Genomic DNA, 56,874 nt, shown 5'->3' on the forward strand with positions numbered 1-56,874 from the left:
CGTCCGAGCCGTCGAGACTCGCGACTTCGTCGCATGCGCTTCGACGGCTCGGACGCGAGACGGGCCGCGAACTCCTCGCTCGTAAGACTCGCTCCGTTGGGTTTGGTGATGGCGGGGGCGTTCGGTACCTGGTGCACGGGTGCCGGATGGTCGAGTCTCGCGCCTTCGGTGCATGTGCTTCGACGGCTCGGGCGCGAGATGGGCCGCGAACTCCTCGCTTGTAGGACTCGCTCCGTTGGGTTTGGTGATGGCGGGGGCGTTCGGTACCTGGTGCACGGGTGCCGGATGGTCGAGTCTCGCGCCTTCGGTGCGTGCGCTTCGACGGCTCGGGCGCGAGATGGGCCGCGAACTCCTCGCTTGTAGGACTCGCTCCGTTGGGTTTGGTGATGGCGGGGGCGTTCGGCACCTGGTGCACGGGTGCCGGATGGTCGAGTCTCGCGCCTTCGGTGCATGTGCTTCGACCGCTCGGGCGCGAGATGGGCCGCGAACTCCTCGCTTGTAGGACTCGCTCCGTGGTGGTTGGTGATGGCAGGGACGTTTCGGCACCTGGTGCACGGGTACTGGATGGTCGCGGCTCGCGGCTGTGTCGCATGTGCTTAGACCGCTCGGATGCGAGACGGGTCACGAACTCCGCGCTTGTCAGACTCGCTCCGTCGTAGTCGGTTGTGGTGGGAAGCCGCCGTCTTTAGCCATCGCTGAGCAGGGACTATTGGTTGTTCTGGTCAGCTGCCTGTGCGTGAGCGGACCACCGGTTGTTGGGGTGGGCTGTCTGTGTGTGAGGGGACCACCGGCTGTTCGGCTGGGCTGCCCGTTCGCCAGGGACTACCAGCCGCTCGGCAGTGGGCGTCCTTCCGCGAAACCTGCCGCTGACTGGACGCCGAGGACCGCCTTGTCGTGGAACTCCGAGAGGCTGCGGGCACCCGCGTAGGTGCATGCACTGCGGACGCCGGAGCAGATGTGGTCGATGAGGTCCTCGACGCCGGGGCGTTCCGGATCCAGGCGCATGCGCGAGCTGGAGATGCCCTCCTCGAACAGCGCCTTGCGGGCGCGGTCGAAGCCGCTGTCGGTGGCGGTGCGGGCGGCGACGGCGCGCTTGGAGGCCATGCCGAAACTTTCCTTGTAGGCATTGCCGTCGCGGTCCATGCGCAGGTCGCCGGGGGATTCGTAGGTGCCGGCGAACCAGGAGCCGATCATCACATTGGACGCGCCCGCGGCCAGGGCGAGAGCGACGTCGCGGGGATGTCGGACGCCGCCGTCGGCCCAGATGTGGACGCCGAGTTCCTTTGCGGCAGTAGCGCATTCGGCCACCGCGGAGAACTGCGGACGGCCGACGCCGGTCATCATGCGGGTGGTGCACATGGCGCCGGGGCCGACGCCGACCTTGATGATGTCCGCACCCGCCGCGGCCAGATCGCGGGTGCCATGGGCGGAGACCACATTGCCCGCGACCAGCGGCACACCGAGGTCGAGATCGCGGATGGCGCTGAGGGTTTCGAGCATCTTGGCCTGGTGTCCGTGGGCCGTATCGATGACGAGCAGATCCGCGCCCGCGTCGACGAGCGCCTTGGCCTTGGCCGCCACATCGCCGTTGATGCCGACCGCGGTGGCCACCCGCAAATGGTTATCGGCATCGACATTCGGCTGGTAGATCCCGGCGCGGACGGCACCGGTACGGGTCATCACGCCCGCGAGGCTGCCGTCTTCGGCGATGAGCACGGCGAGCTGCGCGTGCTCGGCCTCGAGCAGATCGAACAGATCGCGCGGCGAGGTGCTGGCCGGTGCCTGCACGAAGTCGGTGACCGCGACATCGCGCAGTCGGGCGAACCGGTCGACATCAGTGCAGGCCATCTCGGTGACCACGCCGACCGGCTTACCGCCGTCGACGACAACCACCGCACCGTGGGCGCGCTTGTGCATCAGAGCGACGGCCTCGGAGACCGAACGCTCCGGATCCAGCGTCACCGGAGTATCGGCGGTGAGCGAGCGGCTCTTGACGAAAGCGATGGTTTCCGATGCCGCGGCGATCGGGAGATCCTGCGGTAGGACGACAATGCCGCCGCGACGAGCGACCGTCTCGGCCATCCGACGTCCGGCGACCGCGGTCATATTCGCGACGACAATGGGAATGGTGGTGCCGGACCCGTCAACGGTCGACAGATCCACATCGAACCGTGACGCGACATCCGTCCGATTCGGGACGAGGAAGAGGTCGTCGTAGGTCAGGTCGTACGGCGGCTGATGACCAGGGAGAAACTGCACTTAACCGATTCTAACCGGTGTGCCGTACTCCCGTGCAATCACCCAGCATTCGGTCCCGGCCCACCTCGGATATGAGGCGCGGCACCGGAATCAAGATCAGGTGGAATGGCGGCGGCGCTTCTCGGCCGATGCCGCCATGGTTTCCACGTGATCCCGAGCCGTGTGTCATGCCTCGGCTTGGATGCGGGACAGTTGGATTGTGGTCGCGCACATAATGATTACGGCGACGGTGATTACGGCGAGTCCGATGTGATTGGTGCGGAGGCGTTCGTCGAGGACGGTGATGCCGATGAAGGCGGCGGCCAGGGGTTCGGCGATGGTTACGGCGGGCAACGATGCGACAAGGGGGCCGGATTGGAAGGCGCGTTGCTGCAGATAGAGGCCGATCAGGCCGGAGGCCAATAGGGCCCAGGTCTGCCAGCTGCCCGTTACGTGGGTCAGGCCGCCATCGAAGAGTTCGGTTACATACTCGGTGAGCGCGGCGGCCAGACCGAACAGGGCCCCGCCCACGACGCCGAACAGGAGTGCGCGGCGGGTCGGGTCGGAGGTACCGAGGGCGGCGACGACGGCTACCGCCAGCACACCGAGCAGGCCGACCAGCGGCGGGATCCAATCACGCAGGGGCGCATTGGTATTGCCCTCGGACGGATCGCCGACAATCAAGAAGCAGGCAAGCGCCGCCGCGAGGGCGATGGCGGTCGCCCACGTGCGCGGGGTGACGCGGCGGTGGTTGATCCGGGCGGAGAGCGGGAGCGCGAAGACCAACATGCTCACCAGAATTGGCTGGACGAGCAGCACCGCACCCAGAGCCAGGGCGGCGACCTGCATCGCGAAGCCGCCCGCGTCACCGACGATTCCGGCCCACCAGCGCGGATTGCGGATCAGCGAACGAATGAGCGACTCGTCCTGCGGAACCGCGGCCGCTGCATGCTGCTGCGTGACGGCGGCCACCGCGAAGAGCAATGCCGAGATCAGTGCACAGACGACCGCACCCACCTGATGATTCGCCACCAGGCTAGTTTGCCCCCCGATTGCGGCCGCCCGGCACCCCCTGCGCTCGTCCGGCGCGTCGACGCGTATGGCCGGGCGTGTCGCCGCTGGTCGCAGCGGTGTGGCCGGACGCGGCACCGCGACCGGAGGTGGCTCCTGTGCCATGGCTGGCCGATGTCCCGCGAGTGGATGAGCCTGTTCCGCGGGCTGCCTTGCCCGAACCCGGCGCGCTAGCACGACCCGACCCGGCAGCGCGACCGGGCGCGGCCGTTGCCAAGCTCGCGGTTCGTCCCGAAGTCGTATTCGCTGAACCCGCGCTGCGGCCGGAGGCGGCCGTTGCCGTCCCCGTGGATCGACCGGCGGCGGGGGCGGCCGTCGACCCACGACCCGACGTGCCGACACCACGCCGACTCGACGTCCCGTTGGCGCTGGCCGACCCACCCGAGGAGTTCTTCGCACCCCCTGCGCGACTGCTCGAACCGGTGCTACGCCGCCCGGCACCAGCTGAGTCCGAGCGTGCGCCGCGACCACGACCGCCGTGACCCGCACCGCTCGCCTGGCGACTTGACCTGCCGACCTGCCGCTCACCCTCGTCACCCGCGGTGACCGCCGAGTTCGTCGCCGCGATCGGCACACCTGATGGCTGCTTCGCGCCGGTGATCTGAATCAGTCGCCGATCGCCCGGACGGACCTGCACGCCATCGACATCGACGCCAGCCTTGCGGGTCATCTTTTCGACCTCGGCGCGCTCCTCCTCGGTGACCAACGTGACGACGACGCCGTCTTCACCGGCGCGGGCGGTACGGCCCGCGCGATGCAGGTACGCCTTGGACTCCGCGGGCGGATCTACATGCACGACAAGGGAAATCCCGTCCACGTGGATGCCGCGCGCGGCTACGTCGGTGGTCACCAGCACGGGGGTCGTACCGTCGGCGAATGCGGCCAGGGTCCGCACGCGGTTGTTCTGTGCCTTACCGCCGTGTAGCGCGCCCGCGGCGATGCCCGCCGCGCGAAACTGCTTGGCGAGTCGGTCCGCACCGTGTTTGGTGCGGACGAACATGATGGTCAGCCCGTCGCGGGCAGCGATCTGCGCGGTGATGTCGCGCTTATCGGCCTTGCGCAGGTAGAGCAGATGATGCGACATCGTTGCGACCGAGGCCGACGGCGGCGCGGTGGAGTGGGTGACCGGGGAGCGCAGGTAGCGCTTGACCAGCTTGTCGACCTCGCCGTCGAGGGTGGCCGAAAACAGCAGGCGCTGACCATCTTTCGGCGTCCGGTCGAGCAGCTTGGTGACCTGTGGCAGGAAGCCCATATCGGCCATGTGGTCGGCCTCGTCCAATGCGGTGATCCGCACGTCGGACAGGTTGGCGGAGCGCTGGTTGATCAGATCCTCGAGCCGCCCTGGCGTGGCGATGAGCAGGTCCACACCGCGCGCGAGCCGATCGGCCTGTCGCTTGATCGGCGCGCCGCCGACCACCGAGGCGACCCGCAGCCCGAGCGAGAGTGCGACATTGTCCAGCGCCTTTTCGATCTGGGCCGCCAGTTCGCGGGTCGGCACCAGCACCAGACCGCGCGGACGGCCCGGCTTGGCCTGGGCGCCCGCGAGCAGCGCGAGCATGGGCAGTCCGAAGGCCAGGGTCTTGCCGGAGCCGGTCGGGCCGCGCCCGAGCACATCCTTACCCGCCAGCGCATCGGTCGCGGTCGCGGCCTGGATCGGGAACGGCGCCTCGATGCCGTCGCGGCGTAGCGCCTGGACGAGCACGGCGGGTAGGCCCAGCTCCGCGAAGGTGGTGGCAGGGGTGGAGGAGGTCAACGGGTTTGTGTGCCTTTCATGTCTCGGCGCGGGGGATCCGGGCGCGCGTGGTGCCGCCGAGATGGTTGGGCCCGGTCATCGGGATGGGGTAGGACCGGGTGTGTCGGGGGGAACCGGAGGAATCAGTTACGCAGCAGTCGATCCAGTTCGACCAGCCAGGGTACCGCGACGGCCATGGTCGGGACCACCAGGATGGCCGCCGACCCCAGATATGCGGCCGAGGCGACCCGAAGATCGCCGATCCGTCCACCCAGGCGCTGGATGCGGATCAAGGTGGTCGGGCCGCCCGCGGCGAGCGCGCCCTGCGGAGCGGTGGATTTGGCGCACGCGACCAGTGCGCGGGCCAGTGGCTTGGGGCCGGTGACCTTCACCGCGGAGTCGTCGGCGAGCAGTTCGATCAGCAGTTTGACCGAGCCGAGCGCGGCCTTGCTGCGCACCACCCGGGGGAACGCCTCGTGCACCGCGGTGAATGCCTCGAGTACCAGGTCGTGCCGGGCGCGCAGGTGCGAACGCTCATGGCTCACGATGGCGGTGACCTCCGCGTCCTGCAGGCTGGTCAGCGTGCCTTCGCTCAGTACGACCCGCTGGCGAATGCCGGGCAGACAGTAGGCGATCGGTTCGGTCGAGGCGAGGACCCGGATATCGGCGGCGCGGCGCTGCGGTCCGCTCTGGTCGAGTAGATCGACGAGCATGCGGTGGCGTGCCCGACGCCTGCGGGTGTGCACACCGACGCGCACGATCGCGTATATCAGCCGGGCGCCGACCAGTAGGGTCAGCGCGAAGACGAAGACATAGGCCAACCACAGCGGCAGTCCGAGCGCATCGATTTCCCGGGCCGGGGAGGTGGTCGGGCGACCGTCTGATCCGGGAACGAGTAGTTGGGCGGCGATGGCCAGGCCCGAGCCGAATGCGCTGAGCACGGCTGCGAGCGCGATGGCCTGCCACAACACGAGCGCGGCGCGCGGTGTTCGATACGGCCAGGTCGCGCGGCTCAGCAGCGCTGGGGCAGGCCCCGCGAGAAGCAAAGCGAGACCGGCGAAGACCGGCGCGGTTGCGTTCATCGACTCAGCTCACTGCGTTGTGGGGCCAGGGCACTCACCTCATTGTGAGGCCAGAATCCCAAGACTACTGCTTCGGCGGCCCAGTATCTTCGGATGCCTCGAGCTTAGCGAGTGCTTCTCGCAACGCATCCGTATCGTCCCTGCCGACCTGTTCGACGAAATGCACCAGCGCCGCCGCGCGGCTGCCCGCCGCATCGGCCTGCTGCAGTGCATCGACCATCAAGCTGGCCACCAGTTCGTCGCGGGTATGCACCGGCGCGTAGCGATGGGCGCGGTCGTCGCGGCGCTGGACCACCAGATTCTTCTTCGCCAGCCGTTGCAGCACCGTCATCACCGTGGTGTACGCGAGCTCACGGCGGGCGGCCAAAGCCTCGTGTACCTGCCGTACGGTTTGCGGCTCGTCGCTGGACCACAGTTGGTCCATGACTGCCCTCTCGAGTTCACCAAGTCCTGCCATTCTTCAAGCTTACGGACTCAACGACACAATTGCGTACTACACGCCGTCGTAACTGCCTGATAGCTGGTGTGTCATTTGTCATACCCGGGCAGAACGTGCCGGGTACCGATGGGCACGACCATCGGTCGGCCGGAGACCGGATCCTCGAGTACCGAGGCGTGGAGGTCGAAGACCTCACGCAGCAGTGTGACATTGACGATGTCGGCGGGCGCACCCTGAGCGACAATGCGTCCGTCGCGCATGACGATGAGTTGATCACTATAGCGAATTGCCAGGTTGAGATCGTGCAGCACCATCACCACGGTGCGGCCGAGGTCGTCGTGCAGGCGATCGATCAGATCCAGGACCTCGACCGAATGCGCGAGGTCGAGGTAGGTGGTCGGCTCGTCGAGCAGCAGGATATCGGTGCCCTGGGCCAGTGCCATCGAGATCCAGGCGCGCTGGCGCTGACCGCCGGACAATTCGTCGAGTGAGCGATCGGCCAGATCGGCGATGCCCGTCGCCGCCAGTGCGGACGTGACCTCGGCCTCGTCGGTGGCCGACCATTGCCGGATCCAGGACTGATGCGGATGACGCCCGCGTGCAACGAGGTCCGCCACAGTGAGCCCCTCGGGCGCCACTGGCGACTGCGGGAGCATGCCGATGATGCGTGCCACGTCCTTGGTCTTCATCGTCGAAATCGCCTTGCCGTCCAAGAGGATTCGGCCCTGACGCGGACGCAGCAGGCGGCCGAGTGAGCGCAGCATGGTCGACTTGCCGCAGCCGTTGGGGCCGATGACGGTGGTGACGAGGCCGGGTGCGATATCGATATCGAGTCGGTCGACGATGACGCGGTCGCCGTAGCCGAGGGTGACTTCCTGTGCGGAAAGCCGCGTATCGCTGGTCATGACAGGGTCGCCTTCCGATTCATACGCACGAGCAGGTAGAGCAGGAACGGTCCGCCGAAGGCGGCGGTCACGACACCCACCGGCAGATCGACCGGAAACAGCGTGCGCGAGCCGACATCCGCGCCGAGTATCAGGGTGGCACCGATGAGCGCCGAGCCGATGAGCGGTTCGCCAGGAGTTCGCAGCAGGCGGCGCGCGATCTGTGGTGCGGCGAGCGCCACAAAAGTGACCGGACCGACGGCCGCGGTCGCGACGGAAGCGACCACCACAGCCGCGCCGATCAATAGCGTCTGCTGGGTCTGGATCCGTACGCCCAGCATCCGGGTGGTATCGGTGCCGAGACGCAGTGCGGCAAGGGTTCTGGCGGAGCCGACCGCGACCACGACGACAACGGCAAGTGTCAGGGCAGCCGGGACGAGTTCGGTCCGGTCAACGTTGTTGAGTGAGCCATTGAGCCAGAGTTGGGCACGGGCGGCGTCCTGCAGGCTGGCGCGGGTGAGCAGGAAGCTGATGCCCGACAACAACACTGCGTTCACACCAATGCCGATCAGCACCAGTCGCATCGGCGTGACGCCGCGGTCGCCGGTCACACTGCGACCCCAGGCGAGCAGGTAGATCACGATAGCGGTGAGCAGACCGCCGGTCAGCGCCGCCAGTGGCGTGCCGACGCTCGCGGCGAGTCCCGTTGTCGCGCCGCCGGTTCCGACCAGTACCGCGACCGCGCCGAGGCTCGAGCCGGTGGTGATGCCGAGCATATCCGGTGCGGCGAGCGGGTTGTGCAGGATCGATTGGGTGATCGCGCCCGCGATGCCCAGTGCCGCACCGACGACCGCGGCGGTGAGCGCGCGTGGCAATCGGGACTCCAACACGATGAAGCGCTGGGACCGCGTGCCGCCGCCGCTGAGCACATCCAGTACCCGGCCGATCGGAATGTGGGTGTCGCCGAAGGCGATATCGAGGCAGAACAGCGTGAGCACGGTCGCGGCGAGCGCCAGAACTATCAGCGCCATGGTGGGTCGCAGCACGATCGACACCGGACCGAAACGCAGCGCGGGCCGGATCCGGCCTGAAGGTGCTGTTGCGGCGTGAGTGGGGTTGGGCTCGGTCGAGGTGTAGTCCGGGGACGTTTCGGCCATGATTCGTTCGCTCATGAACGCTCCCCGGCGTTAGGCGAATTCGCTTCCGACGATCGCCGTGCCGTCGCCCTCACAGGCTCACCAGCTTCTTGCGGCGAACGAGCAGAATGAAGAAGGGTGCACCCAGAGCCGAGATCATCACGCCGACCTGTAATTCGCCCGGTGGCGCCACAATTCGCCCGACCGCATCGGCGACGAGCAACAGCAATGCGCCGAGCAGTCCGGAGTACGGGATCAGCCAGCGATAGTCGGGACCGGTGAAAACCCTTGCGATATGCGGCACTATCAATCCGATGAACGCGATCGGGCCGACCGCCGCCGTCGCGGCACCACACAGCAACACAATCGCGGCCAGGCCGAGCGCGCGACTGCGTCCGATATGTACGCCGAGTCCGCGTGCGACCTCGTCACCGAGGCTCAGCATATTGAGGCCGGGCGAAGCCGTCACCGCCAGCACCACGCCGATCGCCAAGAACGGCAACACCTGCCAGAACACCTCGGCATCGCGGCCGTTCACCGTGCCGACCACCCAGAATCGGTAGGTGTCCAGTGCCGCGTTGTCCATGAGCACAATGGCGTTCGTCATCGCCTGCAGGAATGCGGTCACCGCGGCACCGGCCAGTACCAGGCTGAGCGGACTCGCCTTGCCGCCACCGATCGCGGATACACCGAACACCACCAGCCCCGCGATCAGCGCCCCCGCGAAGGCGAACCAGATGTACTGCTCGGGTGCGGTCAGGGCGAACAGGTAAACGCTCAGTGCCGCAAGGAAGGCCGCGCCCGCATTCAAGCCGAGTAGGCCCGCGTCGGCGAGTGGGTTGCGGGTGTAGCCCTGGATCAGTGCACCCGCGATTCCCAGTGCGAGCCCGGTGGCCAATCCAAGTGCGGTGCGCGGCAACCGAAGTCCGCGCACGATCTCCTCGGCGGTCGACCGCGCGGGGCAGGTGAACGGCCCGCCCGGGCAGGTAAGGGCATTGTGCACGGCATCGTAGACGGTGCCTGGAGACAGCGATCGGGTGCCGATGGCGATGCTGGCCACGGTAGCGACGAGGAGCAGTGCGGTCAGCGCGACGAGTCCGAGCCGACGACGGCGCGCCGTATTCGTTCGTCGCGCCACCGGCGCGATGGTGCTTGATGCCGTCACGGCGACGAACTACTCCTGACTCGATATCTGGTATCCGATTGTTAGGTCTGGTAAGCCTAACCTATCTTTCCGATCCGCCCCATTACGGAGCCGACCCGAGGAGGTTCGATGTCCGAGCCAGTCACGACCTACATGCCTCGCCAGTCCCAGGCGGCATTCGGTAGGGCCTGTGCGCGGTTGCGCTCGCTGCAACCCGAACATCCGCGGGTATATGCGGTGGCCGCCATGTCCGAGCAGGGCAAACGACGTTGGTGGCGGCTGGCCGACGGGTTGCGCGAGGGGCGGATCGAAGTGATGTACCGGCGGCACGCCGCGGAGATGATCAGCGCCGACACTGCCGCCGAGGTGGTGGCCACCGCATTGATCCACGCGGTGATCGGCCGGGTGGTCGCGCTGCTGGTGGCCGAGGGGCGGGTCTGGGATCCGGGTCTAGAGAATCTGTGGCTGCACACCGACAACGACGGCGGCATCGACTGGGCGGGCTTGGCGGATACCACGATTCGCGTGCTCGACGGCGATCGGCTGGCCGGGGCGGCTGGCGTGGTGGCATTGCCGTGTGAGCAGGCCATGTATGTCTGGCTCGCGCATCGGTGTGAGCCGTCGTTGCGGTTGATTCAGCGGACATTGGCGGGATGTGCCGAGCTCGGCGAACGTCGATTCTGGTCACTGGTCGGCGAGTCCATTGTCGGAGCGGCCACTTACGTGCCGGATTTGGCGCGGACGGATTCGCTGGTCGCTGCACGCCGGGGCGAGGGGTTGCTGTCGGTGCTGGAAGAACGTGGTTTGCCCGTGCGCCGCGTCGTGGGTTGCCCAGCTCGATAGGCGGCCGTCGATCGAGTCCGCACTCGTCGAGCGTGGAATGGGTTCCGGCGGAAAGTGTCTGGAGTCCGTATAACCTTGATCGAATACGTCACCGCGAGCGGCGTGCGGTTCGATCAAAAGTTGCCTACTTAGGTAAGCCTGACCTATACTGATTTCGGCGTTGGGATCGGCAGAGTGTTCCGGAGGGCTGCCGTGAACCCCCGATCCACTGCCGCGGCGGGCTCCATCTGCGTGTGGAGCCCGCCGCTCTGTCTCGCCGAGCGAACACCGGGAAGTGGCCGTCGTGCGAGGGTCGGGATGTCCTGTGTCAAGGTGAATGCATGACACAGCAGGAAGTTGCCCAGATCCAGTCGCTGGCCGACGTGACGCCTGAGCTGATGACTGAGCTCAGCAAGAACACCTTCACCGACCTGATCGGCCTCGAATTCACCGAGGTCACGCCGGATCGGGTGCGCGGTCAACTGACCGCGGGACCGCAGTTGCTGCAGCTGGCGGGGATTGTCAACGGTGGTGTGTACTGCACCGTCGTCGAAACGCTTGCCAGTGTGGGCGGCGGCGTCTGGTACAACGCCCAGGACAATAAGGGCACCGTAGTCGGGGTGAACAACAACACCGACTTTCTGCGTTCGGTCCGCGAGGGCAACGTCTTCGGCGAGGCGACGCCGCTGCACCGCGGCCGCCTGCAGCAGCTGTGGCAGGTCGTGCTGACCGATGACGAAGGTCGTACGGTGGCGCGCGGCCAGGTGCGGCTGCAGAATCTGCCCGCCCGGGATTGATCGGCGGTCCCGGAACGGGCGTGCCAGAATTACCATCACCCTGATCCACGAACGCTGAGGAGCCCGGATGCGACTGTCGCCGCACGAGCAGGAACGGCTGCTGCTGAGCTACGCGGCCGAACTGGCCCGGCGCAGGCGGGCGCGCGGGCTCGAGCTGAACCATCCGGAGGCGATCGCACTCATCACCGATCATGTGCTCGAGGGCGCGCGCGACGGACGCACCGTCGCGGAGCTGATGTCGTCGGGGCGAACAGTGCTCACGCGTGCCGATGTGATGGAGGGTGTGCCGGAGATGATCCACGACGTACAGGTCGAGGCCACCTTTCCGGATGGCACCAAGCTGGTTACCGTCCACCAGCCGATCGGCTAGGGCGGCTGATGATTCCGGGTGAATACTTCTGCGTCGAGGGCACTATCGAGTTGAACGCGGGCGCGGACCGCATCGAGCTCGATGTGGTGAATACCGGTGACCGTCCGGTGCAGGTCGGTAGCCATGTGCATTTTCCGCAGGCCAATGCCGCACTGCGGTTCGATCGGGAGGTCGCGCACGGACGTCGGCTCGATATTCCCGCCGGTACCGCGGTGCGCTTCGAACCCGGCCTAGGCCAACGGGTTTCGCTGGTTCCGCTCGGCGGCAGCCGAGAGGTCCACGGCATCAGCCTGAATCCCCCCGGACATTTGGATGGTGCGTCATGAGTGAGCTGAGCCGTGCGCGCTACGCCGAACTGTTCGGTCCGACCACCGGCGACCGAATTCGCCTGGCGGACACCGATCTGCTCATCGAGATCACCGAAGACCGCAGTGGCGGGCCGGGACTCGCGGGTGACGAGGCCGTCTTCGGCGGCGGCAAGGTGTTGCGCGAATCCATGGGCCAGGCCCGCGCCACCAGAGCCGACGGCACTCCCGACACCGTGATCACCGGCGTGGTCATCATCGATCACTGGGGAATCATCAAGGCCGACGTCGGAATACGCGACGGCCGCATCAGTGCGATCGGCAAGGCGGGCAATCCGGACACGATGAACGGGGTACATCCGGACCTCGTCGTCGGCCCGAATACCGAGATCATCGCGGGCAACGGCCGCATCCTCACCGCGGGAGCGATCGACTGTCACGTGCATTTCATCTGTCCGCAGTTGATGGACGAGGCGCTCGGCGGCGGCATCACCACACTGATCGGCGGCGGCACCGGTCCGGCCGAGGGCAGCAAGGCGACAACCGTGACGCCAGGCTCCTGGCATCTGGCCCGGATGTTGGAGGCCACCGACGCGTGGCCGCTGAATATCGTGTTGCTCGGCAAGGGCAATACCGTCAGCGCCGAAGCCATGTGGGAGCAATTGCGTGCTGGCGCAGCGGGTTTCAAGCTGCACGAGGACTGGGGTTCCACACCCGCCGCGATTGATGCGTGCCTGACTGTCGCCGATGCGGCGGGCGTGCAGGTGGCATTGCACTCGGACACCTTGAACGAGGCGGGATTCGTCGAGGACACGCTCGGCGCCATCGCAGGCCGCGGCATCCACGCGTATCACACCGAGGGTGCGGGCGGCGGGCACGCACCCGACATCATCACCGTCGCGGCGCATCTCAATGTGCTGCCCAGCTCGACCAACCCGACCCGTCCGCATACGGTCAACACTTTGGACGAGCACCTGGACATGCTCATGGTGTGCCACCATCTCAGCGCGTCCATCCCGGAGGATCTCGCCTTCGCGGAGAGTCGAATTCGGCCCTCCACCATCGCCGCCGAGGATCTGCTGCATGATCTCGGCGCGATTTCCATGATCGGCAGCGACTCGCAGGCCATGGGCCGCATCGGCGAGGTGGTCATGCGTACCTGGCAGACCGCGCACGTCATGAAGCGCCGCCGCGGCGCGCTGGCCGGTGACGGCGCCGCCGATAACGTCCGCGTACGGCGCTATATCGCGAAGTACACCATCTGTCCTGCCATTGCCCATGGACTCGATCACGAAATCGGTTCCGTGGAGGTCGGCAAGCTCGCCGACCTCGTGCTGTGGGATCCGGCGTTCTTCGGTGTTCGCCCACATGCCGTGCTCAAGGGCGGCGCGATCGCCTGGGCCGCCATGGGCGATGCCAACGCCTCCATCCCGACCCCGCAGCCGGTGCTGCCGCGACCCATGTTCGGTGCCGCGCCGCTGGCGGCCGCCGCGACCTCGCTGCACTTCGTATCCGAGCAGGCCATCGATGACGGTCTCGCCGAACGCTTGGGTCTGCGCCGAAAACTGGCTTCCGTCAAGAACGTTCGTCGCGTGACCAAGGCGGATATGCCGAACAATGACGCCATGCCACGGATCGAAGTCGATCCGGATACCTTCACCGTGCGCATCGACGGCGAGGTCTGGACCGAGCAGCCCGCCACCGAGTTACCCATGGCCCAGCGCTACTTCCTGTTCTGATCGGCGGGGAACAGCTGGTTGCCGAGCACCGGCTCGACGCCGCCCACGTCACAGCGCTCGGAGTATCGGCTCGGATCTGGTCAAGAGCGTCACACTGGCCGAATTCGGCCCGTTCAACTTCCTCGGTGGGCTGCTGATGGGTGGGTGCTCGAACATGTCGAGCCGATGCGGAAACATGCCGTCGATCGCGACCCGAGGCGGCAGTGGTTCCGGCGGTACCGCTGCCTCCGGTGGCAGACTTCATGGCATGACGACGTTCGAGTGGGCCGACGTGGACAGCTACATCGTGGACTCTCTGGTGGGAGGCGAGGATTCGACCGCGACGGCGATAGCCGCCAATGCGGCGGCGGGACTGCCCGCCATCGACGTATCGCCGGCGCAGGGAAAGTTTCTGCATTTGATCGCGCGGTCGATCGGGGCGCGGCGGGTACTCGAGATCGGCACGCTCGGCGGGTACAGCACGATCTGGTTGGCGCGGGCGGTGGGGAAGGACGGCCAGGTCATCACCCTGGAATTCGAGCCGCGGCACGCGCGGGTGGCACGGGAGAATCTGGATCGGGCCGAGGTCGGGGATCGGGTGGAGATCCGAGTGGGTGCGGCGCTGGACAGTCTGCCGGTGCTGGCGGAAGAGGATCCGGAGCCGTTCGATCTGGTGTTCATCGATGCCGACAAGGTCAACAATTCGAACTACGTGCTCTGGGCGCTGCGTCTGACCCGGCCGGGCTCGGTGATCATCGTCGACAATGTCGTGCGCAATGGTGCTGTCGCCGATGAGCATTCGGACGATCCGGCGGTTCAGGCCAGCCGCGATCTAGTCGAATTGCTCGCCGCCGAACCCAGCCTCGACGCCACCGTCGTACAGACCGTGGGTAGCAAGGGGTGGGACGGTTTCGCTTATGCCGTGGTCAACGGTGAGGTCCTCGACTGAACACAGCTGCTATCCGGTGCGCAGTGGCGGCACGATCAGCACCACCTTGCCGACGGTGCCGCGCGTCTCCAGCGCGCGATGCGCCTCGGCCGCCTCGGCAAGCGGGAAACGCTGGACCGCGGGCCGTAGTCGACCGGCTGCGGCCTCGGCCATGGCCTTGTCCTCGAGTGGGCGCAGGTCGCCTTCGACGCGCTGGAGCATGCGCGGTCCGACGACCATCTCGGACGTGATGCCGCGGGTGGCCAATTCCTCCTCCGACAGCGATAGCGGTGCACCGTCGGCCGCGCCGTAGATCAGATGCTGACCGCCCTTACCCAGCAGATCGACCGCGGCGCGGCTTATTTCGCCGCCGACGCCATCGAACAACACGGTGGCCCTGCGGTCGGCGAGCTCGGCGCGTACCTGATCCGGCCAGTCGGGTCGTAAGTAATCGATCGCGATATCCGCGCCATTGCGTCGCACGAGTTCGACTTTCGCGGGCCCACCGGCCAGCCCGACCACCGTCGCCCCGAGATTCTTCGCATATTGAACCAGCAGTGTCCCGATGCCGCCCGCGGCGGCGGTTACCACCACCACGCTGTCCGGACCGAGTTCGGTGAACAATAAGATTCCCATGGTCGTTCGCCCGGTGCCGACGATCGCGACCGCCTCCGCCGGATCGAGATCGGCCGGAATCTCGTGCAGCCGAGCGGTTTCCATCACGGCCAACTCGGCATAGCCGCCCGGTACGGGACCGAGGTGCGCGACGACCCGCTTATCGAGCCAGGCCCCATCGACATCCGGCCCGATTCGATCTACGGTCCCAGCCACCTCGCGACCCGGGATGGTCGGCAGCGTGGGCAGCGGATAGGGGCCGGGCGCACCGCTGCGCAGCGCCGTATCGATGAAATGCACGCCCGCCGCCGCGACCCGGATCAGCACCTGCCCCGGCCCGGGCACCGGATCGGAAACCGTTTCGTAGCGCAGATTTTCGGCTGGTCCGAAGTCATGAAGGCGGATGGCGTGCACAGTGGCTCCTACTCGTCGGCGAACCAACCCACCCTGCAACCTGAAGCGCCGTTCAGGTCAAGCGGTGGTGGACTTCGCGCACCGTGCCTCGAATCCGTCGCAGAGTGCGGACAATCCGATATACAGCAGATCCTCCGAGGTCAGATCGCTGACGCCACTGCCGTTCAGATCTGCCAGCGCGGGCGGAATGGGAAGTTGTGATTTTCCTTCCAACAGTGCCCGCAGGCCGTTCGAGCCCTCCGGATTCATGCCCTTGCGCGCGACCAGCGCACCGCTGATATGCGGCAGCGTGGCACCGGAGATGTAGTTCCACACCGCGAAGGCCATGGTGGACGCCTCGCGCGTAGAGACATTCAGCTCGCGCAGCCCCTCGACCAGCCATGCGAAACAGGCCAGCCCCTGCGGTCCGAAGCTGTAGCGGGGCATCGCGAAGGTGAGCAGCACCCACGGATGCTTCTGGTAGAGCGCCCAGTCGATTTCGGCGGCGATGCGCACGCGGTCGCGCCAAGTCCAGTTCATGCCCTCCGGTGACGGATACGGATTGCGAGCCGATATCTCGTCGGTCATCAGCGCGAGCAATTCGTCCTTGTTCGCGACGTGCCGGTACAGCGACATGGCGCCGACACCCAGTTGCTCGGCGATATGTCGCATGGACAGCCCGTCCAGCCCCGCCTCGTCGGCAAGGGCGATCGCGGTGTCGACAATGGCCGCTCGCGTGAGCTTCGACTCGGTCATCCCATGACTCGCTTCCGGTTTTCGGACCGCATGCGTACACTGTACCCGGACTGATGCGTACGCTGTACGCGACACGGGAGAGGAGACGACATGACACAGGTGGAGGTCGCACAGGCGGCGCCGACCAGTTCACGGCGTGCTCGGCTCGGTCTCGCGGTATTGCTACTGCCGGTGCTGCTGGTCTCGATGGACATCTCGGTGCTGTTCCTGGCCATGCCGACGCTCACCCTCGATCTCGACCCGTCGGCCGCGCAGCAACTGTGGATTCTCGATATCTACGGCTTCCTCATCGCGGGCCTGCTGATCACCATGGGCAACCTCGGCGACCGGATCGGGCGACGCAATATTCTGCTCGCCGGTGCGTCGGTGTTCGGTATCGCCTCGATCATGGCCGCTTTCGCGCCGAGCGCCGCGGTGTTGATCATCGCTCGGGCGCTGATGGGTCTGGGCGGTGCGACCCTGCTGCCGTCGAGTCTGGCGCTGATCTCCAGCCTATTCCCGAACGCCCGCGAACGCGCCGCCGCGATCGGTGTGTGGACCGCATTCTTCGCGGGCGGGTCCGCGGTCGGCCCGATCCTCGGTGGACTGCTGCTGCACCACTTCTGGTGGGGCTCGGTATTCCTCATCAATATTCCGGTGCTGCTGATCCTGCTCGCCTTTGGTCCGTTCGTACTGCCCGAGCATCGCGCCGGTGTGGTGGGTCCGTTGGATATTCCGAGTGTGCTGCTGTCGATCGGCGGCATTCTGCCGGTGGTGTACGCGGTGAAGCAGATCGCTGCCGAAGGGTTCGATATCGAACCGCTTGTGATCGGAATCATCGGTGCGGTGCTGCTCGCGGTGTTCGTGCGGCGGCAGCGGCAGCTGGTCGAACCACTGCTGGATCTGCGCCTGTTCCGGCGGGCGCAGTTCTCGGTCGCCATCGGCTCCAGCTTGGTCGGCATGATGTCGCTGGCCGCAATGAGCTACCTGACCAGCGTCTACCTGCAATCGGTGACCGGCCGTGACCCGCTGGCGGCCGCGCTGCTCGGGATTCCGATGGCGATCGCGGTCTTCGTGTGCTCGATGGGCGGTGCGCGAGTCGGGCATAAGCTCGGGGTGCGCCCCACCTTCGTGCTGGCGCTGCTGGCATCGGCGATCGGCAATGTGATGCTGATCGGTGTCGGCGTGGACGGCGGCATCGCCTGGTACCTCGCGGGATCCACGATTGCGGGCATCGGCTACGGCTTGGCGTTCACGCTGGTGTCGGATGTGGCGGTGTCCTCGGTGCCGCCGGAGCGGGCGGGATCGGCGGTCGGAATCTCCGAGACGAGTTTCGAATTGGGCAATGCCCTTGGTCTCGCGCTGCTGGGTTCGGTTGCGGCACTGGTCTTCCGGTCGGGCGGCGACTTTGCGGCAACGCTCGGCGAGACCATCCAGCATGCGGGCGACAATTCCGCGCTGATCGATGCCGCGCGCGAATCCTTTGTCTCCGGAATGCATGTGGCGACCTCGGTCGGTGCGGCGCTCTTGGTGGTGATGGCGGCCGTCGCCGCATTCGCACCGCGGCGCTGACCGGCGCGCCTCCCGGAGTTCGGATGCGAATCGCGATATAATTAAATGTCATGATTTCGCATGACATCACCTCGATCGAGGGTTTCATCCGCAGCTACGACGAGATCGTCGCGGCATCGGATTTCGCCGCACTGCCAAGCCTTTTCGAACCGATGATCCTGGTGACCACGCCGACATCGAGTCGCTGTGTGAGCCGGGAGGAATTCGTGGCCGCGGCGCAGGCGCGTGCTGACCAGTTCGATGCGGGGTCGACGCCGCGCACCAGACTGGTCGAGCAAACCACCTTCGAACTGGGCGGACACTGCTGGCTGACGTCGGCCCGTTGGGCGCTGTCGCTCGGCGAGCGGTCCCTCGACGTTTACAGCGACTTCCTGGTGCGCCATGCCGAAGACGGATTGCGGATCGCCGCCTATCTGCCCCGACAGGACCTGCCGGCGCTCCTGCGTGCCTCGTTGGATGATCGCGAATAGGGCAGTTCGGCGCAGACAGTCGAGGGGGTGAACGACACCCGGCATCGAGCAATGCCCGCCCGCTCGTCGAGCGGGGGGCCTGGCTCCTGTACCTGACTACCGCCCGCGCGAGAAATCCCCGCGCGGGCAGGCGCAGCGCTTGATGGAACTGATCGTCACGCGTCCGGCGTCCGGCGCGGACGCGGGCCGATCTGATCGAGCAGGACGTTGACCTCGTCCGGGAAACCGTTGGTCACCGCCTTCGGCGTCTTGTTCGGGAACCGGCGCGTGACATGTTCTTCCGCGGCTGATCCCGGCAGGACATAGACGGGTTCGGCCTTGTTCTGCAACGGACGCACGACATCATCGAGGTGCGTCTTGCGATCGTCGAGGTAGGCGCCGATCACATCCTCCCCGGCCGGGCAGACGGCCATGCAGTATCCCGCCTTGTAGTTGGGTTTGAACGACAGGCTCTGCCACATCGAGAACGATTCGCCGGTGGTGACCCGCTCGCGGTATTCGGTGGCGCTATCGCTGTCGGCGACGGTTTCGGCCCAATCGGTGAAGCCGCCCATGAACTCGCGGTAGTTGTGGGTATAGCAGGCCTGGAAATCGAACCCGCCGTCATTGGTGATCGCGCCGACCGGACAGGCCGATACGCACAGCTTGCATTCCAGACACGGATTGAAATCCAGTGCGGCGCTGGGCTCATCGATCACGGCATCGGTGACCACCGTGCCCAGCAGGATGAAATTGCCGAACTTCGGGTGAATCACGTTGCGGTGGATGCCCATAACGCCCAATCCGGCGGCCTCGGCCACTACCTTGTGTGCGATCACCCAAATCCGACCCGGAAACTTGTCGACCTCCATCGGATAGCCGGGCGCGGGGTAGACGGCACGGTACCCGGCATCTTGCAGGGCCCTGGTAATTCGGCGCGACACTTCATTGGTCTCGTCGTCGGCGTGGTTGAATTCGGTATTGGCCAGGCTGCGCATAGTGCTGCGCAGGTTGTCCCGGTTCATCCGGACGCAGAAGGCCACGAATGTGCGGGCCGAGGGCAGGATTTCGCGCGCATGCTCGAGTTCGACCGCCACCCTCGGATCGTCTACCGGTACGAAGCCCACATCGTCGGCTCCGGCCGCGAGGCACAGCTCACGCAGCCGCGCCGCATTCAGCACCGGATCCGGTGTCGTGCGTGCCATTTCGGTCATCCGCTTGACAGTCGGATGCTCCGCCAATCGTCGCTGTCCCGTTGGTTCCTTATCCGTCATCGGCCCTCCTCATAACCACGAGACCGATACGGCCTCAGGTAGATAGACTGCGCAGCCCACCAAAACTCATCGCCCTCCGGGCGTGTCGGACGGTAAGTCGTTGGCGGTATTGCGGTTCGGGCGCAACTTGCTGGTCGTCCACGCGACGGCACCGCCGACGCCCACGCCGAGCAGCCAACCTGCCAGCACATCGGTCGGCCAGTGCGCACCGAGGTACACCATGCACCCGCCGATGAACACCACCGCCACGACGAGCGCGGTGCCCGCCGCGTGGCGCATATGGGGCGAGCGCCACTCCACCGCCAGGAATATGCCCATCGCCAGTGCCGACGTGGCCGCAGCATGAGTAGAAGGCATTGCCCAGCTATGGATTTCGGGCCACAAGGTCAGATCTCCAGCCGGCCGTGCTCGCCTGACCACCTGCTTCAGCCAATGTGCGATGAAATCGCCCAGCAATAGACTCGCCGCCGCGATACCGCCGACCCGCCAGCTCCGCGTCGCGACCACGGCAAATACCCCGGCCAGCGCGCCGATCTCTAGCACCTCGATGCGCATTCCGGCATCGCCGATGCCCTGGATCACCTGCGTCATCGCGTCGGTGCGCCGGACCGAGATGACGCGCATGATGCTCTCATCGAACCCCATCGCGTCCATGTTTCCAGACCCCCAGCGGTGGCAGGAGTCATCCCGACCCCGCCCCGGTCCGAAGATCATGTGTGGCCCGGTCGGGGTGAGGGAGCCCGACCGTGTCACGCATAGGATCGACGGGTGCACGGATCGGATGCGGGGACCGCGGGGTTGGCGACATTGTTCGCTTTGGCGGACTCTCGCTTGCCGATCGGGGGACATGTGCATTCCGGGGGAGTGGAGGAGGCGGTGGCATCCGGTTTGGTGCGGGATGTAGCGACCGTCGAGCTGTATCTGCGGCGGCGGATCCAGACGTCCGGACTGGTGGCGGCATCATTGGCGGCGGCGGTGTGTGCCGGACAGTTGACCGCGCAGCGGGCCGAGGCCGAAGCCGATGCGCGGACACCGGCCCCGGCAGCGCGGGCGGCGTCGCGGGCACAGGGACGTGGCCTGGTGCGGTTGGCGAAACAGGTTTGGCCCGGGGAGGATTGGGCGATTGTCGGTGTGCGGCCGCATCTGTCGACGGCCTTCGGTGTCGCCGGGCAGGTCTGTGGCGCGAGTCCCGAGCAGGCCGCCGCGGTCGTCGTCTACACGACCATGGCCGGCGCGGCGACCGCGGCACAGCGGTTGCTGGCGTTGGATCCTGCCGCAGTCGCCGCCTGCACGATCCGTCTCGGCGAACTCTGCGACCGGACCGCCGCGGCGGCCGCGACCGAACTCGCCGCGCTCTCGGACCCACTACAGGACGTCCTCGCCCACCGACACCTCGTCCGCGATATGCCCCTGTTCGCGTCCTAGGTGCGCGATCGGCAAGGATGGAAGCGGAAAGGAGCACCGATATGCCACCCCACCTGATCGACGGCGAGCCGCACGATCACTCGCACGACCGGCCCAAGCGAGTACGCACGCGCGGCGATGCGCTGCGCATCGGAATCGGCGGACCGGTCGGTTCGGGCAAGACCGCCCTGGTGGCTGCCCTGTGCCGGCAGTTGCGTGACGAACTCTCGCTCGCGGTGCTGACCAACGACATCTACACCACCGAGGACGCCGATTTCCTGCGTCGGCACGCGGTGCTGCCGGATGAGCGGATCACCGCCGTGCAGACCGGTGGCTGCCCGCATACCGCCATTCGCGACGACATCACCGCGAACCTCGATGCCATCGACGATCTGATCGCGGCCAACCCGCCGCTGGACCTGATCCTGGTCGAATCCGGCGGCGACAACCTCACCGCCACCTTCTCCTCCGGCCTCATCGACGTACAGATCTTCGTCATCGATGTCGCGGGCGGCGATAAGGTCCCGCGTAAGGGTGGCCCAGGCGTGACGTTCTCGGATCTGCTGGTGATCAATAAGACCGACCTTGCCCCGCTGGTCGGTGCCGACCTCGACGTTATGGAACGCGATGCCGCGAAGGTACGCGAGGGCCGTCGCACGGCAATGATCTCGCTGACCGAGGATCCGGCCGCCACCGCGGTGCTGGCCTGGGTGCGCGAGCAACTGCAGGCAATCGCCGAACAGGACAAATCCGCCGCCGAATCCGCTGTTGCGCACTGAGGTTCGCATTGTCGCCGCAGCCGGCACGCTGCCCGAGATCCACGCGAGCGGCGGCCTCGCGGCCCGTCGCACCGGCCCGGACACCGTCCATCTGATCGGCACCGCGGCCACCCCGCTCGGTGGCGATGAACTCGATATCCGGATCGTGGTGGGCCCCGGGGCACGGCTGGTGGTGCGCTCGGTCGCGGCAACCATCGCGCTACCGAGCACCCGGACGCCATTCTCGTTGGCGCACTGGCTTTTCGACGTCGCGGGCGAGCTGGATTTCGATCCGGAGCCGACCATCGTGGCGGGCGGCGCGCACCACCACGCCGTCACCGAGGTGCGATTGACAGCTGATGCCCGGCTACGGTTGCGCGAACGCGTGCAGATCGGGCGCACCGGCGAGGACGTCGGCGGTTGGCGCGGCGACCTGTGCGCCGATATCGGTGACCTGCCTCTGCTGCGACATCGACTCGAACTCGGCGCGGGTAGTGCCACCGATGACAATCTCACCGCACCACGGGCATTGGACAGCGAACTCGTCTATCCGGACGACCGACGAGCGGAAACGGACGGACTGGTCGCTGCCCGTCTCCCGCTCGCTTTGGGCGGGACCCTGTCCACACGAACGGGACCTCTGCTGGTCAGCACGCGATAGCTCCCGATTCGCCCCGGAATGTGTCATCCATCACAGCGACCGTTTGCCTGGACCGACACGGTGTAGCGAAGCACCAGGCGGGGGAATGAAAAAGGGTGGGGACCCGACAACGTCGTCAGGTTCCCACCCCGGTTCGGTGCTCGATCAGTCGCCGACGACCCGTGAGGGCGCGTTGAACGCATTGACCGCGCCGACGGCCGCACCGGCCGCCGCCCCGATGGCGGCCGCGGGGACCGTGATCACGGCCGCACCGAAACTCGCCCCGAGCATCGGACCCGCAACCATGCCCACCGGCATGAACGGAAGTCCGAATACCAGACCCAGCGTCCCGCCGACCAGCGCGGAAGTCGCCGCGACCGGGACTGCCGCCCCCGCCCCCGCCGCCGCACCCATCGCGGCGGTGCCGATGGTTTGTCCGGCGATCCGGTCGGAACGACTGCGCTCCATGCCGATGGAATCGAGGAATGTCGCCAGATTCGCCTCGGCGATCGCCGAGCTGTCGTTGATCTGGATCGCCTGTTCCTGGTTGATCCAATCAGGTGCGTCGAGAACGACGTCACCGAAGCGGAACTTGCCGGGTGGCGGGGCGATCGGCGGCACCGGTGCCACGGCGCCGGGCGCGTGCAGCACGCCGACGGGGGCGAGGTACTTCTTATCCGGCGCGGACCGCGACCACTGCAGCGAGCTCTTGGTGTCGTCCGGGATCTGCAGACCCTCGTACGGCATCGCGTTGGGGGCGTCGGCTGCGGGCCACTGCGGCTTCTGCTCCGGCTGGGCCACCGTATTCGACTGTGCGGGCTCGGCATTCGCGGCGCCGGTGCCTACCAGCGCCAGAACGAGCGGTACTGCGCCCGCCGCGACCATCGTCCCCATCTTCTGCCGCTGCGGGTTAGGAGCTCTGTGCTTACCTGTCCCCATACATCGCCTTCCATCCGGAGAAATGTCATCCGACATTCGGATTCGAGGCGCGCTCGGATGGGTGGAGATTACGATGTGGCAACGTCCCGGCATGAATTCGCTAACTATTAGCTGCCTCGAGTCGCTGTCCGTATTCAGCACTGTCCGGATGAACCCGTTCGAGTATCCGGTAGCACTGGCACAGGATTCAGTGCGCGAGCGGGTCGGACAGCGAATCAGCCCACCTTGCGGTCGGCAGCCTTCTCAGTGAGCCCGGCTTTCCCGTTCTCCGCGGGTGGTGCGCCCAGCGCGGCCGCGAGGTCGTCGGCCTCCTGCTGATCGGCCTGCACCGCCTCCACCGCGAGCCGGGCGAAGACCCACTGCTCGGTGGCCGCCATCTGCCCGCGGGTGCGGCCGAGGAAGGTCACGAACCACTGGATGACGGTGATGATCCGGCTGCGGTAGCCGACCAGGTAGTACAGGTGCAGCGCGAGCCAGGCCAGCCAGGCGATGAATCCGCCGAACTCCAGCTTGCCGACCTGGCAGACCGCGCTGAACCGCGACACCGTCGCCATGCTGCCCTTGTTGAAGTACTTGAACGGCTTGCGGTCCTGCGGCGCTTGGCCTTTGAGTCCGGCCTTGATCTGCTTGGCCGCATAGGTCGCACCCTGGATCGCGCCCTGTGCCTGACCGGGCACATTCGGCACCGACATCAGGTCGCCGACCACGAACACATTCGGGTGGCCCTTGATGGTCAGATCCGGTTCGACGATCACGCGTCCGGCGCGGTCGGTCTCGGTGCCGTCGGAGCGTTCGGCGAGCATCTTGCCCAGCGGGCTGGCCTGCACACCGGCCGACCACACCTTGCACGAGGATTCGATCCGGCGCACCGTGCCGTCGGCATCCTTCACCGTGACCCCGTGCGCGTCGACATCGGTGACCATGGCGTTGAGCTGGATCTCGACCCCCATCTTTTCCAGCCGCCGCTTGGCCTTACCGCCCAGCTTCGGACCCATCGGGCCCAGCACCGCACCCGCGCCTTCGACCAGGATCACCCTGGCATCGCGCGGATCGATGTTGTGGAAGGTGCCCTCCAGGGTGCGATCGGCCAGTTCCGCGATCTGACCGGCCAATTCTACACCGGTAGGTCCGGCGCCGATCACCACGAAAGTGAGCAGGCGGTCCCGCACTTCCTGGGTGGTCGCCAGTTCGGCGCCTTCGAATGAGCCAAGGATGCGCGCGCGTAGCTCCAGCGCGTCATCGATGGTCTTCATGCCGGGGGCATAGGTGGCGAACTGGTCGTTCCCGAAGTAGGACTGCTGCGCGCCGGTCGCCACGATCAGACTGTCGAAAGGGGTGACGGTGTTCTGGTTGAGCAGCTGCGAGGTGACCGTCTTGTGCTCGAGATCGATGTTGATGACATCGCCGAGCAGTACCTGGGCGTTCTTCTGCTTGCGCAACACCAGCCGGGTCGCCGGGGCGATCTCGCCGACCGACAGGATGCCGGTGGCGACCTGGTAGAGCAGCGGCTGGAACAGGTGGGTCGAGGTCTTGGAGATCAAGGTGACGTCGACGTCGGCATGCTTGAGGTGCTTGGTACCGAACAAGCCGCCGAATCCGGAGCCGATCACCACCACCCGGTGGCGATGGTTCTCCTCGACAGACTGAGTGCTCATCGTCGGTGCTCCTCAAACCTGGGGTGCGGCCCCTCGAACGTTGTTGACCCGACTTACGGTAGTCGGCGCTGTCCTGGCCGTCACGGCGAGATCCCGGTTGCTGATGTGCCGATTCTTTTCGAGCGAACGAATGTGAAAAGAGAATACGATAGATCCTGTCGTTCAGGGAGGTTTGTCATGGTCGGCGGGGGCCGTGTCCTACACATCCGCAGCGGGAATGGAAAGCCCAGCGTGCGGCCCGAATCCGAGAATGTGTCGCTCATCGACATTCCGGACGACCACCTGATCGATCGACTGCTGCGCCGAGTTCCCGAACGTCCACATGTGCTGGCCTCACCGCCGAACGGCAGCAGCGCGACCGCGGTAACGGGCGATGCCGGACTTCCGTATTTCGGCCGGGGTCTGCACTATCTGCGCTGGGGTCCGGCGGAAATGATGCAGCGGTATCGCCGCTACGGTCCGGTATCGCTGAATTCGTCGCTCGGCTTGGATCGGGTCCTGGTCTGCGGTCCGGAGGCGATCGATGAGGTGCTCGGGAAGCGGCGTCGCGATTTCGGCCAGGGCTGGGACTACTTTATCGGCCCGTTCTTCCGGCGCGGACTGCTGCTATTGGAATTCGACGAGCACATGTTCCATCGCCGGATCATGCAGCAGGCATTCACCAGGGAGCGGCTGGAGGCGCATCTTGCGACATTGACGCCGGTAGCGCGGGCCGCGATCGATCGGTGGGTGCCGCAGAACGGCGGCACTGTCCGGCTCTATCCGACGATCAAGGAACTGACCCTGGAGATCGCGGGCGAGACCTTCATGGCCGTCGATGTCGGGACGCAGCGCCGCAAGCTCATCGATGCGTTCATCGATTGCACCCATGCCGGGCTGTCGGTTATTCGACATCCGGTACCAGGCGGCAATTGGCGTGCCGGCCTGCGCGGACGCAAGGTGCTCGAGCAGTACTTCACCGAGATGCTGCCGCGCAAGCGCCGGATCGAGTCGGCGGATTTCTTCTCCGGACTGTGTCATGCGCGCACGGAGGACGGCGCCGCGTTCAGTGACACGGATGTGGTCAACCACATGATCTTCCTGATCATGGCCGCGCACGACACCACCACGACCACCGCCACCGCCGTGGCCTACTACCTCGGTAAACATCCCGAATGGCAGCGGAGGGTGCGCGCGGAGGTGCGCGCGGTCGATGCCGAAATCGGCGGCGCCGCACCGACAATCGCCGATCTGGACCGGATGGGTGACCTGGATCTGGTGCTGAAGGAGAGTTTGCGCTTGATGCCGCCGGTGCCGGGACTACCGCGGCGGGCGGTACGCGACACCGAAATCCTCGGGCACTACATTCCGGCAGGCACGCCGATCGACTGCGCGTATACCGTCAATCATTTCCTGCCGGAGCTGTGGACCCGACCGGAGTTGTTCGACCCGGAACGCTTCGGTGCAGCCCGGCGCGAGGACAAATCGCATCGACTCGCATGGGTGCCCTTCGGCGCGGGTGCGCACAAGTGCATCGGGATGCACTTCGGAACCTTCGAGGTGAAGACGATCATTGCCGCGCTGGTGCGCGATTACGAGTGGGAACTCCCGGGGGATTACCGAATGCCGTGGGGCTTCACGACGATTCCGTTCCCCCGGGATGGCGCGCCCGTGCTGTTGCGGCGCCGCTAGCGATCGCTTGCGGGTCGTTCGACACCGATCAGCTCAGCGACCGCTGAACAGCAGTTCGGCGACCTTGGTGTCGGTCGCGGCGCCTTCGGTGTAGCCGCCGTCGCTGCCGAGCGAGCTCATGATGGCCAGCGTGTACCGCTCGCCGGGTCCGGCGAAGCCGACCGAGTTCACCACCCAGCCGCCCTGTTCCTCGGACCAGCCGTTCTTGAGCCCGGGCCGCATCGCGGCACCCGCACCCCACACGCCCCAGTGCTGGTTGCTGTCGACCGAGCGCATGCGGTCGAACAGGTAGTTCCGGTCGTCGGGGTGCATATTGTTGAAGATCGAGTCCATCAGCCGATCCAGATCGGCGGGGGTGCACTTCTGGAACGACCAGTCCGGGAACATCGCGGTATTCGTCGGCTGCGGAACCAGGTTCACCATGCCGCTGGCGCGGAAGGCGTTGTTGTAGGCCATCCGATCGATGCCGGCGTATTTGTTCCAGAGGATATCGGCGGCCTGGTCATTGGAGGTGGCCAGCATCGATTCCATCAGGCCGCGGTCCTCGGGACCGAGGCCGATCACGCCCGCCCGCGCGCGGTTGAGCAGATCGGCCGCGATCGCCAGTTTGATGGTGGAGGCGGTCCAGACCGAGTTCTCCGCATTCTCGTTCGCGTACACCCCACCGCTCACGCGATCGCGGACCACGTAACCGGTTACGCCGGGGCGACTCTTCAAATACGCGTCGACAGCTGCGATTCGGCTGCTCATATCGCAATCGAATCCGGCGATGCAGCCCTGTGTATGCGCCGGAGGCGCAGCATAGGCCGACGGAATCAGCGCGGTGGTAGTGGGGACCAGGATCGCCGCAGCGGCGAGGACAGAGACGGAGGCGTGACGCACGAGGCAACACGATCGCACATCGGCGGGCCGGACGCACGTCTTGAGCTCTGCCCGACGCTGTGGTAAACGGCGTTGTGCTTGTACCGCAGCGTCTTTCGCGCTAGCGGAATGCGGCGTGCAATTCCTCGACGGTGCGACCGTTGAGGCGGTAGCAGTGGGCGAAGGCCTCGGCATGCTGATCGCGCGGCCAGGAGTGTAGGACGACGGTGCGACCGTAGGAGCGCGAGTTGACCAGCTCCCATCTGTCACCGACCCGGCGGACCGTGAACCCGCCTCTCGGCATCAGGGGAATCACCATCGCCATCATGAACGCGAACCAGCCTTTCGTGCAGCTATCCCGTTCCTCCCCGGTTGAGCACTGTTGCACATGGACGGCCGCGATCCGACGTGACACGACGAAGGAAATCGTTCGCGTGTGGCTTATTTCACTCCTGCGGGTATGGGGTCGCTAGGTTGCGTGCTGGTCGCTGGGCGTATAAACGTGCGGGAGCGCCGAGCCGTGCGGATAGTCGACTTGACGCGCGGTGCGGACATACCGGACCAACTGATGAGAGGGCGCAGATGCCGCTGCACATACATCGCGCCGAGCGCGCCGATGCGTTGGCGGCGGCGTTGGCCGCACTGCTTGCTGAACCTTTGCCGGACGCCTTCGCGGCCGAGGTGGTCGCGGTGCCCGCGAAGGGGGTGGAGCGCTGGTTGACACAGCGGTTGTCGACCGTACTCGGCGTGGCGGGTGGCTCGGACGGTGTTGCCGCGAATATCCAATTCCCGTCTCCCGGTGCGTTGGTCGCCGAAGTATCAGCGGCGGCGAGTGGGGTGCGGCCCGAGACGGATCCGTGGGCGTCGGAGCAGGTCGTCTGGACCTTGCTGCGGGTGATCGACGCATCGCTTGGCGAACCGTGGAGTGCGGTGCTCGCGCGGCATCTCGGGTCCGGGGAACCCGCCGGACATCGGGTCGGTCGGCGGTATGCGACTGCCGCGCATCTGACGGCGCTTTTCGACAGTTACGCGGCGCAGCGACCTGGGCTCATACAGGAGTGGGCAGCGGGTTCGGATACCGACGGTGCCGGGCGGGCGGTGCCGGATGATTTGCTGTGGCAACCGGAATTGTGGCGGCGGTTGCGGGCCGAAGTCGGGGTGCCGAGTCCGGCCGAGCGGTTGGACGCGGCCTGCGCAAGGTTGCGGGACGAGCCGGATCTGGTGGGCCTGCCTGCGCGTTTGTCATTGTTCGGGGTGACGCGATTGCCGAGCGATCAACTCGCGGTGTTGTCGGCGCTGGCGCAGCGGCGGGATGTGCATCTGTGGCTCGCGCACCCCAGTCCGGTGATGTGGGCGCAGTTGAGTGGACTGCCCGCCGCGGTGGCGCGGGCCGATGATGTCAGTGCGACGGTGGTGCGGCATCCATTGCTCGCGGGCCTCGGCAGGGATGTGCGGGAGCTGCAGCAGCGGCTGGTCGGTGCCGTGGACCAGTACCATGCGGCTATCGCATCGAATCACTCTGGCATCCAGGAGGATTCGGGTAGGACACTGTTGGCGGCCCTGCAGTCCGGGATTCGCGACGATGTGTGGCCGCCCGAACCGGCGAGCTTCGATGACCGGACCGTGCAGGTGCATTCGTGTCACGGGCCGGCACGACAGGTCGAAGTGTTGCGCGAATGTCTGCTCGGCTTGTTCGCGGCCGATCACACACTGGAACCGCGCGATGTGTTGATCATGTGTCCCGAGGTGGAGGCGTATGCGCCGCTGGTGCGGGCGGCGTTCGGGCAGAAAATGGTGGGATCGGTGGAGTCGGTGGGGGATTCGGCGCATCCGGCGCATCTGCTGCGGGTGCGGCTCGCCGATCGGGGGCGCGGGGTGACCAATCCGATGCTCGCGGTGATCGCGGTATTGCTCGAACTCGCCGACGGGCGAGTGACGGTGACCCAGGTGCTGGATCTGGCGGCGTCCGAAACCGTCCGTCGCCGTTGCGGATTCGATGACGACGATATCGAGCGATTGCGCGAATGGGCGGCCGAATCCGGTGCGCGCTGGGGAATCGGCCAGCGCCAGCGACAGGCATTCGGACTTGCCGACTTCGCGCAGAACACGCTGAACAGCGCGGTCGACCGCATCCTGCTCGGTGTCACCGCGGACGAATCTTGCGAGGACTGGCTGGATCTCGCGCTGCCGCTGGACGATGTGGACAGCAACGATGTCGATCTGGCTGGCCGGTTCGCGGAATTCATCGACCGGCTCGCGGTCTGCCTGCGTGACCTGCGCGGACCGCGTCCGGCGCAGGAGTGGGCTGCGGTGCTCGGGCGCTGCCTCGAACTGCTCACCGATGTGCCCGACAGTCAGGCGTGGGTGCGCACCGAGGCCCGCCGTGAGCTGGCGGCCGCCACCGAACACGCGGGTGAGGTGCCATTGCGGCTGGCGGATATCGGTGTGCTGCTGTCGAGCCGGCTGGCGGCGCGACCGACAAGGGCGAATTTCCGGACCGGCGAACTGACGGTGTGCACGATGGTGCCGATGCGTTCGGTACCGCATCGCGTGGTGGTGTTGCTCGGTCTCGACGACGAGATCTTCCCGCGCACCAGCGGCGTGGACGGCGATGACGTGCTGGCCCGAAATCCGCTGCTCGGCGAACGGGACGCGCGCAGCGAGGATCGCCAACTGCTGCTGGACGCGGTGCTCGCGGCCACGGAACAACTGCTGATCTTCCACACCGGTGCCGATCCGGTGACCGGTGCGCATCGTCCGCCCGCCATCCCGGTCGCCGAGCTGCTCGATGCACTGCGCGCACACGTCGGCGCGGTAGGTATGGACGCGGTGGTGACCCGACATCCGTTGCAGGGCTTCGACCGTCGCAATTTCGAGGCCGATCGCCCGTTCAGCTTCGATACCGTTGCCTTCGCGGGAGCGCGGGCCGCGGGACAACCCGCACAGCCGCGGCCCGCATTCCTGCCCGAACCGCTGTCCCCGCTCGAACCCGCGGATGTCGCACTGGCCGACCTGATTTCGTTCGTCGAACACCCGGTGCGCGCATTTCTGTGGCAGCGCCTCGGACTACGCGTTCCCGAACACGAAGACGATATTGCCGACCGGTTGCCGATCGAACTCGACGGCCTCGCCAAATGGGAGCTGGGCGAACGACTGCTGTCCGCGCGGCTCACCGGCGCGGACCCATCGACGCTGCGCGCGGCGGAGTGGCGGCGCGGGACATTGCCGCCGTTCGGCTTCGGTGGTGCGGTGCTCGACGAGGTCGAGTCGACGGTGGACAAGCTCGTGCGCGCGGCGCTGCCGGAGTACCAGGGTGCGCCGCGGGCGGTCGATATCGCGGTGGATCTCGGCAATGGCCGTCGGCTCACCGGCACAGTGCCCGAGGTGCGCGGCGAATCGCTGGTTCGCACCACGTTCTCTCGGCTCGCTCCGAAACACCGCATTGCCGCGTGGGTTTCGTTGCTGGGCTTGGCGGTGACCGAGGACCGCTCGTGGCGCGCGGTCACCACCGGACGTGGACAATTCGGCCGTCCCGCATGGCGTTGCGAGCTCATGGCTCCGGAACCGCCTTCCGCACTGTCGATCCTGCGTGAGCTGGTGCGGCTGCGGGATGCCGGGCTGACCGAACCGCTGCCGGTTGCTCCCAGCGCCACCGCCGTGTACGCCGAACGTCGCTTCCGCGGCTCGAGTGCCGACGAAGCGGTGAGCGCCGCCGAACGCGAATTCAACGGTGGGCCCAACGGTCCCGGTCCGTTCGGTGACCACACCGACCGTCACCTGCGCTACATCTGGGGACCTGCCCCTCGCCTGGAACACCTCATGGCCGCTCCCGCGCCCGCGGGCGAGCCCGGTGAAACCACCCGCTTCGGGTCGCTGGCTCGTCGCATGTGGGCACCGCTATTGGCCGCCGAGAATCAGGGCCAGCCATGAGGTGTACTCGTCGAATGGAACGGCACTTCGCACGGCGCGCCTCCCGGATACGGGCGGGCGTCGGGTGGACGGTGGAGGCGAGTATCGGATTTGCCGGGCACGGAAAGGGGCGGCGGGGATGACCCTCGAGGACACCGCATTCGCCACGCCCTCGCTCGATGCCGACCGCTTCGATCCCAACGGGCCACTGCCGACCGCAACCACCGTGCTCGAGGCGAGCGCCGGTACCGGTAAGACGCATGCGATTGTCGGATTGGCGGTGCGGTATGTCGCCGAGATCGGGATCGACATTTCGCAGCTGTTGCTGGTGACGTTCAGTCGGGCGGCCACACAGGAACTGCGGGAACGAACGCGGGACCGGTTCGTCGCGGTGGCGGCGGCACTGGCCGATCCGGAGACGGCTCGGGCCCATGCCGATGAGCTGATTCGGCTACTGGCGCAGACGGATTCGGCCGAGGTGCTGCTGCGTCGGCGACGATTGCTCACCGCGCTCTCGGATTTCGATGCCGGAACCATCGCGACGACCCACAGTTTCTGTCAGCGAATGCTGGACGAGCTCGGTCTGGCGGGCGAACATGATCCCGGATCGCGGTTGGTCGAGACGATCGATGATCTGGTCGGCACGGTCGCCGATGATCTGTACCTGAATCGGTATGCCCGTGCGGAGCCGCCGTTTTCGCTGAAAGAGGCGCATACGCTGGCGCTGGCGGCGGTGCAGGATCGGCACGCCGTATTGGTGCCGAAGGGGGAGGGCTCGGCGGGGGAGCGAGTGACCTTTGCTGCCGCGGTGCGTAAGGAAACCGAGCGCCGTAAACGCCTTGCCGGACTTCGTGATTTCGACGATCTGCTGGTGCTGCTGCACGATGTGCTCGCCGATCCGGAGCACGGCCAGCGGGCCTGTGGCCGCATCCGCGAGCGGTACCGGGTCGCCCTGGTCGACGAATTCCAGGACACCGACCCGCTGCAGTGGGACATTTTGCGGCTGGCCTTCCACGGACATTCGACCCTGGTACTCGTCGGTGATCCGAAGCAGGCCATCTACGCCTTCCGCGGCGCGGAGGTGCTCAGCTACCTCGATGCCGTCGCGCACGCCGACACCCGCATGGAGCTCACCGACAACTGGCGCAGTGATGCGGGTCTGCTCGCCGCGCTGGATCATCTGCAGGGCGGTGCGGCGTTGGGGCACAAGGAGATCACGGTTTATCCGGTCACCGCGACTCGTGGCTGGTCGCGACTGTCCGGCCCCCCGAACCTGACGACGCCGCTGCGCATGCGGTGTCTGCCGCGCACCGGAGCCGGGCCGTTGAACAAATCGGGGTTCCCAGCGGTCGGGCGCATGCGGTCGAAGGTCGCCGAGGATCTCGCGGCAGATATCGTGCGGTTGCTCGAATCCGGTGTGCTGTTCGAGGCGAAGACCGGACCGCGACCGATCGGGCCGGGTGATATCGCGGTATTGGTGCGGACTCGGTCCCAAATCGACGTGGTGCGAACCGCTTTGGATCGGGTCGGGGTCGCCTCGGTACTCGCCGGTGGCACCAGCGTCTTCGCCACCAGCAGTGCGACGGACTGGCTCTGGTTACTGCGTGCGCTCGAACAGCCGCATCGCTCTGATCGTGTCCGCCTTGCCGCCTGCACACCGCTACTCGGCGTGACGGCGGTCGACATCGATAGCGGCGGTGCGGATCTGGTTGGTCGCATCTCCGCCCAACTGCGGGAAGCTGCCAGGGTGTTCGCCCGCGCGGGTTTCGCGGCGGTTTTCGAAAAGATCTCCGCCGAAGCCGATCTGGCCCAGCGCCTGCTCTCGGTCGAGAACGGTGAACGCGAGCTGACCGATCTGCGGCACATCGCGCAACTGCTGGATCAGGTCGCACTGACCGAAGGTCTCGGCCTCACCGCGCTGACCCGCTGGCTCGCCGACCGTGTGCGCGACCCCGCTTCCGGATCGGTCGCCGACCGCAGCCGTCGCCTCGATCGCGATGCGGCGGCCGTGCAGATCGCGACCGTGCACGCCAGCAAGGGACTCGAATTCCCCATCGTCTACCTGCCATTCGCGTGGGACAACGCGAAGAACCCGTACCCGCAGACCCTGCTGTTCCACACCGATGACGGCGCCCGCGTACTCGATGTCGGCGGCCAGGACGCCCCCGGGTACGGCGAGCGCAAGCTGCGCAGTGAAACCGAGGAGGCGGGTGAGGAACTGCGCCTGCTGTACGTCGCGCTCACCCGCGCGATGTGTCAGATCGTCGCCTGGTGGGCGCCCGCGATCACCACCGCCAACGCGCCGTTGCATCGAATGGTCCTCGGCCGCCCCGACGGCGGGGATCTCGTACCGAGCAAGGCGGCAGTCCCGGCGGATGCTGTTGCGGTGTCGATGCTTTCTGCTTGGGCCGCCGCAGCGCCTGAGGCCATTTCGGTGGAAGGTGTCGAGCACACCGATACGGTCGAGATCCGCCGTGTGCGTACCGAACTCCCGACCGGAGCCATCGCCGCGGCGCGGTTCGCCCGCACAATGGACCTGCAGTGGCGTCGTACTTCCTATTCGGCACTGACCGCCGGTGCACACGATGCTGCTGTCCCGGAGGCCGAGCCGGAGGACGACCGCGGTCCATCCGATGAACCCGGCACGCCGCTTCTCGTCGAAACCGAACCCACGATCGCCGGTGCGGCGCCGTCCCTGATGAACGCGCTGCCCTACGGCGCCGAATTCGGCACGCTGGTGCACGGTGTGCTCGAGCGAATCGATACCGACGCACCGGATCTGGCCACCGAGGTGCACACCCGCTGCCGCGCGGCCACCGAAGAGCTGATGGCCGAAGCGGATCCGGTGGTACTCGGCGCCGCCCTACTCGCCGTACTGCACACGCCCCTCGGATTCGGCTGTCTCGCCGACATTTCCACCCGCGACCGGCTCAACGAACTCGACTTCGAGCTCCCGCTCGCCGGCGGGGATCTCCCCGGTGCGCATACGGTCACGCTGCGCCGGATCGCCGAACTGCTGCGGACCCATCTCCCGGCCGACGACTCCTTGTCCGGCTACGCCGACCAACTCGCGTCCCTGGACGACACCCCACTGCGCGGCTACCTCACCGGCAGTATCGATGCCGTACTGCGCATCACCGAAAGCCCGAGTGCGCAGCCACGCTTCGTGATCGTCGACTACAAGACCAACCGCCTCGGCACCGGCGATCTGACCGTCGACCACTACACCCACGACCGCATGGCCGCCGAGATGCTGCGCTCGCACTACCCGCTACAGGCCCTGCTCTACGCGGTCGCCCTGCACCGCTACCTGCGCTGGCGGCTGCCCGGTTACGACCCGGCGCGCCACCTCGGCGGTGCCCGCTACCTGTTCGTGCGCGGCATGATCGGTCCCGACACTCCGTCGGGCTGTGGTGTTTTCGACTGGAATCCACCGGCCGCGCTGATCGTCGCCCTGTCCGACCTGCTGGCGGGGGAGGCTGCCCGATGACCGACGGTCGCCCGCACACCCACTGTGGTAACCGTAACCGCACCATTTTCGACACCCCTCTCGCGTCGACGGCGCAGGTCCGCCGATGACGTCAATTCAGCTGGCGCAGCGGGGAACCGGGCTGCTGCGCATATTCAACGAGGCGGGGGTGCTCGCCGCCGCCGACGTGCACGTTGCCCTCCGACTGGGGCGGATGGGGCGCGAATCCTCGGAGGAGGTGCTGTTCGCGGCGGCCTTGGCCGTGCGAGCGGTGCGCTCCGGCTCGGTCTGCCTGGAACTGCACCGCATGCGCGAAATCGGTGTCGATGCCGACGAAACCTGGGATGCGCGTTCGGATATCGATCCCGCGACATTGCCGTGGCCGGATATCGATGCCGTGGTCGCCGCGCTGCGAGTCAGTCCATTGGTATGCGGCGGACCGGCTGGCCCCTTGCAGCCGTTGCGCCTGGTCGACGTGCGGGCCACCGGGCCATTGCTCTATCTGGACCGCTACTACCAGCAGGAACAGACGATCCGCCGGGTGCTCACCGAGCGCTCCGGACATCATCCGAAGGTCGATCCGGCCATCGTGCGTCGCGAACTCGACCGACTCTTCGACGCCCCGGTCGGCGCGGCCCCCGACCGTCAGCGGATCGCCGCCACACTCGCGGCGACGCACTGGACCACGGTGGTGGCGGGCGGGCCGGGTACCGGCAAGACCCACACCATCGCCCGCATCCTGGCCCTGCTCGACGCGCATCAGAAGGCGCATCCGAAGCTGCCCGCACTGCGCATCGCCATGGCCGCCCCCACCGGCAAAGCGGCCGCACGATTGCAGGAAGCGGTGCGTGAACAGGCGGAATCGCTCGCGCTGCCGGAGCTCACCGCGGCCACCCTGCATCGCCTGCTCGGCTGGCAGCGCGGCCGGGCTACCCGGTTCCGGTATCACGCATTCAACCGGCTGCCCTATGACGTGATTGTGGTCGACGAGACCTCCATGGTGTCGCTGACCATGATGAGCAGCCTGCTGGCCGCACTGCGGCCCGATACCCGCCTGGTGCTCGTCGGCGATCCCGATCAGCTCGCTTCGGTCGACGCCGGTGCGGTACTCGCTGATCTCGTCGCCGGACCTATTGTCGGCCAACCGAATCCGGTGCTCGAGCAGGTACTCGGTGCCGAACCAGTTGCGGCCGCGGGTAATCCGGAGGCGTTGACCGATCTCGAGCGAATGCGGTTGCGCGGCGGCATCGTCCGGCTGACCCGTGGCCGCCGATTCGGCGGCAAGATCGCCGAACTCGCCGTCGCGGTCCGCGCTGGTGACGCCGACACCGCGCTCGCGTTATTGCGCGCGGGCGGTGATGAAATCTCGCTCTGCACGCCGGAGGACACCGCGCCGGTGCGCGCCGACGTCGTGCGGGCCGCCCGCGAGGTCACCGCGGCCGCACTCGACGGCGATGCCGCGGCCGCACTGACCGCCCTCGAATCCCACCGCCTCCTGTGTGCGCATCGCCAAGGTCCGTTCGGCGTCGAACGCTGGGACCGCATGGCCGGTGAGTGGGCCGCGGCCGCTGGCGCGGGGCCGGATTCGCATCAGGCTCCGTGGTACCCGGGCCAGCCCCTGCTGGTCACCGCCAACGACCACGAGGCGCGCATCTACAACGGCGATACCGGTGTCATCGTGCGCCTGCCCGACGGTTCGCTGCGCGCGGCCCTGCAGCGCGGCAGCGAACCCTACCTGGTGCACCCGACCCAATTTCCGGCTGTGGTCACCGTCTTCGCCATGACCATCCACCGCAGCCAGGGCAGCCAATACGACACCGTCTCGGTCGTGCTGCCCGAGCCGGAATCCACCCTGCTCACCAGGGAACTGCTGTACACGGCCATTACCCGGGCCCGTCGCCACGTGCGCATCATCGGCACCGACGACTCCATCCGCGCCGCGATCGACCGCCGAGTTCTGCGTGCCAGCGGCTTGTCGCGCACTCCGGAATCGCATTGACCTGGGATTCTCACGTTTTCCGAGCTCGGGACGTCTACCTAACGTGAGATTGCCTCCGTTCGAGGATGTGGTGGCCGAGTACGGCCCGATGGTGCTGCGCGTGTGCCGGGCGGTGCTCGGTCCGACAGATGCCGCCGATGCGTGGTCGGAGACCTTTCTGTCCGCCCTGCGCGCCTATCCCGGCCTCGACCCGAAGACGAATATCGAGGCATGGCTGGTCACCATCGCGCATCGGCGCGCGATCGATGTGGGGCGCGCACTGACTCGCGCACCCGTTCCCGCAGAAACCCTGCCCGAACGCACGGCACCGGATGCCGACCCGGCCGATTACGACCCTGATCTATGGAACGCACTCGCCTCGCTGCCGCCCACACAGCGTCGAGCGGTGGCCTACCGCTACCTGGCGGGTCTACCGCACGCCGAAATCGCTCAGCTGCTGGGCAATTCGACCGATGCCGCCCGGCGCGCCGCCGCCGACGGCCTCAAAACATTGCGCAAGCTCTACCCGAAGGATCGAACATGATGGCCACTATCGACCGGGATCCGGACGGCCTCTTCGACGGCCTGGACGCGAACTCCGCCGAGATCCTGTCCCAATTGCGTCGCCGGTTGGCCGCCGACGCTCAAGCCGCGGGCCTGCTCGACGTCGCCTATCGCACGCTGGACACGCCCGTCGGCGCCTTGCTGCTCGCGGCCACCCCCGCGGGTTTGGTGCGGGTCGCCTACCCCAACGAGAATCACGAAACCGTACTCGCCACGCTCGCCGAGCGCATCAGCCCGCGCATCCTGGCTGCCCCGAGCCGCCTCGATGCCGCGGCAGTCCAGATCGAGGAGTACTTCGCCGGTGCGCGAACACAATTCGATCTGCCACTCGATCTCCGGCTGACCGTCGGATTCCGGCGCCAGGTGATCGAGCATCTGAGCGATATCGGCTACGGACATCGCGAGAGCTACGCCGATGTCGCCGCGGCCGTCGGAAGTCCGCGTGCGGTGCGCGCGGTCGGCTCAGCCTGTGCGCACAATCCGCTACCGGTAGTCATCCCGTGCCACCGGGTGGTTCGCAGCGACGGTTCGATCGGCCAGTACGTCGGCGGAGTCACCGCCAAAACCACCCTGCTCACGCTCGAAGCCGCGTAAAAGGAGAGGTGATGAAAACCCTTGCCGCACTGGAAGAACGAGTCGAAGCGCAGCCGTGGAGCGCGCTGACCGAGGAGATCGACGCCTACGGCTGCGCCCAGACCGGGCCGCTGCTGACACCGGACGAATGCGCCGAATTCAGCACCATGTGGGAGGATCTGGGCCGCTTCCGGTCGACGATCGATATGGCACGCTACCGATTCGGTCAGGGCACCTACCGTTACTTCGCCGATCCGGTCCCCGCGCCGATCATGGGGTTGCGCAGGGCTTTCTATCGCAGATTGCTGCCCATCGCCCGTACTTGGGCAGAGCGACTCGGCGACCCGACGCCGTGGCCCGACGAGTTCGACGCTTGGCTCGACGCCTGTCACGCCGCGGGGCAAACGAAACCGACGCCAATCCTGTTGCGCTACACCGCAGGTGACTGGAACGCCCTGCACCGAGACCTCTACGGTGAGCTCGTCTTTCCGCTGCAGGTCGTCATCGGCCTGGACCGCCCTGGCATCGACCATACCGGCGGAGAATTTCTCCTGGTCGAGCAGCGCCCCCGCGCTCAATCCAAGCCGACGGTCACCATCCTGGAACAGGGCCACGCGCTCGTCTTCACCACCCGGGACCGGCCGACTCCATCGTCGCGTGGTTGGTCTCGCGCCCCGATCCGCCACGGTGTCAGTCGAATTCGTAGCGGCCACCGACACACCCTTGGCCTGGTCCTGCACGACGCCGAATGAGATGTACACCCTGACCGACGTCGATGGTCGCCCGTATCCCAGTCCTACTCCGGGCCGATTCGGCGGTCACCGGCGCGGCAAACTCTATGGCCGCCTCGACTGCCCGTCGGCCTTGCGCGCCTTGGCGCGCGGCCACTACCGCGCCCACCGCGTCTTCTTCGCCGACGAACAAACCGCCATCGCCGCCGGTTACCGACCGTGCGCGGTCTGTCTGCCTGCCGCATACATGGCATGGAAAGTTCACCACGGCAGGTGATCTCACGTTCATGCGCCGGGCAGCGTCTACCTGATGAAGGCTCGAAAGAAGGGAGCAACATCATGTCCGATACCGCCATCGCACGACTGGTGCACGGCTCGACGCTGGGCAACCTGCTGATCGAAGCGAACCAGACCGGTGTCACCCTGGTCGCATTCACCGACGCTCCGCCGACCGGATCGTCGGGCGAAGACGTCACGGCGCGTGAGCATCTGGAGATCGCCGCAGATCAGATCGACGAATACCTCACCGGCGAACGCCAGCAGTTCACGGTACCGATGGATCTGACGGATATGCGCGCATTCGATCGAGAGGTCCTGCGGATACTCGAGGCGACCACCGGATACGGCCGGACAACCACCTATGGTGCTCTGACCCGCCAACTCGGCCGCACCGCAGCCGACGCTCGCAAGGTTGGCGGCGCGCTGTCTCGGAACCGACTGCTGATCCTGCTCCCGTGCCATCGCGTGGTCGGGGCCGACGGATCCCTGACCGGCTATGCGGGTGGACTGCCCGCCAAACGAGCCCTGCTCGACCTCGAATCGGCCGACCTACTGCTGCCGCTGGGCGGATAACGGCACGATCGGGAATATCGGCGGCGGCTGTGTGCTTGCATGAGGTCATGACGAGCGCTGAGTTGTTGGTCGATGCCTTCGGACGAGTGCGGGAGAATGTGCACGGCGCGGTCGAGGGGCTCGGACAGGACGAGCTGGCCGCTCGGATCGATCCGGGCGCCAACTCCATCGCCTGGCTGGTCTGGCATCTGACCCGGGTGCAGGACGACCACGTCGCGGAGGTGGCGGAACTGGAACAGGTGTGGACCGCGGCGGGCTGGGCCAAGCGGTTCGACCTGCCGTTCGCCGACGAGGCAACCGGTTACGGGCACCGCGCCGCCGAGGTCGCCGAACTCGGCGGGGTTTCCGCCGAGCTGCTGTTGGGCTACTACGACGCGGTGCACGCCCAGACAATCGACTATGTCTCCGGACTCACCGATGCCGATCTGCCCCGCATCGTCGATACCCGCTGGGATCCGCCGGTCACCCTCGGCGTGCGGTTGATCAGTGTCGTGGACGACGATATCCAGCACGCCGGCCAAGCCGCCTTCATTCGCGGTGTTCTGCTGCGCCGCAGGTAGTTTCAGTTTTCCGGCGCATCACCGAACAGTAGATCCGCGGCACGGACGACTACTTCGAGGCGGTACGCCTGCGGACCTGCTACTTGTGCATGCGGTGATAAGTGCCAGCGCGGCCGCCGACAGCGGTAAGCCGCCGATTGCGCAATGGCAGGCTCAGACGCGGATCGCTCGAAGCTGACGGGCGAACTCGGCATCGGTCTGCTCGTAGGTCTCACGGATGGTCTTGAACAGGTTCTGGACCTCGGTGGCGACCGTTATGTAGTCGCCGATGGTGTCGTACGCATTGTTCGGACCGCCGAAGGCCTTCTCCTGGAACAACTCGACCAGTTCGACGGCCGACGTGAGCCGGGGATTGTTCTCGCCCAGGCCCCAGGACTCTTTCTCGCTGAGCGACCGGGCATCGTCCTGCGCGACCGTGAGCTCGTCGATGAGGCTCTGGCAGGCCGCGTCGATATCCAGAAACGCCTGTGGTTCCATCCGCACCTGCAGCGCCCCGGTCTTCGCATCCTCGATATACCCGCCGAACGTGCTGTCAACAGCCATGCGGTCGCCCCTTCCAGTGGTCCGTCTGATCATAGAGACGCACACGCCGACGAAACGGTTCCATCGGAACACAGATCAGTGACCTCGGGCATTTCGCCGAACCGGACAGATCCGGCCCATGTCATTGAGCCGAACCACATCCGGCGCGGTCGGGCGCTGCCGCCGATTCCGAGGCTCCCGCGGACCCCGGAGCCGTTGCGATATGTAACGCCGCGTGTATCGGGCTTCGGCGCATGGGCCTCGACTGAACCGCAACGGATAGGCTGGAGCTGAAGTCGGTGCGAATCGCGCCGGCCGAATATCGGAGGAAGAGATCGATGAGGGTCGCTGGCGAGCACGTCGATGTGCTCATTGTCGGTGCCGGGCTGTCCGGCATAGGCGCGGCGTATCACCTGCGGCGGGCCTTTCCGAGGAAGAGCTATGCGATTCTGGAGAGCCGCGACAGGATCGGTGGCACCTGGGATCTGTTCCGTTATCCGGGAATTCGCTCCGATTCCGATATGTACACCCTCGGCTACCGTTTCCGTCCGTGGCTGGGCGACAAATCGATCGCCGACGGGGCGGACATCCTCGACTATGTGCGCGCTACCGCCGCCGAGAGCGGAATCGACCGCAATATCCGCTTCAATCATCGAGTCGTCGGTGCCGAATGGTCGTCACAGGAGAACCAGTGGACGGTGCGCGCCGAACGGACCGATTCCGGCGAAACCGTTACGCTCACAGCGGGATTCCTGTTCTGCTGCTCCGGTTACTACCGCTACGATGCGGGCTACACCCCGGATTTCGCGGGTACCGAGCGTTTCGCCGGGCCGATCATCCACCCGCAGCACTGGCCGCGCGAGCTGGATGTCGCTGGTAAGCGCGTCGTGTTGATCGGCAGCGGCGCGACCGCGGTGACGCTGGGACCGGCACTGACCGACCAGGGCGCGCACGTGACGATGCTGCAACGCTCACCGAGCTACATCATCTCCGCACCCGCCCGCGACGACCTCGCGGTCAAGGCGCGCAAATTCCTACCGACCCGCGCCGCCTATACGGTGGCCAGGGCCAAGAATGTGGCGCTGACCACCGCGATTTACCAACTGAGCCAACGGTATCCGCAATCCATGCGCAAGCGGATCAAGGGTTGGCAGCAGCGCTGGCTGCCCGCGGGCTATGACATCGATACGCACTTCACCCCGACCTACAACCCCTGGGATCAGCGACTGTGCTTGGCTCCCAACGGCGATTTCTTCCGCGCCATCCGCAAGGGGCGGCTGGATATCGTCACCGACAAGGTCGAGACGTTCACGGAGACGGGCCTGGCCTTGGCCTCCGGCGCTACCCTCGATGCCGACATCATAATTACCGCAACGGGTTTGAATCTGCTCGCCTTCGGCGGGATGGAACTCGCGGTCGACGGACGGCCGGTGCGACTCTCGGAACATATGGCCTATAAGGCCATGATGCTGTCGGATGTGCCGAATTTCGCGTACGTCATCGGATATACCAACGCTTCATGGACGCTGAAGGCGGATCTGGTATGCGAGTACGTCGTTCGGCTACTGCGCCACATGTACGACAACGGATATGCCCGCTGCACACCGGTGCGCGATCCGTCCGTCGGCGCTGCATCGCTATTCCTGAATTTCAATCCGGGCTATGTCCAGCGCGCCGCGAGCCAATTCCCGATCCAGGGCACCAAGGCGCCGTGGCGCCTACGCATGAATTACCTGCGTGATCTGTTCACGCTGCGCCACGGCAAAATCACCGATAGTGCGATGGTGTTCGAACGGGCGCGGGATCGGGCTCCGGTATCCACGCAGGGGTAGTGGCAGGTCAGTGTGTCTCCTGCGGCTCGGACGACCGCGCGGCCGCGATATGGCGTAACACGCTGGTCGCGTGATCGTCGAACCGTTCGCGCGGAATATCGATCGTTCCGTCCAGCCACGGGCGGTACATATACGCCATCGCGCCGAAGATGGCGTTCGAGTTGAGACTGTTCTCGTACTGATCCGGCGGGGTCTGCGGCCCATCGTCACCCAACCCGATAGTGAACGCGATCGGGGCGGTGAACAATTCGATGAGCTCATTGCCCCGGTCGCCGAGTACCCGGGTGGCCTGCGATTCCACGAACATGATCTGGCCGCGGCGTCGATCCTCGATCAGATAATCCGTGAACGCCGAAATGGCATGACGAAATAGTTTCTCGGGTTCGGGCGGCGCGGTGGCCAGCGCCGCGAGTAGGCGTTCCTGCGCACCGAGAACGACGGTTTCCAATGCCGCGGTGAGCAGTTTATCCAGATTCGGGAAGCTCTCGTAGAAGTAGCGCTCGGTGAGGCCGGCCTGCCGGCAGACCCCGCGCATGGAGATATCGGATGCTCCGATCGTGGCCATCAACTCGATGGCGGCCTCTACGAGCTGTTCGCGGCGCGCGGCGATTCGGTCGGCCGGGGGCGTGCCGCGCCAGCGGCGCATACCCGGTATCGATCCATCGGAAACGGCGTCGTTCATGGCTCGATCCTCCCATAGCCAGGAAGTTGACATCATGTGATGTTGACAGCATTTGCTGTTGACAGCGTCTGATGTTGACAGCGTCTGATGTCGGCAATACCCTGATCTGCCAGGGACCAGACGTGAGGACCATCAGATGGGCACTGCTTACGCCGATCAGGCTCATGCCATCAACGCGCGGGACGTCAGCTTCGATTTCGATTCGGTGCCGATGCACTACATCCCCGGCGAAGTCATGGCCACCCACATCATCAATGTGATGCACCTGGTGCTCCCCGAGGGTGAGCGGGCCATGGCGCAGGCACTGGCCGAGGCGTTACCGCTGATCGATGACGAGCGGTTGCGAGAAGAGGTCCGCGGCTTCATCGGTCAGGAGACGATGCACGCCGGTTCGCACGAAAAGGCCCGCCACCAACTGGAACGCCTCGGACTCGAGGTCGGCCCGATGGTGGATCGCGTCTCCTGGCTGATCGATCGGCTGCTCGGTGACCACGGCCTGTCCGGCCGAGCCAAACACGAATGGCTGTGTGAGCGACTCGCTCTGTTCGCGGGAATGGAGCACTACACCGCGGTCATCGGCGAATGGCTGCTCACCAATGACAAATTGGCGGAAAAAGGGATGCATCCGGCAATGCTGGATCTGGTCCGCTGGCACGGTGCCGAGGAGGTCGAGCACCGCAGCGTCGTCTACGACGCGTACATGCATCTCGACGGCGGCTACGCCCGCAAGGCACGTCAGGCGCTGATCGCCAGTTCGGGATTGCTCGCGTTGTTCGTGATTTCGGGCGCCTACCTGTTCCAGCGGGACCCGTCGCCGAATAAGGGCCGGTGGTGGCCGCTACAGATGGCCAGCGCCTCATTGCGTGGCGTGGTGCCGAACTTCACGACTTTCTTGACCGAGATTCCGCGGTACCTGCGGCCGGGATTCCATCCCTCCCAACTCGGTCCGATGGATAACGCACTGCGCTACCTCGCGCAGTCGCCGGCGGCACGGGCAAACGCATGACTGCCGTGGAGGAGCAGTTCCGGCCGGGGACCGGGCTGCGGATGATCGCGTCGGCGGTGGACACCTACAAGCGGGTATTCACCGAAGGGAAAGCGGCGCAGCTGCTTTCGCGACCACAGCCGGTGCGGCGCACCGGTTTCGATTTCGAGCTGGCGATCATCGGAATCGAGGTCGAGGCCGACGAGGTGGTCAGCCTGACCCTGTGCGATCCAGGCGGCGCGGACCTGCCCGCCTGGACGCCGGGCGCCCATATCGATGTATTCCTGCCCTCGGGTCGTCAGCGGCAGTATTCGCTGAACAGTGATCCGGAGGATCGCAGCTGCTACCGAATCGCGGTGCGCTACATCGCCGATGGCGACGGTGGTTCTCGCGAGATCCACGAGCAGCTGCGTGTCGGCGACCGACTGTGGGTGCGGGGACCACGCAATGCGTTCCCGCTCATCGACGCACCGGAGTATCTCTTCGTGGCTGGCGGAATCGGGATTACGCCGATCCTGCCGATGGTCACCGCCACCGAACGTGCCGGAATACCATGGCGGCTGATGTATTTCGGTCGCTCGCGGGCGCGGATGCCCTTCCTGTACGAGCTCGCCCACTTCACCGGTGGTGATGTGGTGGTGCGACCGGATGACGAGTACGGGGTACCGGATCCGCGGATGATCTTCGAACAGACGCCGACCGGTGCCGCGGTATATGTCTGCGGACCACCGGCATTGGCGGAAGCCGCGCGCAAGGTGCTGCTGCTTCATGATCCGACGGCTTCGCTGCATACCGAGCGCTTCTCGGCGGTACCCGTCAGCAACGGCGCGCCATTCCGTATTCGGTTGCGCCGCAGTGGAACCGAGGTCGATGTCGCGGCCGACGAATCCGCGCTGACCGCGATCCGGCGGGCGGTGCCCGGCGTCGCCTACTCCTGCCAGCAGGGTTTCTGCGGGACGTGCCGGGCGAGTGTGCTCGCCGGGGATGTCGAGCACCGGGACCGGGCCCTACTGCCCGGCGAGCGCAACAATGCGATGCTCACCTGCGTATCGCGTTCTCGCGGCGGCGAACTCGAACTCGATCTGTAGGTTCACCGTGCGGCCGGGAAGATGGCCGGCAGCGTCATCGCGTATTCGAGATCGGCGCGGGTGCCGAGCGTGGTGAGCAGCACGCGGATCATGGTGAGCCGTCCAGCGGCAACGGTTTCCGCGTCCGGCTCTGCGCCGGGCTCGGTACCCGCCGAAATGCGATAGACCACATACTCGCAAACATGCAGGGCGGCATCGAGATCCAGCGGTGAGGGGACCGGGCGGCCCAATTCCGTGAATGTTTCGCGCACCAATGCGCGGATATCGTCCAGTGCCCGTTCGCGATAGGCCGATACCGGCGAGGCCGGATCGTGCAGTTCGGCGAACAGCGGGCGCAGCATCGCACCGTGCCCACGGGCCCAGCCGAGGTAGGCGTCGATGAGACGAATGCCGAGTTCGACCGGCTCGTCCGGACCGGTCAGTGCCGTGCGGATGCCGTCGACCAGGCCGTCGTTGGATGCCTCCAATACGACGTGCAACGGTTCGGTGGCATTGCCGAAATAGCGGTAGAACGTGGGGCGGGCCAGTCCGGCCTGCTCGATGATCTGGGCGACGCTGAGTCCGCGCGAGCCGCCGCGGGTGAATACCGTCGCGGTGGCGAGCACGATGCGAGCGCGGACCTCCTCGGCCTGCTCCTGGGTCTGCGGTGGTCGGCCCCGGCGCACCGCGCCATTCGCCTGGGGAATGTCAGTGGACATGGTGATGCCTCACAACTCGAAGCCTGACCCGTATGTGTCCCACACCGACAGCTTGACACGAGGTGCGGCACCGGCATTAATCTAACACCAGTGTTCAGGAAATAGCTGAACCCGGCTTACCGCCTCGTCCAGCACAGGCGCCCGACCCAGGAGAGGGCCGACAATGACGACCGCCCGCCAACTGACCGAACCGACGGCCCTGCCCGCGGCCCTGGTGCGACCCCTGCTAGATCGTGCGATCGCGGGTGGAGCTCCCGCGGTGGAGATGTTCGCGCCCGCGACCGGGCGCAAGATCGCGGATCTGCCCCAGTCCTCGACCGGCGATATCGAGACCGCCTTCGCGACCGCGCGCACCGCACAGCGCGAATGGGCGCGGCGCTCGGTCCGTGAGCGGGTCGCGGTGCTGCGGAAATTCCACGACATCGTGCTGGCCGAACAGGACACCATCCTCGATATCGTGCAGACCGAGACCGGCAAGTCGCGCGCGCACGCCTTCGACGAGGTCGGCGATGTGGCCGTCAATGCCAGGTACTACGCGTCGGTTGCCAACAAGCTGTTGGCCACCCGCAAGCCGCGCGGTGTGCTGCCGGTACTGACCCAGGTCGATGTGCGGCATCGGCCCAAGGGCGTGGTCGCGGTGATTTCCCCATGGAACTATCCCCTGGCTCTGGCCGTCTCCGACGCCCTGCCCGCATTGGTCGCCGGAAATGCCGTGGTCGCGCGCCCGGATAACCAGACCGCGCTGACCGCGCTGTGGGCCATTGATGCCGCCGAGCGCGCCGGGCTACCGCGCGGGCTCTGGCAGGCGGTGCTCGGCCGTGGTTCGGTGATCGGCGGTGAGGTGATCGCGCGCGCCGACTATGTCGACTACACCGGGTCCAGTGCGACCGGCCGAATCATCGCACAGCAGGCCGGTGAGCGGCTCATCGGCTATTCACTCGAACTCGGCGGTAAGAATCCGCTGCTGGTGCTGGCCGATGCGGATGTGTCCCGAGCGGCCAAGATCGCGATTCGGGCCTGCTTCGCCTCGGCGGGGCAACTGTGCGAGTCGATGGAGCGAATCTATGTGCACGACAAGGTCTACGACCGGTTCGTCGGCGAATTCATCGAACATGTGCGGGCCATCGAATTGGGTGGTGCGCTCGATTACCACAGTGATATGGGGTCTTTGACGTTCCAGCGCCAATTGGACACCGTCAGTGCGCATGTCGACGATGCCGTCGCGAAGGGTGCGCAGGTGCTCGCGGGCGGGAAGGCTCGTCCCGATCTCGGACCGTACTTCTACGAGCCGACCGTGCTGACCGGAGTGCGTCCCGGGATGACGGTGTACCGCGAGGAGACCTTCGGGCCCGTTGTGTCGATATATCGGGTCGGCAGCGACGACGAGGCGGTCGAGCAGGCCAATGACACCGCATACGGGCTCAATGCGAGCGTCTGGACCAAGGATGTCGATCGAGGTCGCAAGGTGGCCGCGCGCATCAATGCGGGTTCGGTGAATGTGAACGAGGGCTTCATCGCCGCATGGGGGAGTGCGGACGCGCCATCCGGTGGACTCGGCATTTCGGGTACCGGGCGTCGGCACGGGCCAGAGGGCTTGTTGAAGTACATCGACACCCAGACGATCGCGGTGCAGCGGATGTTCCCCATCGCGCCGCTGCCCGGCATGTCCGAGGAACTGTGGGCGAAGACGATGACGCTGTTCTTCGGTGTCATGAAGGCGCTGCGTCAAAAATAGTTGCGCCATCACAAGTAACCGCGCCGTCGAAAATAACTGCGCCAGAAGCTGCTCACGAAGAAATCAGGATGAGGACGAATGAAACTGGACACGGTAGCCGATAAGAAGGTCCTGGTCACGGGCGCGGCGATGGGCCTTGGCAAGCGGTTCGCCGAGCGTGCGGTGCGCGAGGGTGCCTCCGCGGTGGTGCTGTGGGATATCAACGAATCCGCGCTGAAGGAGACCGCGGTCGAATTATCCGGTCACGGCGTCGCTATTCATCACTATGTGGTCGACGTATCCGCTCACGACGCTATCAGCGAGGCCGCGGCCGCCGTACGCGCCGACGTGGGCGATATCGATATCCTGATCAACAATGCGGGCATTGTGCGCGGCAACAGTTACTTCTGGGAGACCGCCGATCGCGCCGATATCGATAAGACGATGGCAATCAATTCCCTTGCGCCGATGTACATTACGCTCGAATTCCTGCCAGCGATGGTGCGTGGCACGGGTGCGGCGCGGGTCATGACCATCGCGTCATCGGCGGGTCTGGTTTCCAATCCGCGCATGAGCGTGTACGCGGCCTCGAAGTGGGCGGCGCTGGGCTGGTCGGACTCGGTGCGTATCGAGTTGGAACAGGCGGGTCACGACCACGTGCGGGTCACCACGGTCTGTCCGACCTATATCAACACCGGAATGTTCGATGGCGCAAAGGGTTTCCTGTTCACGCCGATCCTGGAACAAGATGATGTGGTCGATACCTCGTGGCGCGAAATGAAGGCGGGTACTCCACTTGTGATCCTGCCGTGGACCTCCCGGCTCAACAAGGCGATCTCCGGTCTGCTGCCGATCAAGCTGCGCGATCTGTTCCTGAATTCGGTTGGTGTGTACCACTCGATGGACGAGTTCACCGGGCGTAAGAAGTAGCGGCCTCAGCTGGTCGTGACCGGTTCATCGGTGTTGGGTAGTGATCCGCATCACGCATCGGGCTTGGTGCCGATCACGACGGTGGAGTAGAGCTGATCTGATTCGGCGCTGCGGCCGGTGAAGCCGTGCGCGGTGAGGATGCCGATCGAGGGCATGGCCTGAGCTTCGGTGGATTCAACGAGCAGGTGGCCGCCCGGCGCGAGCCAGGTGCGGGCGGCCGCGACGACACGGCGGAAGATATCGAGGCCATCGGGTCCGCCGTCGAGGGCGGTGCGCGGTTCATGATCGCGTGCCTCCGGCGGCATCCTGGAGATCATCTCCGATGGCACGTACGGGGTGTTGGCGAGCAGGATATTGATGCGCCCGCACAATTCACAGGGGAGCGGCTCGAAAAGGTCGCCTTCGTAGACGGGTGCGCCGATCGGGGTGAGATTGCGGCGGGCGCATTCGACCGCCGTAGGTTCGATATCGGTGGCGGCGAGTTCTATCGGACGCCCTTCGGCGGCCAGGGTTTTGGCCAGTGCCAGACCCAATGCGCCTGAGCCGCAACATATATCGACGACGATAGGGTGCGTCGGCATGGCGCGGGCGAGGTCGGCGGCCTCGTCGACGAGGAAGGCGGTGCGTTGGCGCGGGACGAACACACCCGGGACGACCGCGACTCGCATGCCGTGGAATTCGGTCCAGCCCAGCAGGTATTCCAGCGGTGTACCCGACACTCGTTGCGCGACCAACTCCGCGAGATCGGCACCGGTCTCCGTCGCGGCGGCGATGAGCAACCGTGCCTCGTCCTCGGCGAAAACACACCCCGCGGCGCGCAGTCGCGCGACCACATCTCCGGTTGGCATCATCGGAATATCGTGCCGTGTTTGCCGGTGCGCTGGGGGCCGAGCGTGCATTTTTGCGTCGTTTCTGACATTTCGGAGCCGAAAGCGCACGCTCGTACCCGTATCGCTCAGCGCGAGGTGGCGAGCTGGAATGTCCGCGTAGCGTCCAGGTAGATGCCGCGCTGCGCCTGCCTGGTGGGTGGCGGCAACTGCGATACCAGCTGCTCGAGTGAGGTCGTCGCCCCGACCACCCGGGTGCCCGCGACAATGAAATCGGCGACCGCGCGCCGGATGTGGTTCGGCGAGGTGACCACGACCGCGCTGCTCGCGCCGATATCCCGCAGCATATCGGTGCTGAAAAGTGCGTTCTGCACCGTCGATCCGGCCCGGCTCTCGACATTGATCCGGGATGCGGGCAGGCCCATGCCGACCAACCAGGCCCGCATGGCCTCGGCCTCGGTGATCCCGTTCTGTGGATTGCCGCCGGTGACGACGATCGGTGAAAGTGGTGCCGCGACCGCCTGCAACCAGGCCGCGGTCAACCGGTTCACCAGTTCGGGACGCAGCGAACCGTCGGGAAGCAGGCCATAGCCGAGTACCACGATTCCGGTCTGCGGTCCGACGAGCGCCGGCAGCGGATTCGGCAGGGTGCCGAGGGCAGCGCCGATCGCGCCGAGCACGTTGTTGGTGCCCTGGGCCATTGCCGGGTCGACCGCGGCGAGGCGGGCCAGCGCATCGGCCATGGCGGGCAGGTCATTGGCGTAATGCGACCAGATCGCCTGCAGCGAAAGGGCCTCGGCGTCGGCCGGGTCGGCGGCGATGAGCTGTCGGAGTTCGGCGCGCCCTGCGGCGTCGTCGCCGTCGGTGAAGGCGCGCTGGGCGGAGTTGTATAGGGCGTCGGTTTCCGGCACCGCGATGGCGGGTGCGCTGGATAGTCCGGTGATGGTCGCGGCCGCGAACGCGGTCGCGACCCATAGTTTCCAATGCCTCGCGATTTTCACTACAGTCGACACCTTTCCACGCGTGAAACGGGGCTTTCGGTAGGTCAGCTGATAGTTAGCTGAGATGGGGTGTTATCACAATACGGCTGGTAGTGGCGCTAACCCGGTAATTGCTATCCGTTGATTCCGGCATTCGAGCGAACCGAGCGGCGCGCGAGACGACCAGCGGAACCGTCGGCATGGTGCAGCCGATAAGGTGTGACAACGTGGATACCGTTTCGCTGTCCGGCAAGGAACTCGCCGCCGCCATCAACGCCGACACCAAGCAGCGCGCCGCCGCGCTCACCGCGAGCGGAACCGCGCCGCGCCTGGCCCTGATCGTGGCCAATGATGATCCGGCCAGCGCGTGGTACGTGAACTCGCTGCGCAAGGCCGCCGAACGTCTCGGAATCGCTTGCGACACCATCGAACTCGGCGCTGACGCGAGCATCGAGCGGATAAGCGCCGAACTCACTGCCCGCAGCGCGGACAGCACCATCGACGCGATCATGCTGCAGACACCGCTGCCCGCCGGTGTCACCCTCGACGATGTCAGCTCCGCGATCGCCGCCACCAAGGACGTCGACGGCGTCAGCCCGCTCTCGCTCGGCCTGCTCGCCTCCGGCCTCGACGGCTTCGTCCCCGCCACCTCCGAGGCCGTCGTCGAACTACTGAAGCATCACGAAATCCCGCTCGCCGGTCGGCATGTCGCGGTCGTCGGCCGCTCCAATATCGTCGGCAAGCCCCTTGCTCAACTTCTGCTGGCCGAAAACGCCACCGTCACCATCTGCCATTCCCGAACCACCGACCTCCCCGCAGTAACCTCCGCCGCCGATATCGTGGTAGCCGCCGCCGGCCGCATCGGCCTGGTCACCGGCAAACACATCCGCGAGGGCGCCACCGTCATCGACGTGGGCACCAACGAAGCCCCCGACGGCAAAATCGTTGGCGACGTAGACGCGGAGACCGTCCGCGGCAAAGCCTTCGCCCTCAGCCCCGTCCCCGGCGGCATAGGCCCGGTGACCACCGCCCTTCTCATGCGCCACGTGGTAACCGCCGCCGAGAACACGCACCCCGCCTGAACAACCACCGCACCAACGACTTCGGCCCGCGCAACGCGTCGATCCGCTGCAACAGACTCTCCCGCACAGCGCCGATGCGTTGCGCATGCAACCTCCGCAGGCAAACGGGCCAACCACCGCGCCGCAGCTAGCGTCCCTGCGACATCCACGCCATAGCGGGACAAGGTAATGCCTGCCCGTTGTGGGCTACGTCTGAACTTGCCAGAGGCGCACGGTTCCGTCGTATGAGGCGCTCGCTAAACGCCCGTCGGGGAGCGCGGCGAGGCTGCGGACGAAATCGTCGTGGTGGAACACCTCGAGTTCGGTGAGATCGGGTGCGTGCCAGATTCGTACGGCCCCGTCCTCGCCGCCGGTGGCCACCAGTCCGTCGGGCAGCGGCGTCACCGCGCAGATGGCACCTGTGTGCGCCCGTCGCGCGCTCAGCTCGGATATCGCGGAATGCGGTATCCGGTCGGTGGGCGTCGCCGAGTCCGAGGGCAATGTCTGTTCGTGTGCCGCAGTCGGATTCGACGCAAAAGGGCGTGCTTCGTCGGGAAGTGGCCGAGGCAGGTTCCAGACGCGCAACCAGCCTTCGGCGTCACCACTTATCACCGTGCCCGATGGCGTAACGGCCAGCGCGCGTACAGGGGCGGGCGCCCGCACACTCCCAACGAGACTGCCGTCCGCATCCCGGACCGCGATCGTGCCGTCCTCGGAACCGATAACCAATTGTGCGCCAGCATAAGCCACTGCCCATACCCAGCCACCGACGTCGAGCACGCCTTCCGACCCATCCGCACGCCACCATCGAACCCGCCCGTCCGCACCGCCGGTAACCACTTGCCCGTCGGGCAAGGCGTTCGCACACAGCACCGCGCCGCAATGATGCCCGACCGTATGCGGTTCCCACGAACGCCAGCGGCGAACGGCACCGTCGCGCGAGCCGCTCCACAGCTCGCCGTTCGGGTGCGCGAGCAGGGCGGTCACCGAACTATCGTGACCGCGCAGCGTGCGCCGCTGGGCATAGCCAGCCCCGGTCGGCTCCCAGATCCGGATGGTGCGGTCGCGCGAGGCGCTCACAAGCGTGCCGTTCGCGCGGGCCGCGACACTCCACACATACCCATCGTGTCCGCGCAGGATGCCCTCCGATGATGCGATGGTTTGCTCCCGCTCGTAGAGCACATCGGTGCGCATCACCCACTTGGTGCCGCCGGTCACCGGCTCGCCGTCGTGCCAGAGCGCATGATCGAAAACCACGATGGCGCCGGTCTCGGGCCGAACCACCCCGAGTGAGGCGGCACCCGGTTCGCCGCTGGCGTAGAAGCGAGTTTGTCCGCCGTCGAACTCGGTGCTGTCGTTGAGATAGATCATGCACGTCAGCCGGGAGACGACGGTCGCGCTGCTGGCATGCGCGCCATCGCGATGGGTGGCGAAGGATTGGCCGCCGCGGTAGCGGCAGTACCGGAACCGCTCGTTGAGCCCGACCAGCCGCCAGTCGGCGCCATCGATATGCAGCCGCGACGGAAGGTATTCGGCGATCCTGCTGAACAGCGCATCCGCCAGCACCGGGTCGTCGCGGACCAACCGGTCATTGTTGCGATAGGACGCCGGATAGTGCGCGCCGGTCGGCGCGAAGCCCGAATCGGTGGCTGTATCGATGATTTCGGCGCACTCGGCGGCGTCGAACACCCCTCGCAACAGAAAGCAGGTCCGCGCTTCGGCGGCAATGCCGGCCTGCACCTTCACAATCGGACCGGCGGGCATGTCCAGCATGTCCCAATTCAGCTCCGGCGCGGCAGGGAAGTCAACGAGATGTTCGTCCCAGTGGATGGGCCGACCGATGCCTGCGCATCGAGTGCGGCAAGCAAGTCACGAAGCGTTGTGCGCTGCTCGACGCTCAGGCTGGCAAAGACCTCTTCGGCCGCGGCGCGGCGGGCCGCGGCCATCTGCGAGAGCGCGGTTCGGCCGGAGTCGGTCAGCGTCACCAGGGTGGAACGGCGGTTGGTCGGGTCCGGCGCGCGCGAGACCAAGTCCGCGGCTTCGAGCGCATCGACGACGGTGGTGGCCGAGCGCGGCACGATGCCGAGGTGATCGGCGAGCGCGGCCATCCGCAGGGGCTCGTCGTGATGGCCGACAATGCGGAGCGCACGGGCCTGACCTGGGGTAATGCCGAGTGGGGCGAGTCTGGCGACCTGGTTGCGGCGGATGCGTTTGGCCGTGCGTAGGAACAGCTCGGGGAGGTCGAGATCGAGCGCGTTGTCCATTTGTTGAGCATAACTCATTGTTTTCGGAACAATTATGAGTCATGCTCAGTTTTATGCAGTAGTCCTCGGAAGGGAGGCGCCTATGCGGCCCCCACATCAACTTCGCCGGATCGTCCGGCTGTTTCGTCCCTATCGCACGCGCTTGGCATTGGTCGCCGCGCTCGTCGGTTTATCGTCACTGGTCTCGCTGGCGTCGCCGTTCATGTTGCGCGGCATCCTCGATGACGCCCTGCCGCACGGCCGCACCGGTCTGCTGACCGCGCTGGCGGCGGGCATGGTCGCGGTCGCCGCACTCACGAGCATCTTCGGCGTGCTCCAGACCTACATTTCCACCGCGGTCGGTCAACAGGTCATGCACGATCTGCGCGCCGCGGTATATGCGCAGTTGCAGCGAATGCCGTTGTCGTTCTTCACGACTACCCGCACCGGTGAGGTGCAGTCGCGGATCGCCAACGATATCGGCGGGATGCAATCCACCGTCACTTCGACCGCGACCTCACTGGTCTCGAATTTCACCACCGTGACCGCCTCGGTGATCGCCATGATCGCCCTGGACTGGCGGCTCACCGTGGTCTCGCTGATCATGCTGCCGTTCTTCGTCTGGATCAGCCGCCGCGTCGGAGACGAACGCAGGAAGATCACCGCACAGCGGCAACAGAAATTGGCGGGCATGTCGGCGATCGTGGAGGAATCGCTCTCGGTGAGCGGCATTCTGCTCGGGCGCACGATGGGCCGCTCGCCGGCTCTGGTCGACGATTTCGCGCAGGAGTCGCGCGGACTGGTGGACCTGGAGATCCGGTCCGGCATGGCGGGACGGTGGCGGCAGTCGACGATTCAGATCGTCATGGCGGCCATGCCCGCGATCGTCTACTGGGCGGCGGGATTGACCGTGGCGGCGGGACATCCGCTGGTGTCGATCGGCACCCTGGTCGCCTTCACGACCTTGCAGACGAGCCTGCTGCGCCCGATGGTGCAGTTGCTGTACACCGGTGTGGAGGTGCAGAGTTCCATGTCGCTGTTCGGCCGGATCTTCGAATACTTGGACTTGAAGCCGGATATCGAGGAACCGATAACGCCGGTGCCGGTGCCGGATCCGGGCGTGCAAGGTGAGGTTCGCTTCGAGCATGTTGGCTTCACCTACGGATCCGGGACACGGGATGTGTTGCAGGACATCGACATCACTGTGCCCGCCGGGTCCAGCCTGGCCATCGTCGGCGAAACCGGTTCGGGCAAAACCACACTCGGCTATCTGGTGGCGCGACTCTACGATGCGACCTCCGGACGGGTTCAGATCGACGGAATCGACGTGCGGGACTTGACGTTTGCCGATCTGGCCGCAGCCGTCGGTGTGGTCTCCCAGGAAACCTATCTGTTCCACGCCTCGGTCGCGGACAATCTGCGGTTCGCCAAACCCGATGCGACCGATGAGCAGTTATATGCAGCGGCGCGGGCCGCGCAGATCCACGACCACATCGCGAGTCTGCCGGACGGGTACGACACGCTGGTCGGCGAACGCGGCTATCGGTTCTCCGGCGGTGAGAAGCAGCGTTTGGCGGTGGCGCGCGTGATCCTGCGCAATCCGCCGATCCTGGTACTCGACGAGGCCACCAGCGCACTGGACAACCGGACCGAGCAGGAGGTGCAGGCGGCCATCGACGCGCTATCCGAAGGTCGAACGACCATCACCATCGCGCATCGGCTCTCCACCATCCGCGACGCCGACCAGATCGTCGTACTCGACCGCGGTCACATCATCGAACGCGGCACCCACCGCGAGCTCATGGACGCCGACGGCCGCTATGCGGCGCTGGCGTCGGGCGGCGACCTCCTCCGCGCGGCCTGAGGTGTTCAGATGGGTTCGGGTTCGGCGCGGTTGTCGAATTTCTCACGGGCGGAGTGGATTTCGCTGTGGTGCCGCACCGACCAGACTCCCATTGCATGACTGAGCTCCCCGAGGCTGGCACCCAATTCGGTCAGTGAGTACTCCACCCGCGGTGGAACGGTGGGGTAGACCGCACGGCGGACCAGCCCGTCGCGCTCCAGGTTGCGCAGAGTGCGGGTGAGCATCTTCTGGGTGATGCCGTCGAGCCGACGCCGCAGATCGTTGAATCGCACCGGCCCGCCCGCCGTGCGCAGCACGCCGAGCACCAGGAGCACCCATTTGTCGGCGAGCACCGTCAGCACTTCGCGGGCCGGGCAGTTGGTCAGATAGCTCTTGACCAGGTTATCGGAACCGGACCAGTCGACAACGGTATCCATTGGGTACCTCGGGATCATTGAAGTGCCTTCTTTCCCTTGGATACTAGGGGACCGCAGAATCGGTGGCATGCTCGCAATCACGCAACAAAGATTCGGTGGTCCCGAGGTTCTGGAAATCGTCGAGGTCGATCGGCCGAGCGCCGGGCCTGGCGAGGTGCTGGTGCGGGTCGCCGCCACCGGTATGAATGCGGCGGACTGGAAGCTGCGGTCCGGACTGGTGCGCAAACTCGGGGATCCGCCGTTCACCCTCGGCTTCGATGTGTCCGGGATCGTCGATGCGGTCGGCGCCGGTGTCGAGCGATTCCGGGTCGGCGACGAGGTTTACGGCATGGTGCTCAGTCGGTCGGGTGGGTATGCGGAATACGTTGTGGCGCAGGAGGAGTTCCTCGCACCGAAACCGGCGATCCTGGATCACATCCATGCGGCCGCCGTGCCGACCGCGGTGCTGACCGCATGGCAGGGACTTACCGAAGTCGTTGCCGGACAACGCGTGCTGGTGCATGCGGCTGCCGGTGGTGTCGGACATTTCGCCGTGCAGATCGCCAAGGACCGTGGCGCGTATGTGATCGGCACGGCCCGCGCCGCCAATCACGAATTCCTTCGTGGTATCGGAGCGGATGAGTTGATCGATTACACGACAAGCGATTTCGCGGGGATCGTGCGTGATGTCGATGTCGTCTTCGATCTCGTCGGCGGCGACTACGGGTCGCGTTCGCTGCCGGTGCTCGCCGCGGACGGTCGCCTGATCGACGCGCAGGGCAATG

Annotated in this window: 52 protein-coding genes and 1 pseudogene (1 of these 53 running past the window's edge); 29 read left to right on the forward strand and 24 right to left on the reverse strand. The window is 66.2% G+C overall.

Annotation, left to right across the window (positions count from 1 at the left end; all coding sequences use genetic code 11):
• Positions 1-822: 822 nt before the first annotated feature.
• From ACIBG0_RS22035 to ACIBG0_RS22070, 8 genes and pseudogenes are all read right to left on the reverse strand, one after another.
• Positions 823-2,259, reverse strand: coding sequence for a GuaB1 family IMP dehydrogenase-related protein (locus tag ACIBG0_RS22035; protein ID WP_397034822.1), 1,437 nt, complete (start codon positions 2,257-2,259; stop codon positions 823-825).
• A 165-nt stretch (positions 2,260-2,424) separates the two neighbouring features.
• Positions 2,425-3,270: a DMT family transporter gene (locus ACIBG0_RS22040; protein ID WP_397034823.1), complete on the reverse strand. Its 846-nt coding sequence runs from the start codon at positions 3,268-3,270 to the stop codon at positions 2,425-2,427.
• A 427-nt stretch (positions 3,271-3,697) separates the two neighbouring features.
• Positions 3,698-5,062 (reverse strand): annotated as a pseudogene (locus tag ACIBG0_RS22045) (DEAD/DEAH box helicase); the annotation flags it as partial.
• A gap of 122 nt (positions 5,063-5,184) precedes the next feature.
• Positions 5,185-6,123 (reverse strand): M48 family metalloprotease, encoded by a 939-nt coding sequence (locus ACIBG0_RS22050; protein WP_397034824.1) that lies wholly within the window; start codon positions 6,121-6,123, stop codon positions 5,185-5,187.
• A 64-nt stretch (positions 6,124-6,187) separates the two neighbouring features.
• A complete protein-coding gene (locus tag ACIBG0_RS22055; protein WP_397034825.1) occupies positions 6,188-6,580 on the reverse strand; it encodes a BlaI/MecI/CopY family transcriptional regulator in 393 nt (130 codons plus the stop codon).
• Between the two features lie 71 nt (positions 6,581-6,651).
• A complete protein-coding gene (locus ACIBG0_RS22060) occupies positions 6,652-7,467 on the reverse strand; it encodes an ABC transporter ATP-binding protein (protein WP_397034826.1) in 816 nt (271 codons plus the stop codon).
• Complete coding sequence (locus ACIBG0_RS22065; RefSeq protein WP_397034827.1) at positions 7,464-8,618, reverse strand: FecCD family ABC transporter permease; 1,155 nt, start codon at positions 8,616-8,618, stop codon at positions 7,464-7,466. The genes ACIBG0_RS22060 and ACIBG0_RS22065 overlap by 4 nt, the downstream gene beginning before the upstream one ends.
• Before the next feature lie 55 nt (positions 8,619-8,673).
• Positions 8,674-9,747 (reverse strand): FecCD family ABC transporter permease, encoded by a 1,074-nt coding sequence (locus ACIBG0_RS22070; RefSeq protein WP_397034828.1) that lies wholly within the window; start codon positions 9,745-9,747, stop codon positions 8,674-8,676.
• 108 nt (positions 9,748-9,855) lie between these two features.
• Here ACIBG0_RS22070 and ACIBG0_RS22075 point away from each other — a divergent pair, with 108 nt between their 5' ends.
• The 6 genes from ACIBG0_RS22075 to ACIBG0_RS22100 all read left to right on the forward strand — a co-directional run bounded on the left by ACIBG0_RS22075 (position 9,856) and on the right by ACIBG0_RS22100 (position 14,687).
• Entirely contained in the window at positions 9,856-10,569 is a 714-nt protein-coding gene (locus tag ACIBG0_RS22075; protein WP_397034829.1) for a hypothetical protein, read from the forward strand.
• A gap of 377 nt (positions 10,570-10,946) precedes the next feature.
• Positions 10,947-11,345 (forward strand): PaaI family thioesterase, encoded by a 399-nt coding sequence (locus tag ACIBG0_RS22080; protein WP_397034954.1) that lies wholly within the window; start codon positions 10,947-10,949, stop codon positions 11,343-11,345.
• 67 nt (positions 11,346-11,412) lie between these two features.
• Positions 11,413-11,715, forward strand: coding sequence for an urease subunit gamma (locus ACIBG0_RS22085; RefSeq protein ID WP_397034830.1), 303 nt, complete (start codon positions 11,413-11,415; stop codon positions 11,713-11,715).
• 8 nt (positions 11,716-11,723) lie between these two features.
• A complete protein-coding gene (locus ACIBG0_RS22090) occupies positions 11,724-12,041 on the forward strand; it encodes an urease subunit beta (protein ID WP_397034831.1) in 318 nt (105 codons plus the stop codon).
• Positions 12,038-13,759 carry an urease subunit alpha gene (locus tag ACIBG0_RS22095; RefSeq protein WP_397034832.1) on the forward strand — a complete coding sequence of 574 codons (1,722 nt, stop codon included), beginning with the start codon at positions 12,038-12,040 and terminating at the stop codon, positions 13,757-13,759. Before ACIBG0_RS22090 ends, ACIBG0_RS22095 begins: the two co-directional genes overlap by 4 nt.
• Before the next feature lie 247 nt (positions 13,760-14,006).
• A complete protein-coding gene (locus ACIBG0_RS22100) occupies positions 14,007-14,687 on the forward strand; it encodes an O-methyltransferase (protein ID WP_397034833.1) in 681 nt (226 codons plus the stop codon).
• A 9-nt stretch (positions 14,688-14,696) separates the two neighbouring features.
• Here the strand turns inward: ACIBG0_RS22100 and ACIBG0_RS22105 are convergent, their stop codons facing one another.
• Positions 14,697-15,695, reverse strand: coding sequence for a zinc-binding dehydrogenase (locus ACIBG0_RS22105; protein WP_397034834.1), 999 nt, complete (start codon positions 15,693-15,695; stop codon positions 14,697-14,699).
• A gap of 57 nt (positions 15,696-15,752) precedes the next feature.
• Positions 15,753-16,430 carry a TetR/AcrR family transcriptional regulator gene (locus ACIBG0_RS22110; protein ID WP_397034835.1) on the reverse strand — a complete coding sequence of 226 codons (678 nt, stop codon included), beginning with the start codon at positions 16,428-16,430 and terminating at the stop codon, positions 15,753-15,755.
• A gap of 90 nt (positions 16,431-16,520) precedes the next feature.
• On the opposite strand from ACIBG0_RS22110, the gene ACIBG0_RS22115 reads away from it, so the two are divergent.
• Together ACIBG0_RS22115 and ACIBG0_RS22120 are read left to right on the forward strand one after the other, a co-directional pair.
• A complete protein-coding gene (locus tag ACIBG0_RS22115; protein WP_397034836.1) occupies positions 16,521-17,981 on the forward strand; it encodes an MFS transporter in 1,461 nt (486 codons plus the stop codon).
• Positions 17,982-18,031: 50 nt separating this feature from the next.
• The gene (locus ACIBG0_RS22120; RefSeq protein WP_397034837.1) at positions 18,032-18,451 is read left to right on the forward strand and encodes a hypothetical protein; all 420 of its coding nucleotides are present in this window, start codon (positions 18,032-18,034) and stop codon (positions 18,449-18,451) included.
• Positions 18,452-18,606: 155 nt separating this feature from the next.
• Here the strand turns inward: ACIBG0_RS22120 and ACIBG0_RS22125 are convergent, their stop codons facing one another.
• Positions 18,607-19,704: an epoxyqueuosine reductase gene (locus ACIBG0_RS22125; protein WP_397034838.1), complete on the reverse strand. Its 1,098-nt coding sequence runs from the start codon at positions 19,702-19,704 to the stop codon at positions 18,607-18,609.
• Positions 19,705-19,770: 66 nt separating this feature from the next.
• Positions 19,771-20,349 (reverse strand): phosphatase PAP2 family protein, encoded by a 579-nt coding sequence (locus ACIBG0_RS22130; protein WP_397034839.1) that lies wholly within the window; start codon positions 20,347-20,349, stop codon positions 19,771-19,773.
• A gap of 123 nt (positions 20,350-20,472) precedes the next feature.
• On the opposite strand from ACIBG0_RS22130, the gene ACIBG0_RS22135 reads away from it, so the two are divergent.
• The 3 genes from ACIBG0_RS22135 to ACIBG0_RS22145 are packed head-to-tail and all read left to right on the forward strand — an operon-like array spanning position 20,473 to position 22,527.
• On the forward strand, positions 20,473-21,129 hold the full coding sequence (locus ACIBG0_RS22135) for an urease accessory protein UreF (protein WP_397034840.1): 657 nt from the start codon (positions 20,473-20,475) through the stop codon (positions 21,127-21,129).
• 41 nt (positions 21,130-21,170) lie between these two features.
• Positions 21,171-21,887 (forward strand): urease accessory protein UreG, encoded by a 717-nt coding sequence (gene ureG / locus ACIBG0_RS22140; RefSeq protein ID WP_397034841.1) that lies wholly within the window; start codon positions 21,171-21,173, stop codon positions 21,885-21,887.
• Positions 21,877-22,527 (forward strand): urease accessory protein UreD, encoded by a 651-nt coding sequence (locus tag ACIBG0_RS22145; protein ID WP_397034842.1) that lies wholly within the window; start codon positions 21,877-21,879, stop codon positions 22,525-22,527. Before ureG ends, ACIBG0_RS22145 begins: the two co-directional genes overlap by 11 nt.
• Before the next feature lie 144 nt (positions 22,528-22,671).
• On the opposite strand, the gene ACIBG0_RS22150 is transcribed toward ACIBG0_RS22145, so the two are convergent.
• Positions 22,672-23,445, reverse strand: a complete 774-nt coding sequence (locus ACIBG0_RS22150) for a hypothetical protein (protein WP_397034843.1) — start codon at positions 23,443-23,445, stop codon at positions 22,672-22,674.
• A 215-nt stretch (positions 23,446-23,660) separates the two neighbouring features.
• Complete coding sequence (locus tag ACIBG0_RS22155) at positions 23,661-25,100, reverse strand: NAD(P)/FAD-dependent oxidoreductase (RefSeq protein WP_397034844.1); 1,440 nt, start codon at positions 25,098-25,100, stop codon at positions 23,661-23,663.
• A gap of 231 nt (positions 25,101-25,331) precedes the next feature.
• On the opposite strand from ACIBG0_RS22155, the gene ACIBG0_RS22160 reads away from it, so the two are divergent.
• Positions 25,332-26,771 carry a cytochrome P450 gene (locus tag ACIBG0_RS22160; protein ID WP_397034845.1) on the forward strand — a complete coding sequence of 480 codons (1,440 nt, stop codon included), beginning with the start codon at positions 25,332-25,334 and terminating at the stop codon, positions 26,769-26,771.
• Positions 26,772-26,804: 33 nt separating this feature from the next.
• Here ACIBG0_RS22160 and ACIBG0_RS22165 read toward each other — a convergent pair whose 3' ends face one another.
• Positions 26,805-27,653, reverse strand: coding sequence for a tat pathway signal sequence (locus tag ACIBG0_RS22165; protein WP_397034846.1), 849 nt, complete (start codon positions 27,651-27,653; stop codon positions 26,805-26,807).
• A gap of 100 nt (positions 27,654-27,753) precedes the next feature.
• Positions 27,754-27,936: a hypothetical protein gene (locus ACIBG0_RS22170; protein ID WP_245672347.1), complete on the reverse strand. Its 183-nt coding sequence runs from the start codon at positions 27,934-27,936 to the stop codon at positions 27,754-27,756.
• 278 nt (positions 27,937-28,214) lie between these two features.
• On the opposite strand from ACIBG0_RS22170, the gene recC reads away from it, so the two are divergent.
• From recC to ACIBG0_RS22215, 9 genes are all read left to right on the forward strand, one after another.
• Complete coding sequence (gene recC, locus ACIBG0_RS22175; RefSeq protein WP_397034847.1) at positions 28,215-31,562, forward strand: exodeoxyribonuclease V subunit gamma; 3,348 nt, start codon at positions 28,215-28,217, stop codon at positions 31,560-31,562.
• A 118-nt stretch (positions 31,563-31,680) separates the two neighbouring features.
• A complete protein-coding gene (locus ACIBG0_RS22180; RefSeq protein ID WP_397034848.1) occupies positions 31,681-35,031 on the forward strand; it encodes a UvrD-helicase domain-containing protein in 3,351 nt (1,116 codons plus the stop codon).
• Between the two features lie 85 nt (positions 35,032-35,116).
• Entirely contained in the window at positions 35,117-37,009 is a 1,893-nt protein-coding gene (recD, locus tag ACIBG0_RS22185) for an exodeoxyribonuclease V subunit alpha (RefSeq protein ID WP_397034849.1), read from the forward strand.
• Positions 37,010-37,058: 49 nt separating this feature from the next.
• On the forward strand, positions 37,059-37,532 hold the full coding sequence (locus ACIBG0_RS22190; protein WP_397034955.1) for an RNA polymerase sigma factor: 474 nt from the start codon (positions 37,059-37,061) through the stop codon (positions 37,530-37,532).
• Entirely contained in the window at positions 37,532-38,146 is a 615-nt protein-coding gene (locus ACIBG0_RS22195; protein WP_397034956.1) for a methylated-DNA--[protein]-cysteine S-methyltransferase, read from the forward strand. The genes ACIBG0_RS22190 and ACIBG0_RS22195 overlap by 1 nt, the downstream gene beginning before the upstream one ends.
• Before the next feature lie 11 nt (positions 38,147-38,157).
• Entirely contained in the window at positions 38,158-38,877 is a 720-nt protein-coding gene (locus ACIBG0_RS22200) for a 2OG-Fe(II) oxygenase (protein WP_397034850.1), read from the forward strand.
• Between the two features lies 1 nt (position 38,878).
• Positions 38,879-39,133 (forward strand): Ada metal-binding domain-containing protein, encoded by a 255-nt coding sequence (locus ACIBG0_RS22205; RefSeq protein WP_397034851.1) that lies wholly within the window; start codon positions 38,879-38,881, stop codon positions 39,131-39,133.
• A gap of 62 nt (positions 39,134-39,195) precedes the next feature.
• On the forward strand, positions 39,196-39,708 hold the full coding sequence (locus tag ACIBG0_RS22210) for a methylated-DNA--[protein]-cysteine S-methyltransferase (RefSeq protein ID WP_397034852.1): 513 nt from the start codon (positions 39,196-39,198) through the stop codon (positions 39,706-39,708).
• A gap of 47 nt (positions 39,709-39,755) precedes the next feature.
• Positions 39,756-40,268: a DUF664 domain-containing protein gene (locus tag ACIBG0_RS22215; protein ID WP_397034853.1), complete on the forward strand. Its 513-nt coding sequence runs from the start codon at positions 39,756-39,758 to the stop codon at positions 40,266-40,268.
• 153 nt (positions 40,269-40,421) lie between these two features.
• On the opposite strand, the gene ACIBG0_RS22220 is transcribed toward ACIBG0_RS22215, so the two are convergent.
• The gene (locus ACIBG0_RS22220; protein ID WP_397034854.1) at positions 40,422-40,811 is read right to left on the reverse strand and encodes a hypothetical protein; all 390 of its coding nucleotides are present in this window, start codon (positions 40,809-40,811) and stop codon (positions 40,422-40,424) included.
• A gap of 317 nt (positions 40,812-41,128) precedes the next feature.
• Here ACIBG0_RS22220 and ACIBG0_RS22225 point away from each other — a divergent pair, with 317 nt between their 5' ends.
• Entirely contained in the window at positions 41,129-42,622 is a 1,494-nt protein-coding gene (locus ACIBG0_RS22225) for a flavin-containing monooxygenase (protein WP_397034855.1), read from the forward strand.
• A 7-nt stretch (positions 42,623-42,629) separates the two neighbouring features.
• Here the strand turns inward: ACIBG0_RS22225 and ACIBG0_RS22230 are convergent, their stop codons facing one another.
• Positions 42,630-43,304: a TetR/AcrR family transcriptional regulator gene (locus ACIBG0_RS22230; protein ID WP_397034856.1), complete on the reverse strand. Its 675-nt coding sequence runs from the start codon at positions 43,302-43,304 to the stop codon at positions 42,630-42,632.
• Positions 43,305-43,440: 136 nt separating this feature from the next.
• Here ACIBG0_RS22230 and ACIBG0_RS22235 point away from each other — a divergent pair, with 136 nt between their 5' ends.
• Positions 43,441-44,310, forward strand: a complete 870-nt coding sequence (locus tag ACIBG0_RS22235; RefSeq protein ID WP_397034857.1) for a metal-dependent hydrolase — start codon at positions 43,441-43,443, stop codon at positions 44,308-44,310.
• Positions 44,307-45,377: a PDR/VanB family oxidoreductase gene (locus ACIBG0_RS22240; protein WP_397034858.1), complete on the forward strand. Its 1,071-nt coding sequence runs from the start codon at positions 44,307-44,309 to the stop codon at positions 45,375-45,377. The genes ACIBG0_RS22235 and ACIBG0_RS22240 overlap by 4 nt, the downstream gene beginning before the upstream one ends.
• Before the next feature lie 2 nt (positions 45,378-45,379).
• Here ACIBG0_RS22240 and ACIBG0_RS22245 read toward each other — a convergent pair whose 3' ends face one another.
• Positions 45,380-46,075: a TetR/AcrR family transcriptional regulator gene (locus ACIBG0_RS22245; protein ID WP_397034859.1), complete on the reverse strand. Its 696-nt coding sequence runs from the start codon at positions 46,073-46,075 to the stop codon at positions 45,380-45,382.
• A gap of 163 nt (positions 46,076-46,238) precedes the next feature.
• On the opposite strand from ACIBG0_RS22245, the gene ACIBG0_RS22250 reads away from it, so the two are divergent.
• Positions 46,239-47,810 carry a succinic semialdehyde dehydrogenase gene (locus ACIBG0_RS22250; RefSeq protein ID WP_397034860.1) on the forward strand — a complete coding sequence of 524 codons (1,572 nt, stop codon included), beginning with the start codon at positions 46,239-46,241 and terminating at the stop codon, positions 47,808-47,810.
• Positions 47,811-47,888: 78 nt separating this feature from the next.
• Complete coding sequence (locus tag ACIBG0_RS22255) at positions 47,889-48,719, forward strand: SDR family oxidoreductase (protein ID WP_397034861.1); 831 nt, start codon at positions 47,889-47,891, stop codon at positions 48,717-48,719.
• 50 nt (positions 48,720-48,769) lie between these two features.
• On the opposite strand, the gene ACIBG0_RS22260 is transcribed toward ACIBG0_RS22255, so the two are convergent.
• Positions 48,770-49,570 carry a putative protein N(5)-glutamine methyltransferase gene (locus tag ACIBG0_RS22260; protein ID WP_397034862.1) on the reverse strand — a complete coding sequence of 267 codons (801 nt, stop codon included), beginning with the start codon at positions 49,568-49,570 and terminating at the stop codon, positions 48,770-48,772.
• A gap of 104 nt (positions 49,571-49,674) precedes the next feature.
• On the reverse strand, positions 49,675-50,547 hold the full coding sequence (locus ACIBG0_RS22265; protein WP_397034863.1) for an ElyC/SanA/YdcF family protein: 873 nt from the start codon (positions 50,545-50,547) through the stop codon (positions 49,675-49,677).
• Between the two features lie 206 nt (positions 50,548-50,753).
• On the opposite strand from ACIBG0_RS22265, the gene ACIBG0_RS22270 reads away from it, so the two are divergent.
• Complete coding sequence (locus ACIBG0_RS22270; protein WP_397034864.1) at positions 50,754-51,608, forward strand: bifunctional 5,10-methylenetetrahydrofolate dehydrogenase/5,10-methenyltetrahydrofolate cyclohydrolase; 855 nt, start codon at positions 50,754-50,756, stop codon at positions 51,606-51,608.
• Between the two features lie 186 nt (positions 51,609-51,794).
• On the opposite strand, the gene ACIBG0_RS22275 is transcribed toward ACIBG0_RS22270, so the two are convergent.
• Both ACIBG0_RS22275 and ACIBG0_RS22280 read right to left on the reverse strand, forming a co-directional pair.
• Positions 51,795-53,360, reverse strand: coding sequence for a 2OG-Fe(II) oxygenase (locus ACIBG0_RS22275; RefSeq protein ID WP_397034865.1), 1,566 nt, complete (start codon positions 53,358-53,360; stop codon positions 51,795-51,797).
• Positions 53,361-53,368: 8 nt separating this feature from the next.
• The gene (locus tag ACIBG0_RS22280) at positions 53,369-53,851 is read right to left on the reverse strand and encodes a MarR family winged helix-turn-helix transcriptional regulator (protein WP_397034866.1); all 483 of its coding nucleotides are present in this window, start codon (positions 53,849-53,851) and stop codon (positions 53,369-53,371) included.
• 82 nt (positions 53,852-53,933) lie between these two features.
• On the opposite strand from ACIBG0_RS22280, the gene ACIBG0_RS22285 reads away from it, so the two are divergent.
• Entirely contained in the window at positions 53,934-55,694 is a 1,761-nt protein-coding gene (locus ACIBG0_RS22285) for an ABC transporter ATP-binding protein (RefSeq protein ID WP_397034867.1), read from the forward strand.
• Between the two features lie 5 nt (positions 55,695-55,699).
• Here the strand turns inward: ACIBG0_RS22285 and ACIBG0_RS22290 are convergent, their stop codons facing one another.
• Positions 55,700-56,110: a winged helix-turn-helix transcriptional regulator gene (locus tag ACIBG0_RS22290; RefSeq protein ID WP_397034868.1), complete on the reverse strand. Its 411-nt coding sequence runs from the start codon at positions 56,108-56,110 to the stop codon at positions 55,700-55,702.
• A gap of 67 nt (positions 56,111-56,177) precedes the next feature.
• Between ACIBG0_RS22290 and ACIBG0_RS22295 the strand changes: the two genes are divergently transcribed.
• Positions 56,178-56,874 carry the 5' portion of an NADP-dependent oxidoreductase gene (locus ACIBG0_RS22295; protein WP_397034869.1) on the forward strand. Its footprint extends 212 nt past the window's final position, so the window shows 697 of its 909 coding nt (coding positions 1-697); its start codon is at positions 56,178-56,180; the stop codon falls past the right edge of the window.

Origin of the sequence: Nocardia sp. NPDC050630, from assembly GCF_044457245.1 — a bacterium.
Taxonomy (GTDB): Bacteria; Actinomycetota; Actinomycetes; order Mycobacteriales; family Mycobacteriaceae; genus Nocardia.

Bases quoted from the DNA above. Each gene is read 5' to 3' on its own strand.
- ACIBG0_RS22050 (WP_397034824.1), bottom strand. From the start codon at position 6,123: ATGAACGCAACCGCGCCGGTCTTCGCCGGTCTCGCTTTGCTTCTCGCG.
- ACIBG0_RS22055 (WP_397034825.1), bottom strand. From the start codon at position 6,580: ATGGCAGGACTTGGTGAACTCGAGAGGGCAGTCATGGACCAACTGTGG.
- ACIBG0_RS22060 (WP_397034826.1), bottom strand. From the start codon at position 7,467: ATGACCAGCGATACGCGGCTTTCCGCACAGGAAGTCACCCTCGGCTAC.
- ACIBG0_RS22065 (WP_397034827.1), bottom strand. From the start codon at position 8,618: ATGAGCGAACGAATCATGGCCGAAACGTCCCCGGACTACACCTCGACC.
- ACIBG0_RS22075 (WP_397034829.1), top strand. From the start codon at position 9,856: ATGTCCGAGCCAGTCACGACCTACATGCCTCGCCAGTCCCAGGCGGCA.
- ACIBG0_RS22080 (WP_397034954.1), top strand. From the start codon at position 10,947: ATGACTGAGCTCAGCAAGAACACCTTCACCGACCTGATCGGCCTCGAA.
- ACIBG0_RS22085 (WP_397034830.1), top strand. From the start codon at position 11,413: ATGCGACTGTCGCCGCACGAGCAGGAACGGCTGCTGCTGAGCTACGCG.
- ACIBG0_RS22090 (WP_397034831.1), top strand. From the start codon at position 11,724: ATGATTCCGGGTGAATACTTCTGCGTCGAGGGCACTATCGAGTTGAAC.
- ACIBG0_RS22095 (WP_397034832.1), top strand. From the start codon at position 12,038: ATGAGTGAGCTGAGCCGTGCGCGCTACGCCGAACTGTTCGGTCCGACC.
- ACIBG0_RS22100 (WP_397034833.1), top strand. From the start codon at position 14,007: ATGACGACGTTCGAGTGGGCCGACGTGGACAGCTACATCGTGGACTCT.
- ACIBG0_RS22110 (WP_397034835.1), bottom strand. From the start codon at position 16,430: ATGACCGAGTCGAAGCTCACGCGAGCGGCCATTGTCGACACCGCGATC.
- ACIBG0_RS22115 (WP_397034836.1), top strand. From the start codon at position 16,521: ATGACACAGGTGGAGGTCGCACAGGCGGCGCCGACCAGTTCACGGCGT.
- ACIBG0_RS22120 (WP_397034837.1), top strand. From the start codon at position 18,032: ATGATTTCGCATGACATCACCTCGATCGAGGGTTTCATCCGCAGCTAC.
- ACIBG0_RS22125 (WP_397034838.1), bottom strand. From the start codon at position 19,704: ATGACGGATAAGGAACCAACGGGACAGCGACGATTGGCGGAGCATCCG.
- ACIBG0_RS22130 (WP_397034839.1), bottom strand. From the start codon at position 20,349: ATGGGGTTCGATGAGAGCATCATGCGCGTCATCTCGGTCCGGCGCACC.
- ureG (WP_397034841.1), top strand. From the start codon at position 21,171: ATGCCACCCCACCTGATCGACGGCGAGCCGCACGATCACTCGCACGAC.
- ACIBG0_RS22150 (WP_397034843.1), bottom strand. From the start codon at position 23,445: ATGGGGACAGGTAAGCACAGAGCTCCTAACCCGCAGCGGCAGAAGATG.
- ACIBG0_RS22155 (WP_397034844.1), bottom strand. From the start codon at position 25,100: ATGAGCACTCAGTCTGTCGAGGAGAACCATCGCCACCGGGTGGTGGTG.
- ACIBG0_RS22170 (WP_245672347.1), bottom strand. From the start codon at position 27,936: ATGCCGAGAGGCGGGTTCACGGTCCGCCGGGTCGGTGACAGATGGGAG.
- recC (WP_397034847.1), top strand. From the start codon at position 28,215: ATGCCGCTGCACATACATCGCGCCGAGCGCGCCGATGCGTTGGCGGCG.
- ACIBG0_RS22180 (WP_397034848.1), top strand. From the start codon at position 31,681: ATGACCCTCGAGGACACCGCATTCGCCACGCCCTCGCTCGATGCCGAC.
- recD (WP_397034849.1), top strand. From the start codon at position 35,117: ATGACGTCAATTCAGCTGGCGCAGCGGGGAACCGGGCTGCTGCGCATA.
- ACIBG0_RS22195 (WP_397034956.1), top strand. From the start codon at position 37,532: ATGGCCACTATCGACCGGGATCCGGACGGCCTCTTCGACGGCCTGGAC.
- ACIBG0_RS22200 (WP_397034850.1), top strand. From the start codon at position 38,158: ATGAAAACCCTTGCCGCACTGGAAGAACGAGTCGAAGCGCAGCCGTGG.
- ACIBG0_RS22205 (WP_397034851.1), top strand. From the start codon at position 38,879: ATGTACACCCTGACCGACGTCGATGGTCGCCCGTATCCCAGTCCTACT.
- ACIBG0_RS22210 (WP_397034852.1), top strand. From the start codon at position 39,196: ATGTCCGATACCGCCATCGCACGACTGGTGCACGGCTCGACGCTGGGC.
- ACIBG0_RS22215 (WP_397034853.1), top strand. From the start codon at position 39,756: ATGACGAGCGCTGAGTTGTTGGTCGATGCCTTCGGACGAGTGCGGGAG.
- ACIBG0_RS22220 (WP_397034854.1), bottom strand. From the start codon at position 40,811: ATGGCTGTTGACAGCACGTTCGGCGGGTATATCGAGGATGCGAAGACC.
- ACIBG0_RS22225 (WP_397034855.1), top strand. From the start codon at position 41,129: ATGAGGGTCGCTGGCGAGCACGTCGATGTGCTCATTGTCGGTGCCGGG.
- ACIBG0_RS22230 (WP_397034856.1), bottom strand. From the start codon at position 43,304: ATGAACGACGCCGTTTCCGATGGATCGATACCGGGTATGCGCCGCTGG.
- ACIBG0_RS22235 (WP_397034857.1), top strand. From the start codon at position 43,441: ATGGGCACTGCTTACGCCGATCAGGCTCATGCCATCAACGCGCGGGAC.
- ACIBG0_RS22240 (WP_397034858.1), top strand. From the start codon at position 44,307: ATGACTGCCGTGGAGGAGCAGTTCCGGCCGGGGACCGGGCTGCGGATG.
- ACIBG0_RS22245 (WP_397034859.1), bottom strand. From the start codon at position 46,075: ATGTCCACTGACATTCCCCAGGCGAATGGCGCGGTGCGCCGGGGCCGA.
- ACIBG0_RS22250 (WP_397034860.1), top strand. From the start codon at position 46,239: ATGACGACCGCCCGCCAACTGACCGAACCGACGGCCCTGCCCGCGGCC.
- ACIBG0_RS22255 (WP_397034861.1), top strand. From the start codon at position 47,889: ATGAAACTGGACACGGTAGCCGATAAGAAGGTCCTGGTCACGGGCGCG.
- ACIBG0_RS22260 (WP_397034862.1), bottom strand. From the start codon at position 49,570: ATGATGCCAACCGGAGATGTGGTCGCGCGACTGCGCGCCGCGGGGTGT.
- ACIBG0_RS22275 (WP_397034865.1), bottom strand. From the start codon at position 53,360: ATGCTGGACATGCCCGCCGGTCCGATTGTGAAGGTGCAGGCCGGCATT.
- ACIBG0_RS22280 (WP_397034866.1), bottom strand. From the start codon at position 53,851: ATGGACAACGCGCTCGATCTCGACCTCCCCGAGCTGTTCCTACGCACG.
- ACIBG0_RS22285 (WP_397034867.1), top strand. From the start codon at position 53,934: ATGCGGCCCCCACATCAACTTCGCCGGATCGTCCGGCTGTTTCGTCCC.
- ACIBG0_RS22290 (WP_397034868.1), bottom strand. From the start codon at position 56,110: ATGGATACCGTTGTCGACTGGTCCGGTTCCGATAACCTGGTCAAGAGC.